General features: G+C 67.6%; 59 protein-coding genes (2 of these 59 running past the window's edge). 25 read left to right on the forward strand and 34 right to left on the reverse strand.

Annotation, left to right across the window (positions count from 1 at the left end):
- The 6 genes from S2M10_RS19070 to S2M10_RS19095 form a co-directional block, all read right to left on the reverse strand.
- Positions 1–387: the 5' end (the start) of a dienelactone hydrolase family protein gene (locus S2M10_RS19070; RefSeq protein ID WP_168847458.1), read on the reverse strand. It extends 477 nt beyond the left edge of the window; the window shows 387 of its 864 coding nt (coding positions 1–387); its start codon is at positions 385–387; the stop codon falls past the left edge of the window.
- Between the two features lie 209 nt (positions 388–596).
- Positions 597–1,250 (reverse strand): DUF1013 domain-containing protein, encoded by a 654-nt coding sequence (locus tag S2M10_RS19075; protein ID WP_168847613.1) that lies wholly within the window; start codon positions 1,248–1,250, stop codon positions 597–599.
- 119 nt (positions 1,251–1,369) lie between these two features.
- Complete coding sequence (locus tag S2M10_RS19080) at positions 1,370–2,392, reverse strand: glycosyltransferase family 1 protein (RefSeq protein ID WP_168847459.1); 1,023 nt, start codon at positions 2,390–2,392, stop codon at positions 1,370–1,372.
- A 23-nt stretch (positions 2,393–2,415) separates the two neighbouring features.
- On the reverse strand, positions 2,416–3,294 hold the full coding sequence (locus S2M10_RS19085; RefSeq protein ID WP_168847460.1) for a UDP-2,3-diacylglucosamine diphosphatase: 879 nt from the start codon (positions 3,292–3,294) through the stop codon (positions 2,416–2,418).
- Between the two features lie 133 nt (positions 3,295–3,427).
- On the reverse strand, positions 3,428–5,116 hold the full coding sequence (locus S2M10_RS19090; protein ID WP_168847461.1) for a flotillin domain-containing protein: 1,689 nt from the start codon (positions 5,114–5,116) through the stop codon (positions 3,428–3,430).
- Positions 5,117–5,121: 5 nt separating this feature from the next.
- Complete coding sequence (locus tag S2M10_RS19095) at positions 5,122–5,742, reverse strand: YqiJ family protein (RefSeq protein WP_168847462.1); 621 nt, start codon at positions 5,740–5,742, stop codon at positions 5,122–5,124.
- A gap of 115 nt (positions 5,743–5,857) precedes the next feature.
- On the opposite strand from S2M10_RS19095, the gene S2M10_RS19100 reads away from it, so the two are divergent.
- Both S2M10_RS19100 and S2M10_RS19105 read left to right on the forward strand, forming a co-directional pair.
- A complete protein-coding gene (locus S2M10_RS19100) occupies positions 5,858–6,286 on the forward strand; it encodes a hypothetical protein (protein ID WP_168847463.1) in 429 nt (142 codons plus the stop codon).
- A 33-nt stretch (positions 6,287–6,319) separates the two neighbouring features.
- Positions 6,320–6,742 carry a hypothetical protein gene (locus S2M10_RS19105; RefSeq protein WP_168847464.1) on the forward strand — a complete coding sequence of 141 codons (423 nt, stop codon included), beginning with the start codon at positions 6,320–6,322 and terminating at the stop codon, positions 6,740–6,742.
- Here the strand turns inward: S2M10_RS19105 and S2M10_RS19110 are convergent, their stop codons facing one another.
- On the reverse strand, positions 6,743–7,753 hold the full coding sequence (locus tag S2M10_RS19110) for an NAD(P)H-quinone oxidoreductase (RefSeq protein WP_211091147.1): 1,011 nt from the start codon (positions 7,751–7,753) through the stop codon (positions 6,743–6,745).
- 79 nt (positions 7,754–7,832) lie between these two features.
- Between S2M10_RS19110 and S2M10_RS19115 the strand changes: the two genes are divergently transcribed.
- Positions 7,833–8,030, forward strand: coding sequence for a DUF1192 domain-containing protein (locus S2M10_RS19115; protein ID WP_168847465.1), 198 nt, complete (start codon positions 7,833–7,835; stop codon positions 8,028–8,030).
- A gap of 138 nt (positions 8,031–8,168) precedes the next feature.
- Positions 8,169–10,490 (forward strand): ATP-dependent Clp protease ATP-binding subunit ClpA, encoded by a 2,322-nt coding sequence (gene clpA / locus S2M10_RS19120; protein WP_168847466.1) that lies wholly within the window; start codon positions 8,169–8,171, stop codon positions 10,488–10,490.
- A gap of 100 nt (positions 10,491–10,590) precedes the next feature.
- Here clpA and S2M10_RS19125 read toward each other — a convergent pair whose 3' ends face one another.
- The 3 genes from S2M10_RS19125 to galE form a co-directional block, all read right to left on the reverse strand.
- On the reverse strand, positions 10,591–10,914 hold the full coding sequence (locus tag S2M10_RS19125) for a UrcA family protein (RefSeq protein WP_168847467.1): 324 nt from the start codon (positions 10,912–10,914) through the stop codon (positions 10,591–10,593).
- A gap of 230 nt (positions 10,915–11,144) precedes the next feature.
- The gene (locus tag S2M10_RS19130; protein ID WP_168847468.1) at positions 11,145–11,399 is read right to left on the reverse strand and encodes a hypothetical protein; all 255 of its coding nucleotides are present in this window, start codon (positions 11,397–11,399) and stop codon (positions 11,145–11,147) included.
- A gap of 71 nt (positions 11,400–11,470) precedes the next feature.
- On the reverse strand, positions 11,471–12,469 hold the full coding sequence (gene galE / locus S2M10_RS19135; protein WP_168847469.1) for a UDP-glucose 4-epimerase GalE: 999 nt from the start codon (positions 12,467–12,469) through the stop codon (positions 11,471–11,473).
- Positions 12,470–12,538: 69 nt separating this feature from the next.
- Between galE and msrA the strand changes: the two genes are divergently transcribed.
- A complete protein-coding gene (msrA, locus tag S2M10_RS19140) occupies positions 12,539–13,084 on the forward strand; it encodes a peptide-methionine (S)-S-oxide reductase MsrA (protein WP_168847470.1) in 546 nt (181 codons plus the stop codon).
- A 491-nt stretch (positions 13,085–13,575) separates the two neighbouring features.
- Here the strand turns inward: msrA and S2M10_RS19145 are convergent, their stop codons facing one another.
- A complete protein-coding gene (locus tag S2M10_RS19145; RefSeq protein ID WP_168847471.1) occupies positions 13,576–14,508 on the reverse strand; it encodes an L-threonylcarbamoyladenylate synthase in 933 nt (310 codons plus the stop codon).
- Positions 14,509–14,556: 48 nt separating this feature from the next.
- Between S2M10_RS19145 and S2M10_RS19150 the strand changes: the two genes are divergently transcribed.
- On the forward strand, positions 14,557–16,251 hold the full coding sequence (locus S2M10_RS19150) for an acyl-CoA dehydrogenase (RefSeq protein WP_168847472.1): 1,695 nt from the start codon (positions 14,557–14,559) through the stop codon (positions 16,249–16,251).
- Between the two features lie 48 nt (positions 16,252–16,299).
- Here the strand turns inward: S2M10_RS19150 and S2M10_RS19155 are convergent, their stop codons facing one another.
- Positions 16,300–17,124 (reverse strand): hypothetical protein, encoded by an 825-nt coding sequence (locus S2M10_RS19155; RefSeq protein ID WP_168847473.1) that lies wholly within the window; start codon positions 17,122–17,124, stop codon positions 16,300–16,302.
- A 121-nt stretch (positions 17,125–17,245) separates the two neighbouring features.
- Here S2M10_RS19155 and S2M10_RS19160 point away from each other — a divergent pair, with 121 nt between their 5' ends.
- Positions 17,246–17,917 (forward strand): hypothetical protein, encoded by a 672-nt coding sequence (locus S2M10_RS19160; RefSeq protein ID WP_168847474.1) that lies wholly within the window; start codon positions 17,246–17,248, stop codon positions 17,915–17,917.
- 10 nt (positions 17,918–17,927) lie between these two features.
- Here S2M10_RS19160 and S2M10_RS19165 read toward each other — a convergent pair whose 3' ends face one another.
- The 4 genes from S2M10_RS19165 to S2M10_RS19180 form a co-directional block, all read right to left on the reverse strand.
- Positions 17,928–19,151: a threonine synthase gene (locus tag S2M10_RS19165; protein WP_168847475.1), complete on the reverse strand. Its 1,224-nt coding sequence runs from the start codon at positions 19,149–19,151 to the stop codon at positions 17,928–17,930.
- A 178-nt stretch (positions 19,152–19,329) separates the two neighbouring features.
- Entirely contained in the window at positions 19,330–20,172 is an 843-nt protein-coding gene (lepB, locus tag S2M10_RS19170; RefSeq protein WP_168847476.1) for a signal peptidase I, read from the reverse strand.
- 4 nt (positions 20,173–20,176) lie between these two features.
- Positions 20,177–20,539 (reverse strand): GntR family transcriptional regulator, encoded by a 363-nt coding sequence (locus S2M10_RS19175; RefSeq protein WP_168847477.1) that lies wholly within the window; start codon positions 20,537–20,539, stop codon positions 20,177–20,179.
- 37 nt (positions 20,540–20,576) lie between these two features.
- On the reverse strand, positions 20,577–21,158 hold the full coding sequence (locus S2M10_RS19180) for a nitroreductase (RefSeq protein WP_168847478.1): 582 nt from the start codon (positions 21,156–21,158) through the stop codon (positions 20,577–20,579).
- 127 nt (positions 21,159–21,285) lie between these two features.
- Here S2M10_RS19180 and S2M10_RS19185 point away from each other — a divergent pair, with 127 nt between their 5' ends.
- Entirely contained in the window at positions 21,286–23,079 is a 1,794-nt protein-coding gene (locus tag S2M10_RS19185) for a peptide MFS transporter (protein ID WP_168847479.1), read from the forward strand.
- Between the two features lie 96 nt (positions 23,080–23,175).
- Here the strand turns inward: S2M10_RS19185 and S2M10_RS23020 are convergent, their stop codons facing one another.
- The 3 genes from S2M10_RS23020 to acs all read right to left on the reverse strand — a co-directional run bounded on the left by S2M10_RS23020 (position 23,176) and on the right by acs (position 27,608).
- On the reverse strand, positions 23,176–23,310 hold the full coding sequence (locus S2M10_RS23020) for a hypothetical protein (RefSeq protein ID WP_282098065.1): 135 nt from the start codon (positions 23,308–23,310) through the stop codon (positions 23,176–23,178).
- A gap of 189 nt (positions 23,311–23,499) precedes the next feature.
- Entirely contained in the window at positions 23,500–25,530 is a 2,031-nt protein-coding gene (locus S2M10_RS19190; protein WP_168847480.1) for a M13 family metallopeptidase, read from the reverse strand.
- A 140-nt stretch (positions 25,531–25,670) separates the two neighbouring features.
- On the reverse strand, positions 25,671–27,608 hold the full coding sequence (gene acs / locus S2M10_RS19195; protein WP_168847481.1) for an acetate--CoA ligase: 1,938 nt from the start codon (positions 27,606–27,608) through the stop codon (positions 25,671–25,673).
- 136 nt (positions 27,609–27,744) lie between these two features.
- Between acs and S2M10_RS19200 the strand changes: the two genes are divergently transcribed.
- The 4 genes from S2M10_RS19200 to S2M10_RS19215 are packed head-to-tail and all read left to right on the forward strand — an operon-like array spanning position 27,745 to position 32,469.
- Positions 27,745–29,226 (forward strand): efflux transporter outer membrane subunit, encoded by a 1,482-nt coding sequence (locus S2M10_RS19200; protein WP_168847482.1) that lies wholly within the window; start codon positions 27,745–27,747, stop codon positions 29,224–29,226.
- Positions 29,216–30,550, forward strand: coding sequence for an efflux RND transporter periplasmic adaptor subunit (locus tag S2M10_RS19205; RefSeq protein WP_168847483.1), 1,335 nt, complete (start codon positions 29,216–29,218; stop codon positions 30,548–30,550). The genes S2M10_RS19200 and S2M10_RS19205 overlap by 11 nt, the downstream gene beginning before the upstream one ends.
- A gap of 1 nt (position 30,551) precedes the next feature.
- Positions 30,552–31,262 carry an ABC transporter ATP-binding protein gene (locus tag S2M10_RS19210; protein ID WP_168847484.1) on the forward strand — a complete coding sequence of 237 codons (711 nt, stop codon included), beginning with the start codon at positions 30,552–30,554 and terminating at the stop codon, positions 31,260–31,262.
- A gap of 4 nt (positions 31,263–31,266) precedes the next feature.
- The gene (locus S2M10_RS19215; RefSeq protein ID WP_168847485.1) at positions 31,267–32,469 is read left to right on the forward strand and encodes an ABC transporter permease; all 1,203 of its coding nucleotides are present in this window, start codon (positions 31,267–31,269) and stop codon (positions 32,467–32,469) included.
- On the opposite strand, the gene S2M10_RS19220 is transcribed toward S2M10_RS19215, so the two are convergent.
- On the reverse strand, positions 32,438–33,052 hold the full coding sequence (locus S2M10_RS19220) for a nucleotidyltransferase family protein (RefSeq protein WP_168847486.1): 615 nt from the start codon (positions 33,050–33,052) through the stop codon (positions 32,438–32,440). The two genes, S2M10_RS19215 and S2M10_RS19220, sit on opposite strands and share 32 nt — an antisense overlap.
- The gene (locus S2M10_RS19225) at positions 33,039–33,950 is read right to left on the reverse strand and encodes an XdhC family protein (RefSeq protein ID WP_168847487.1); all 912 of its coding nucleotides are present in this window, start codon (positions 33,948–33,950) and stop codon (positions 33,039–33,041) included. Before S2M10_RS19225 ends, S2M10_RS19220 begins: the two co-directional genes overlap by 14 nt.
- Positions 33,951–34,074: 124 nt before the next feature.
- Between S2M10_RS19225 and S2M10_RS19230 the strand changes: the two genes are divergently transcribed.
- Both S2M10_RS19230 and S2M10_RS19235 read left to right on the forward strand, forming a co-directional pair.
- The gene (locus S2M10_RS19230) at positions 34,075–35,076 is read left to right on the forward strand and encodes a glycerophosphodiester phosphodiesterase (protein WP_247650918.1); all 1,002 of its coding nucleotides are present in this window, start codon (positions 34,075–34,077) and stop codon (positions 35,074–35,076) included.
- A gap of 10 nt (positions 35,077–35,086) precedes the next feature.
- On the forward strand, positions 35,087–35,344 hold the full coding sequence (locus S2M10_RS19235) for a hypothetical protein (protein ID WP_168847488.1): 258 nt from the start codon (positions 35,087–35,089) through the stop codon (positions 35,342–35,344).
- A gap of 33 nt (positions 35,345–35,377) precedes the next feature.
- Here the strand turns inward: S2M10_RS19235 and S2M10_RS19240 are convergent, their stop codons facing one another.
- The 4 genes from S2M10_RS19240 to S2M10_RS19255 all read right to left on the reverse strand — a co-directional run bounded on the left by S2M10_RS19240 (position 35,378) and on the right by S2M10_RS19255 (position 38,581).
- Positions 35,378–36,328: an alpha/beta hydrolase gene (locus S2M10_RS19240; protein ID WP_247650919.1), complete on the reverse strand. Its 951-nt coding sequence runs from the start codon at positions 36,326–36,328 to the stop codon at positions 35,378–35,380.
- Complete coding sequence (locus tag S2M10_RS19245) at positions 36,325–36,534, reverse strand: helix-turn-helix transcriptional regulator (RefSeq protein WP_168847489.1); 210 nt, start codon at positions 36,532–36,534, stop codon at positions 36,325–36,327. Before S2M10_RS19245 ends, S2M10_RS19240 begins: the two co-directional genes overlap by 4 nt.
- The gene (locus tag S2M10_RS19250; RefSeq protein ID WP_168847490.1) at positions 36,531–36,941 is read right to left on the reverse strand and encodes a hypothetical protein; all 411 of its coding nucleotides are present in this window, start codon (positions 36,939–36,941) and stop codon (positions 36,531–36,533) included. The genes S2M10_RS19245 and S2M10_RS19250 overlap by 4 nt, the downstream gene beginning before the upstream one ends.
- 245 nt (positions 36,942–37,186) lie before the next feature.
- Positions 37,187–38,581 carry a Mur ligase family protein gene (locus tag S2M10_RS19255; protein ID WP_168847491.1) on the reverse strand — a complete coding sequence of 465 codons (1,395 nt, stop codon included), beginning with the start codon at positions 38,579–38,581 and terminating at the stop codon, positions 37,187–37,189.
- Between the two features lie 39 nt (positions 38,582–38,620).
- On the opposite strand from S2M10_RS19255, the gene S2M10_RS19260 reads away from it, so the two are divergent.
- The 3 genes from S2M10_RS19260 (at position 38,621) to S2M10_RS19270 (ending at position 41,149) form a co-directional block, all read left to right on the forward strand.
- Positions 38,621–39,439, forward strand: coding sequence for an LD-carboxypeptidase (locus S2M10_RS19260; protein ID WP_168847492.1), 819 nt, complete (start codon positions 38,621–38,623; stop codon positions 39,437–39,439).
- Positions 39,436–40,476: a D-cysteine desulfhydrase family protein gene (locus S2M10_RS19265; RefSeq protein WP_168847493.1), complete on the forward strand. Its 1,041-nt coding sequence runs from the start codon at positions 39,436–39,438 to the stop codon at positions 40,474–40,476. The genes S2M10_RS19260 and S2M10_RS19265 overlap by 4 nt, the downstream gene beginning before the upstream one ends.
- 88 nt (positions 40,477–40,564) lie before the next feature.
- The gene (locus tag S2M10_RS19270) at positions 40,565–41,149 is read left to right on the forward strand and encodes a hypothetical protein (protein ID WP_168847494.1); all 585 of its coding nucleotides are present in this window, start codon (positions 40,565–40,567) and stop codon (positions 41,147–41,149) included.
- A gap of 101 nt (positions 41,150–41,250) precedes the next feature.
- Here the strand turns inward: S2M10_RS19270 and S2M10_RS19275 are convergent, their stop codons facing one another.
- Positions 41,251–41,604, reverse strand: coding sequence for a VOC family protein (locus tag S2M10_RS19275; protein ID WP_168847495.1), 354 nt, complete (start codon positions 41,602–41,604; stop codon positions 41,251–41,253).
- 347 nt (positions 41,605–41,951) lie between these two features.
- On the opposite strand from S2M10_RS19275, the gene thrS reads away from it, so the two are divergent.
- Complete coding sequence (thrS, locus tag S2M10_RS19280; protein WP_211091159.1) at positions 41,952–43,943, forward strand: threonine--tRNA ligase; 1,992 nt, start codon at positions 41,952–41,954, stop codon at positions 43,941–43,943.
- 93 nt (positions 43,944–44,036) lie between these two features.
- Positions 44,037–44,606 (forward strand): Uma2 family endonuclease, encoded by a 570-nt coding sequence (locus tag S2M10_RS19285; protein WP_168847497.1) that lies wholly within the window; start codon positions 44,037–44,039, stop codon positions 44,604–44,606.
- A 35-nt stretch (positions 44,607–44,641) separates the two neighbouring features.
- Here S2M10_RS19285 and S2M10_RS19290 read toward each other — a convergent pair whose 3' ends face one another.
- Positions 44,642–45,337, reverse strand: a complete 696-nt coding sequence (locus S2M10_RS19290; protein WP_168847498.1) for a hypothetical protein — start codon at positions 45,335–45,337, stop codon at positions 44,642–44,644.
- Between the two features lie 226 nt (positions 45,338–45,563).
- On the opposite strand from S2M10_RS19290, the gene infC reads away from it, so the two are divergent.
- Complete coding sequence (gene infC, locus S2M10_RS19295) at positions 45,564–46,100, forward strand: translation initiation factor IF-3 (protein WP_125977160.1); 537 nt, start codon at positions 45,564–45,566, stop codon at positions 46,098–46,100.
- Positions 46,097–46,975, forward strand: coding sequence for a glycoside hydrolase family 16 protein (locus S2M10_RS19300; protein WP_168847499.1), 879 nt, complete (start codon positions 46,097–46,099; stop codon positions 46,973–46,975). Before infC ends, S2M10_RS19300 begins: the two co-directional genes overlap by 4 nt.
- A gap of 171 nt (positions 46,976–47,146) precedes the next feature.
- Here the strand turns inward: S2M10_RS19300 and S2M10_RS19305 are convergent, their stop codons facing one another.
- The gene (locus S2M10_RS19305; protein ID WP_168847500.1) at positions 47,147–47,464 is read right to left on the reverse strand and encodes a 2Fe-2S iron-sulfur cluster-binding protein; all 318 of its coding nucleotides are present in this window, start codon (positions 47,462–47,464) and stop codon (positions 47,147–47,149) included.
- 63 nt (positions 47,465–47,527) lie between these two features.
- Between S2M10_RS19305 and S2M10_RS19310 the strand changes: the two genes are divergently transcribed.
- Complete coding sequence (locus tag S2M10_RS19310; RefSeq protein WP_168847501.1) at positions 47,528–48,151, forward strand: DNA-3-methyladenine glycosylase 2 family protein; 624 nt, start codon at positions 47,528–47,530, stop codon at positions 48,149–48,151.
- Positions 48,152–48,158: 7 nt separating this feature from the next.
- Here S2M10_RS19310 and S2M10_RS19315 read toward each other — a convergent pair whose 3' ends face one another.
- The gene (locus S2M10_RS19315) at positions 48,159–48,638 is read right to left on the reverse strand and encodes a hypothetical protein (protein ID WP_168847502.1); all 480 of its coding nucleotides are present in this window, start codon (positions 48,636–48,638) and stop codon (positions 48,159–48,161) included.
- Between the two features lie 105 nt (positions 48,639–48,743).
- Here S2M10_RS19315 and S2M10_RS19320 point away from each other — a divergent pair, with 105 nt between their 5' ends.
- Positions 48,744–49,334, forward strand: coding sequence for a TetR family transcriptional regulator (locus tag S2M10_RS19320; protein WP_168847503.1), 591 nt, complete (start codon positions 48,744–48,746; stop codon positions 49,332–49,334).
- Between the two features lie 70 nt (positions 49,335–49,404).
- Here S2M10_RS19320 and S2M10_RS19325 read toward each other — a convergent pair whose 3' ends face one another.
- From S2M10_RS19325 to S2M10_RS19335, 3 genes are all read right to left on the reverse strand, one after another.
- Positions 49,405–49,695, reverse strand: a complete 291-nt coding sequence (locus tag S2M10_RS19325) for a DUF3297 family protein (protein ID WP_168847504.1) — start codon at positions 49,693–49,695, stop codon at positions 49,405–49,407.
- A gap of 15 nt (positions 49,696–49,710) precedes the next feature.
- A complete protein-coding gene (locus tag S2M10_RS19330; RefSeq protein ID WP_168847505.1) occupies positions 49,711–51,351 on the reverse strand; it encodes an FAD-dependent oxidoreductase in 1,641 nt (546 codons plus the stop codon).
- A gap of 67 nt (positions 51,352–51,418) precedes the next feature.
- Positions 51,419–51,784, reverse strand: a complete 366-nt coding sequence (locus S2M10_RS19335; protein WP_168847506.1) for a hypothetical protein — start codon at positions 51,782–51,784, stop codon at positions 51,419–51,421.
- A 126-nt stretch (positions 51,785–51,910) separates the two neighbouring features.
- On the opposite strand from S2M10_RS19335, the gene S2M10_RS19340 reads away from it, so the two are divergent.
- Positions 51,911–52,324 carry an EVE domain-containing protein gene (locus tag S2M10_RS19340; RefSeq protein ID WP_168847507.1) on the forward strand — a complete coding sequence of 138 codons (414 nt, stop codon included), beginning with the start codon at positions 51,911–51,913 and terminating at the stop codon, positions 52,322–52,324.
- Here the strand turns inward: S2M10_RS19340 and S2M10_RS19345 are convergent.
- On the reverse strand, positions 52,218–52,835 hold the full coding sequence (locus tag S2M10_RS19345) for a hypothetical protein (RefSeq protein ID WP_168847508.1): 618 nt from the start codon (positions 52,833–52,835) through the stop codon (positions 52,218–52,220). The genes S2M10_RS19340 and S2M10_RS19345 overlap by 107 nt on opposite strands.
- Positions 52,836–52,951: 116 nt before the next feature.
- Here S2M10_RS19345 and S2M10_RS19350 point away from each other — a divergent pair, with 116 nt between their 5' ends.
- Positions 52,952–53,602, forward strand: a complete 651-nt coding sequence (locus S2M10_RS19350) for a glutathione S-transferase family protein (protein ID WP_168847509.1) — start codon at positions 52,952–52,954, stop codon at positions 53,600–53,602.
- A 230-nt stretch (positions 53,603–53,832) separates the two neighbouring features.
- Here S2M10_RS19350 and typA read toward each other — a convergent pair whose 3' ends face one another.
- On the reverse strand, positions 53,833–53,853 hold the final stretch of the coding sequence (gene typA / locus S2M10_RS19355; protein WP_168847510.1) for a translational GTPase TypA. The gene runs 1,821 nt beyond the window's last position; only the last 21 of its 1,842 coding nucleotides appear in the window; the start codon falls outside the window, past its right edge; its stop codon occupies positions 53,833–53,835.

The raw sequence follows: 53,853 nt of genomic DNA on the forward strand, positions 1-53,853 counted from the left end.
CATCGCCCGTACCTCGGGCTGGTCGAACGACTGGCCGGGTTTGAGGAACGGCGCCTTGGTCGAGCGGTAGAACTGGTTGACCGTCAGCACCGCATAGCCCGATTGCGCCAGCCGGTCCGCCATCTGCCGAAAGGCCGGGCGGAGCCCCATGATATCCGGCCACACCAGCACCGCCGGATGCCTGCCGCTGGTCGGCGCCACGAAATAGGCGTCGGCGGTGCCGTCCTCGGTGCGAATCGTCACGTCGCGGCCCTGCACCGCGGCGGCATTGGCGGGGCTGGGCAGTATCGCCAGCACGCCGGTCGCGGCGGCGGCGGCGGTGAAGCCTCGGCGCGTGATCCCGCCCAGAATGCGGTCGTTGTCGGCTGCGGTATGCTCGTCACACATGGCGATCCTCCTCCTGTGGGCACTGCTGGGTTGGTCGCCCTCACCCTCCCCACCGCCTCCGGCGGCGGGGAGGGTGAGGGTGAGCGAAGCGCGCTACCCAAGCGCTTGATACCGCACCCCATCGCTCCCGCAAAGCTGCCCCAAGACGCAGAACGGGCCCCGGCACAGGGTGCGCCGGGGCCCGCTCGTCTACGCCCGGGAAGGCGATCTCAATGCTTGAACAGGCTCTCCGCCGTGTGCTCGATCGGCGCGGGTTCCGGCGCCTCCGGCACGTGGCTGGCCGCATGGCGCTCGGCGCGGAGCTGCTCGATCAGCGCCTCGCGGTCCCCTTCGAGGCGCGTATCGGTCGGCGCCTCGATGCCGGCGGCCTTGGCGGCCTTGGCGACCAACGCATCCAGCTCGCGCTGCGAGCACAGGCCCAAAGTCACCGGATCCTTCGGCACGATATTGCCGATGTTCCAGTGGGTGCGGTCGCGGATCGCGGCGATGGTGGTACGGGTGGTACCGATCAGCTTGCCGATCGCGCCGTCCGACACTTCGGGGTGGTGGCGCAGGATCCAGGCGATGCCGTCCGGCTTGTCCTGGCGCTTCGAGACCGGCGTGTAGCGCGGGCCCTTGGTGCGGCGGACCTGCTCCGGGCCCTTCTGCATCTTGAGCACGTAATTGGGGTTCGCCTGCCCCTTTTCGATCTCGTCCATCGTCAGTTCGTGCGCACGCACCGGATCGCGGCCGGTAAGCTTGGTCGCCGCGGTATCGTCGGCGATCGCCTGCACTTCGAGGATGTGGAGCCCGCAAAATTCGGCGATCTGCTCGAACGACAGCGACGTGTTGTCGACCAGCCAGGAAGCGGTCGCGTGCGGCATCAGCGGCTGGGCCACGGTGGATCTCCGGAACTTGAAACAATAAGGGCCGCCCATCACGGGCGGCCACACATGGTCTTGATGTAGGGGAGCTTGCCCGCCGGGGCAAGCGTTTCCGCGATTCAGGCCGCCGCCTTCTCGCAGCCGATCGGTACCAGCGCGCTGAGGAACTGGCGCGCGCTCGCCTCCCAGGTGAAGCTGCGGCCATAGGCGGCGCAGGCCGCACGATCGAGCGTCAGCGCCCGGTCGATCGCCGCGCCGAGATCCTCATCCATCGCGCCGGTCTCCGGCGTCAGCACGTCGACAGGCCCGGTGACCGGATAGGCCGCAACCGGCGTGCCGCACGCCAGGGCCTCGATCATCACCAGCCCGAAGGTGTCGGTGCGGCTGGGGAAGACGAACACGTCGGCGCTGGCATAGGCACTCGCCAGATCGGCGCCGAACTGCGCGCCGAGGAACCGCGCCTCCGGATATTTGGCCTCCAGCATCGACCGCGCCGGGCCGTCGCCGACGACCACCTTGGTGCCGGGCCGATCGACGCTGAGAAACGCCTCCAGGTTCTTCTCCACCGCGACGCGGCCGACATAGAGCATCACCGGGCCGGCCAGGTCCGCCATTTGCGGATGCGGCGCCAGACCCGGGTGGAAATGGGCGAGGTCGACCCCGCGTCCCCAGTGACGCACCTGGGGCAGGCCGTGATCGACCAGCGACTGGCGGATCGACGCGGTCGAGGCGAGGATCGTAGCACTCGGCGTGTGGAACCAGCGGATATAGCGCCAGATCCACTCGGCCGGCACGCCCGAGCGCGCCGAGACATAGTCGGGGAACTGGGTGTGATAGGCGGTGGTGAACGGCCGCTTCTGACGCAAACACCAGCGCCGCGCGGCGACGCACAGCGGTCCTTCGGTGGCGAGATGGATCGCGTTGGGCGCGAATTCCTCGAGCATCGCGCCCACCGCCGCCACGCTGGTGATCGCCAGCCGGATCTCGGGATAGGTGGGACACGGCAGCGAATAGAATTTGTCCGGCGAGACGACCATCACCTGATGGCCCTGGCCCTCCAGCACCCGCCGCACCGATTGGAGCGTGCGGACGACGCCGTTGACCTGGGGTTCCCAGGCATCGGTCACGATCGCGATACGCACGGCCTCGTCCCCCGCCGCTGCCGTCACGCCGCCGCCAGTCTGACCTCGGACTCCGGCTGCGACTCGCGCGCTGCCATCTCGTCGGCCCAGTGGAGAATTTCCATGGACCCGTCGTAATGCTCCACCAGCGCAGTGCAACCCTCTACCCAATCGCCGTCATTGTAATATTCGACACCGTCGATCGGGCGGATCTCCGCCTTGTGGATGTGGCCGGCGATCACGCCGTCGACACCGCGGGCACCGGCTTCGCGCGCAACGATCTCTTCGAACTTGGAGATGAAGGACACCGCGTTCTTCACCTTCTGCTTGGCGTATTTGGACAGCGACCAATAGGGCAGGCCCATCCAGCGACGCACCGCGTTCAGCCAGCGGTTGAGCGTCATCATCATCTCGTAGGCCGCATCGCCCAGATGGGCGAGCCAGCGGTGCGACATGGTGATCGCGTCGAACTCGTCGCCATGCAGCACCAGCAGGCGGCGGCCGTCGGCGGTGGTGTGGATCGCCTGACGCTTGATCTTCACGCCGCCAAAGTCGAGCCCGGTAAACTGGCGGAACATCTCGTCATGATTGCCCGGAATATAGACGATCTCGGTACCGCGCTTCGCCCGCTTGAGCACGCGCCACACGATGTCGTTGTGCGTTGCCGGCCAGTAGAAGCGCTTCTTCATCGCCCAGCCGTCGATGATGTCGCCCACCAGATACATGATATCGCTGTCGACATGGTCGAGAAAATCGATCAGCATTTCGGCATTGCAGCCGCGGGTGCCGAGATGGACATCCGAAATCCAGATCGCGCGATACTTGCGACGCGTGCCGATCGGCCGTTCCGGAATGGTCGGCGTCGCCGCGTGAAAGTCCGCGAGACCCGCGACATCGAACGAAAGCTTGGTGATCGTGGCCATGCCCTAGTTCCCGTGCAGCTACCCTGGTGCAGAGACTCGCCTATGCCGCGACATTGTTACAAATCGAATCGTTGCGATTTCACGGGAGTGTCACAAGCGGGCCGGCGGAACGCACCGTCGGCCCGCTTGGGTCTCACTCCGCTGCGGCGGGCGGTACCGATGGCTGGGTCGCGCCCGATGCGGCGCCGGCCACCAGCGAGTCGAGCGTTCCGCCCTCGAAGCCCAGCTCGCGCATCAGCCCGTCGATCACCGGCGCCTGCGCGCGGTACCGCAAGGCGGCCGAGACCGCCGCGTTGGCGAGATTGCGGTCGCCGCCGCCGTCATTGGCGACCGCACCCGCAACCGCGGTGCCGCCGGACAGGCCGTCGACCTGGACGATCCGGATCGAATCGATCGCCTCCATCGGCTTGGCCGCCTCGCGCACCAGTTCCGGCAGCACCTTGAGCAGCGCCAGCTTGGTCTGCAGCGAGACCTGATCGGAGGAGAGCAGATTGGCCGCCTCGTTCACTGCCCGCTGGCCAGCCGCCTCCACCTCGAACCGCACGCGATCGGCTTCGGCGCGCAGCTTGGCCGCCTCGGCCTCGCCCTCGGCCGCCAGCCGTGCCGCCTCGGCGCGATCGGCCGCGGCTGCCTTCTCCGCCTCCGCCTGGGTCTTGATCGCGATGGCGGCGCGTTCCGCCTCGCGCGCCGCGTCGATCAGCTCGATCCGCTTCTGGCGCTCGGCGACTTCGGCGTCGCGCGCGGTGCGCACCGCCTCCTCGGCCACTACAGCCTGGGCGCGCGCCTGATCGGCGACCGCCTTGGCCTGGCTTTCCTCGCGGCTCTTGTTCTGCACCGCGATCTGCTGTTCCTGCCGCGCGAGCTCCAGCGCCTGGACCTGGGCGATCTTCGCTTCCTGGATCGCGCGATCGGCCTCGATCTGCTGGGCGTCGATCTGGCGCTTCGCCTCGATCCGCGCCTGCTCGGCCTCGCGCTGCCGCGCCGCCTGCTCGCGCGCCACTTCGGACGCCTGCTCGGCACGGCGCACTTCCAGCTCGCGCTCCTGCTCCAGCCGCGCGAATTCGGTGTCGCGGCCGATCAGGAAGGACTGGCGCTGCGCCTCGAGATTCTTGGTCTCGATCTGCACCCGCGTATCCTGCTCGATATCGTTGCGCGCCTTCTTGCGCAGCTCGATCTGCTCGGTCAGCTTGGTCAGGCCCTCGGCGTCGAAGGCGTTATTGGCGTTGAAATGCTCGATCGAGGTCTGGTCGAGACCGGTCAGCGACACGCTTTCCAGCTCCAGCCCGTTCATCGCCAGATCGGCGGAGCTGACCTGCTGCACCTTCTGGACGAAGTCGCTGCGCTGCTCGTGCAGCTGCGCCATCGTCATGCCCGCGGCGACCGAGCGCAGCGCGTCGACGAACTTGCCCTCGACGAGTTCCTTCAGCGCCTCGGGGTTCATCGTGCGCAGGCCCAGCGTCTGCGCCGCGGTCGCGATCGACTGCGCATCGGGCTTCACCCGCACGTAGAATTCGGCCTTCACGTCGATCCGCAGCCGATCGAGCGTGATCAGTGCATCGGAATTTTTGCGCTCGACGGCGAGGCGCACGGTGTTGAGATTGACCGGCATGGTCTCATGGAACACCGGCAGCACCAGCGCACCGCCGTTGATCACCACCTTCTCGCCGCCCGCTCCGGTGCGCACGAAGCCGACCTCCTTCGACGCCCGCTTGTAGAGCTTGGCAAAGGTGATGCCGATCACCAGCAGCGCGACAAGCGCGATGCCCGCATAAACGAGATAGGGCAGCACCGATGTGGCGCCCTGCGGAACAATGGCATGCATGGGTTTCACCCTTCCAGACGCGGCAGACGATGGTCGCCCCAGGAAATCGCGCGAAAGCCGTCGCCCTCGCGCCGGATCAGGAGGACGCGCTCGCCCTCCTCGAATTGCTGGCCGGTGCCGTCGGGCTCGACCATCACATAATGCACCTGGCCGTGCGCGTCCTGCGCCCGCGCCCGGGCCGGGGAGCCGGCACGCGCACGGCCGATCACGATCTCGGCAGTGGCCCCCACCAGGCTCTCGATCGGCACGGCAGTGCTGTGGTCGCCCGGCAGGATCCGCGCCACCCCGCGCGTGGCGAGCGCGGCGAGCGGGAGCGCCGCCAGGGCCGCCGCGGGCACCGCGATCCAGCCGCTGAGCGCGGCGCCGCTCCAGTCGTGCGCGAGCTGCTGCCCCAGCAGGCCGACCAGCCCGAAACAGGCGAGATACAGGATCAGCGACACCAGCAGCGGCACGCGGCCGATACCGAGCCAGTCGAGCGCATCGAACGACGCGTCGGCGTCCAGCTCGGGCGACAGCTCGGCCCAGTCGCCGCCCAGCCCCAGCGCCTGCACGATGCCGATCAGCAGCATCAGCACGATCGCCGAGACGAACGCAATGCTGCCCGGCGCGGTAATGACTTCGAGCACTTCCCCCTCCCGACCCGGTACGAGGCTAGTCCTCTCCGCGCGCGGAATGAAGCGAAATCGGAACGGGGCTGGACCGCGCTGCGCCGTCTAGAATGGGAGAAGCGAAAGGATCGTCATGTCGCTCGAAGCATTACGCAGCACCACCCGCGATATCCTGCGGATGACGGAGGAAATCCTCCGCGCCGGCGCGGCGCCGATCGATCTGCCGCGGCTCGCCGACCTGCGCAAGAATGCCGCCTTGGCGTACACCAGCTTCTTCGCCCAGCAGGAGGCGGCGCTGCTGCGGCCGCTACGCGAGAGCGGTGATCCTGCGCTCGTCGCCATTGCCAGCTGTCTGGTCGAGCGCGACCTGGAGGGGCGGCGCATGGGTCTGGTACATTATCAGCGCTGGCCCCTCGCCCGCATCGCCGAGGATCCGTCGGGCTATCAGGCCGATGTGCGCCGCTACTTCCGCTGGCTGGAGGGGCGTGTGCTCTATGCCGAGCAGACCGCCTACCCCGCGCTTGCCCGACTCATTTCATCGTCAAAACGATCAACCTGCTGAAACGCCGCTAGAATGGCCTCAGGAAGGATGCTGATGCCATTTACCTCGCTCTACGCCACGACCCAAGAACTCACCGACGCCGCCAAGGCGCTGTACCTACTCGACGCCCGACCGACCGCCGCTGCACTGGATGCCGCCCGTAACCGCCTGCTCGACGCGATCCGGGCGCACAGCCTGACCAAGGACCGGCTGCTGCTCCAGACGCTGCGGGAAAGCGAGGATTGCGCGCACCTGGCAATGGCGCGCCGCACGACCGAACAGGACCTGGAATGGCGGCAGCGCATGCTCGACCATTTCGTCGCCTGGCCGCTCCGCAAGATCCACGCCGATCCGCACGGCCATCGCGCCGCCGCCCATCGCATGCTGCGCCTGTGCGAGCGACGCGCCGCGCACCAGGAGCAACTGCTGCTACCGATGGCGGAGGAAGCGCTGCGGCAGCGCCCCCTCGCCGCCTGATCAGGCGGGCCGGCCGGGGATCGTCAGCACGATCTTGCCGACATGCTCGCCCGCTTCCATCCGCCGGTGCGCCGCGGGCGCCTCGGCCAGCGGGAAGGTGCGATCGATGATCGGCCTGAGCTTGCCCTCGGCGACCAGCGGCCAGACATGGCGGCGTAATTCGTCGGCAAGCAGCGACTTGAACTCCACCGAGCGCGGCCGCAGCGTCGATCCCGTCAGCGTCAGGCGGCGACGCATCACGTCCCAGACGGGAATCGTCGCGGTCGCCCCGCCCTGCACCGCGATCGATACGTGACGGCCGTCCTCGGCCAGGCACTGGAGGTTCCGCGCGACATAGTCGCCGCCGACCATGTCGATCACGACCTCCACGCCCTTGCCGCCAGTGAAGGCCTTCACTTCCTCGACGAAATCCTGCGTCTTGTAGTTGATCGCCAGGTCCGCGCCGAGGTCGCGTGCCGCCGCGCACTTTTCATCCGAACCGGCGGTAACCAGGATCGTCAGCCCGAATAGCTTGGCCAGCGCGATCGCCATCGTGCCGATGCCGCTGGTGCCGCCATGGACCAGCACGGTTTCTCCCGGCTGCGCCCAACCGCGATCGAACAGGTTCGACCAGACGGTGAACAGCGTCTCGGGCAACGCCGCCGCTTCGACCAGGCTCAGCCCCTCGGGCACTTCCAGGCACTGGCCGGCGGGTGCCACCGCATATTCGGCATAGGCGCCGCCCGCGATCAGCGCGCAGACCTGGCGGCCCATCAGCGACTCGTCGACGCCCGTGCCCAGCGCGACCACCGTTCCTGCGATCTCCATGCCCAGAATCGAGGGCGCGCCCGGCGGCGGCGGATATTTGCCCTGCCGCTGCAGCACTTCCGGACGGTTCACGCCGGCAGCGGCGACCTGCACCAGCACCTCGCCCGAGCCCGGTGCGGGAACGGGTCGTTCGACGGGAACAAGGACTTCGGGGCCGCCCGGCGCATCGGGGTCGATGGCCAGCATCAATTCGGCTGCGATCATTCGGTTCGTCGCTTTTTGGCCTAAGGGGAACTTCGGGGCCTTATTGACATCGCCCCCCTCAGGGTCAACGTTTCCTCGCATGGACGCCGACGAAAATCTTCCGCGTCGATCCGACGATCTCGCGGCGCAGCTGGCCAGCCAGGACCTCGACCCCTTTTCGGTGGCCGAGCTGGAAGCGCGCATCCGGCTGCTCGAGACCGAGATCCTCCGATGTCGAGAAAAGATTCAACGCGCCGTTCACCATCGTGCAAGCGCTGACGCTCTATTTAAGAGATGAGCGTCAAGGCACCGGAATTGGGGCGATACGCCACGATCCTCCGGTGCGGGGCCGCAGCGCTTGATGCGGGGCCTGCCACTCCCGACATAGGGGAAGACGGGCTCAGCACCCTTTCGGCCCGACTGGAGTTGTATCCGAATGCCTAGTTTCGCCTCCGCTCTCGAAGCCACCCTCCACAAGGCGCTCGAGGCTGCGTCCTCGCGCCGGCACGAATATGCGACGCTCGAGCATCTCCTGCTCGCGCTGATCGACGACGAACATGCCTCGAAGGTAATGGGCGCGTGCGGGGTGGACCTGGGCGAGCTGAAGACCACCGTGGCGCACTATCTCGATACCGAGCTGGAAGCGCTGAAGGTGGACAACGCCACCGATCCCTCTCCCACCAGCGGGTTCCAGCGCGTCGTCCAGCGCGCGATCCTGCACGTCCAGTCCTCGGGCCGCGACGAAGTGACCGGCGCCAATGTGCTGGTCGCGCTGTTCAGCGAGCGCGAGAGCTATGCAGTCTATTTCCTGCAGCAACAGGACATGAGCCGGCTCGATGCCGTCAGCTTCATCAGCCACGGCGTCGGCAAGGGCGGCACCACGCCCACCGAGGCGAGCACCCCCAAGGGCGCCGCCGAGGAAGACAAGTCGAACAAGCAGGAGGCGAAGACGGGCAAGGGTGAGAGCGCGCTCAAGCAATTCACCGTCGACCTCAACGAGAAGGCCAAGATCGGCAAGGTCGATCCGCTGATCGGCCGCGCCGCCGAGGTCGACCGCACCGTCCAGATCCTGTGCCGGCGCAGCAAGAACAACCCGCTGTACGTGGGCGATCCCGGCGTCGGCAAGACCGCCATCGCCGAGGGCCTGGCGCGCAAGATCGTCGAGGGCGAAGTGCCCGACGTGCTCAAGGAAGCGGTGATCTACTCGCTCGACATGGGCGCGCTGCTCGCCGGCACCCGCTATCGCGGCGACTTCGAGGAGCGCCTCAAGCAGGTCGTCTCGGAGCTTGAGAAGCTGCCGCACGCGGTGCTGTTCATCGACGAGATCCACACCGTGATCGGTGCGGGTGCGACCAGCGGCGGCGCGATGGATGCGTCGAACCTGCTCAAGCCGGCGCTGTCGGGCGGCTCGATCCGCTGCATCGGCTCGACCACCTACAAGGAATTCCGCAACCATTTCGAGAAGGACCGCGCGCTGCTCCGCCGCTTCCAGAAGATCGACGTCAACGAGCCGTCGGTCGAGGATACGGTGAAGATCCTGGCCGGCCTGCGCTCGGCGTTCGAGCAGCACCATTCGGTGAAGTACACCCCCGACGCGATCAAATCGGCGGTCGAGCTGTCGGCGCGCTACATCAACGACCGCAAGCTGCCGGACAAGGCGATCGACGTGATCGACGAGGTCGGCGCGATGCAGATGCTGGTGGCGCCGTCCAAGCGCAAGAAGGTCATCACGCCCAAGGAGATCGAGCAGGTCATCGCGACGATGGCGCGCATCCCGGCCAAGACCGTCTCGTCGGACGACACCCGCGTGCTCGCCAATATCGAGCAGGATCTGAAGCGCGTGGTGTTCGGCCAGGACAAGGCGATCGAGGTGCTCTCCTCGGCGATCAAGCTGAGCCGTGCGGGCCTGCGCGATCCGGACAAGCCGATCGGCAACTATCTGTTCTCGGGGCCCACGGGCGTCGGCAAGACGGAAGTGGCGAAGCAGCTTGCGACGCTGCTCGGCATCCCGCTGCAGCGTTTCGACATGTCCGAGTACATGGAACGCCACTCGGTCAGCCGGCTGATCGGCGCTCCTCCGGGCTATGTCGGCTATGACCAGGGCGGCTTGCTGACCGACGCGGTCGACCAGAACCCGCATTCGGTGCTGCTGCTCGACGAGATCGAGAAGGCGCATCCGGACCTGTTCAATATCCTCTTGCAGGTGATGGACAACGGCAAGCTGACCGACCACCACGGCAAGACCGTCGACTTCCGCAACACCATCCTCATCCTGACCACCAATGCCGGTGCGTCGGACATGGCGAAGGAAAGCGTGGGCTTCGGCGAGCTGAGCCGCGAGGACGTGCAGGAAGAGGCGGTGAAGAACCTCTTCACCCCGGAATTCCGCAACCGCCTCGATGCGATCGTGCCGTTCGGCTATCTGCCGCCGGAAGTCGTCGCACGCGTGGTCGACAAGTTCGTGCTCCAGCTCGAGCTGCAGCTCACCGATCGCGGCGTCCACATCCATCTGGACGAGGAAGCCAAGGCGTGGCTCACCAAACGCGGCTATGACAAGCTGTACGGCGCGCGCCCGATGGGCCGCCTGATGCAGGAGAAGATCAAGCAACCGCTCGCCGAGGAGCTGCTGTTCGGCAAGCTCGTCCATGGCGGCGAGGTGAGCGTGAAGCTGAAGGACAATGCGCTGGCGTTCGAAATCACGCCGGCCGCGCCGAAGAAGCCGAAGAAGGGCAAGAAGGCCGAGCCCGCGGGCGCCTGAGCCTTTCCGATTCGGGAAACGACATCGGCCCGGGGGAGCGATCCCCCGGGCCGATTGCGTTGTGCGGCGCCCACTCCCCGTCGGGGAGAGGTCCTGCGGATCAGCGCGTGGCGCTCGCCACCAGCGTGCCCTGGTTCGCGGCGAGGATCGCGCGCTCGGCGGCCTGGCGAGCGCTGGCCAGCGCGGCCTTGCGGCAGGCCAGTTCGTCCGCGGTCGGCAGCATCCTGCCGCTTACCGCATCAAGGCGGCACACACGATAGCTCGCCGCGGCAACGCGGCGCTGCAGCCGCGTACGGCCCTGCGCGGTCAGCAGTTCGGACGGCTGGTAGGCGACGCGGACAGTCTTGTCCTGACGGGTCTGGGCTTCGGCCGGAACGGTGGCGATCGTGCCAAGCATTGCGGCCATCACGATGAAACGCTTCATGATTGGTCCTCCTGGATTGCGGTGTGTTCGCGACCGTGTCGCGACCGGTCTCCGCCGGCTGACCGGGCCTTTACGCTCGATTTGGGTCACCCCAATGCAGCATGCGTGACACTTACTTTCAGGAGACATGACACTATTGTTCACGTGCATGATAATGCTGCGCCGCAACAACTTACACGGCAACAATCGTTCAATGTAATGGTAAACGGCTACTTACCGCCTGGACATGATCAGCGCTGCGCATTTCCTATGCGAGTCGCCACGACTACCGGCACATCACAATGCGCATGGCGCACGACGGGGCGATAGGCATTCGCCAGGGGTTCGTCGCGCAGCGCACGCGCACCCGGAGTTGCGCCGGACGGGGCGGCGTCGACGGGCTGCACCCGCGCATTCTCGCAGCGCGGCTTGCGCGGCACCACCATGGCCTTTGCCGCGGGTGCATCGTCTCCGGTGATCGACAGCAGCAACAGGACCGTCCACATGGCATCCTCCCGACGCGCCTCGCCTCCTCCGGCGAGCAATGCCGGAGCATAGCGGCCGCGCGGTCGCCTGCCTATCGGCCGCGTTCGGAGAGCTTGCGCTCCCAGGCGAGCGCATCGCGGACGATCTCGCCCAGATCGGCATGTTTGGGCCGCCAGGGCAATGCCGCCAGGATCGCGCTGTTGTCCGCCACCAGCGCATCGGGATCGCCGGCGCGGCGGCCTTCCAGCTTGCGCGCGATATGGAGGTTGGTCACCCGATCCACCGCGTCCAGCACTTCCATCACCGAGAAGCCGCGACCATAGCCGCAGTTCAGCGTGTGGCTCTCGTCCGGCCGCGCGATCAGCAGGTCGAGCGCGTCGACATGCGCGGCGGCGAGATCGCTGACATGGATGTAATCGCGCACCCCGGTGCCGTCGCCGGTCGCGAAATCGGTGCCGAATACGCTGACATGGTCGCGCTTGCCGGTCGCCGCCTCCACCGCGACCTTGATCAGGTGTGTGGCACCCGCGGTCGACTGGCCGGTGCGCCCCTTGGGGTCGGCACCCGCGACGTTGAAATAGCGCAGCGCGCAATAGTTGAGCGGATGCGCGGCGGCGACGTCCTTCAGCATGATCTCGGTCATCAGCTTGGACATGCCATAGGGGTTGATCGGCTGCTTGGGGCTGTCCTCGCGCACCGGCACCCGCTCGGGGGTCCCATAGGTCGCTGCGGTCGAGGAAAAGATGAAATGGCGGACGCCCTCGGCCACCACGCTTTCCAGCAGCGCGCGGCTGGCGACGGTGTTGTTGCGGTAATATTTGAGCGGATCCTTCACCGATTCCGGCACCACCACCGATCCGGCGAAATGCATCACCGCGATCACGCCATGTGCGCGGATCGCCCCGCGCACCGCCTCGCCATCGTCGATGTTCGCCACGACCAGCGCGGCGCGGGGATCCACCGCCCAGTCGAACCCGGTCACCAGATTGTCGACCACCACCACGCGCCAGCCGGCGTCGAGCAGCGCCAGCACCGCATGGCTGCCGATATAGCCCGCACCACCCGTCACCAGCACCGCACCGTCCCGCATCACGTCATCCTCATTGTTCCGCCTCGGCTCCACCCTATCTTGGGGCCACAAGCAAGGAGTTCCTGAGACATGACCATCGAAACGGCGACGCTCGCCGGCGGCTGCTTCTGGTGCACGGAAGCCGTGTTCAACGACGTCATCGGCGTGCAGGGCGTCGAGAGCGGCTATATCGGCGGCACCAAGGAAAACCCGACCTACAAGGAAGTCTGCACCGGCGACACCGGCCATGCCGAGGCGATCCGGGTGAGCTTCGACACCGATGTGGTGAGCTATGGCGAGATCCTCGACATCTTCCTCGCCACCCATGATCCGACCCAGCTCAACCGCCAGGGCAACGACATCGGCACCCAGTATCGCTCGGCGATCTTCCCGCATTCGGCCGAGCAGGAGCGCGAAGCGCTGGACGCGATCGAGCGCGCGCGTCCCGATTGGCCGCAGCCCATCGTCACCACGATCGAGCCGCTCGGCCAGTGGTGGCCGGCCGAGGACTATCACCAGGAATATTGGCAGGGCGAAGGCCAGCGGAACCCCTATTGCCTGGCGGTGATCCCGCCCAAGCTCCGCAAGCTGCGCAAGAGCTTCGCCAACCGCACCAAAGAGGGCGCAGCCGCATAAGGCCGCGCCCTCCCACGGGGGTGTTCGAGACCGCGGCCGGCTTGCGAGGCTGGCCGCGGATACGAAGGCGCGCAGGGCTGCGGGGGCAACTCGGCGCCATTCGGGTTCCGCACTCGTTCGATGACTCGACCGGTCGGCATACTGCCCGCAACCAGGCGCCACAGCACGCGAACGATCGTCCACCAGTTGCCGCAACGCTTGTCTTTGTTTCGCAAGCTTTCCGGCTGCTCGGAACCTAGGAGGTGATCACCGGCTGTAAAGGCAAGATTGTATACGCGATACTCAAATTGAGATGAACGAACAGAATCATCCGCTTTGGAGTGATACCGCAGAAGACAAACGTTTGGCTTATTTGCGCTATTGGTCAGGTCAGTTCAATTTGCCGGAAGCTTTGGTCGCGGGGTCAAGCCTGTGATAGCAACCAGCCCCGCACCGGATCGACAGCAACGCCTCCCGGCACATGCCCGCATTCAAATCCCATGCGATGCTTCTCAGGCGCGCGGAAATGCCGCTCGTGCCAGTCGATCGCGGATCGCCAGGCCCAGGCCGTGCGCGGGAACCGGCGCCACCGCGATGGCTTCACGATCGGAGGCGTCCGCGCGATGGAGCGCGTCGAAAAGGCGCGCCGCCGCCTCCCGCAGATCCCCCGCAGCCGACAGCGTATCGTCGCCGCCGATGGCACCAAAGCCGATCAGCCATTCGCCCGCCTGCGCTGCGGCCGCCTCCAGACGCACCGGCTTGGACGGCGCATAATGGCTGGCGAGCTGCCCCGGGGCGGTGATCGCGCCGGGCGTGGCGCCGCCGCCATATCCCGGCAACTGCTCGGCGGTCACCGGTCCCGGCCGCAGGATGCGCCGCGCCGCCGGGTCCACGATGGTAGACTCGATGCCCGCAGTGGTCGCGCCGTCGTCGATCACCATGGGGATGCGCCCCGCCAGGCTCGCCGCGACATGCGCGGCGCGGGTGGGGCTGATCCCGCCGCTGGCATTGGCCGAGGGCGCAGCGAGCGGCCGCGCACTCGCGCGGATCAAGCCTTGCATGGCGCGGTGATCGGGCATGCGCAGCGCCACCGTCGGCAGCCCGGCGGTGACCAGGCTCGCGATCGGCGATCCTTCCGCGAGGGGCAGTACCATCGTCAGCGGTCCCGGCCAGAACCGCGCGGCGAGCGCACGAGCCTCCGCATCGAAGCGGGCGATCGCCTCGGCCATGGCCATGTCCGCGACATGCACGATCAGCGGATTGAACGAGGGCCGCCCCTTGGCCGCGTAAATGCCCGCCACCGCCTGCGAATCGGTGGCGTCGGCGGCAAGTCCGTAGACGGTTTCGGTGGGCACCGCGACGCACTGGCCGGCGCGAATCAGCGCCGCCGCTTCGCCGAGCGCGGCCTCGCCGTAGGGTAAGATGCGCGGATTTGCTGGGGTCACGCGGAAGGCGCTATATTGCTGCCAAGAAGATCACAAGAGAGAGGCCTGATGTTCACCCCCGCCACCGCCGAGCAGCGTTTCGTGCTCGATCATATCGTCCGCCTGTCCGAGATCAGCAGCGAGGCCACGCCCGACCTGCTCGACGCCGTATTGGACGGCGCCGGCCAGTTCGCCGCGGGCGAATGGGCGCCGCTCGAACGGCTGGGCGACACCGAAGGCGCGCGCTGGACCGACGGCGGCGTGACGATGCCCGAAGGCTTTGCCGCCGCCTATCGCGCCTATGTCGAGGGCGGCTGGGGCACGATCGGCTCCCCCGCCGAGCATGGCGGCCAGGGTCTTCCGGTCAGCCTGTCGGTCGCGGTGCTGGAAACGCTGGGCACCGCGAACATGGGCTTCTGCCTGTGCCCGGTGCTGACGGTCGGCGCGGTCGAGGCGCTGCACCATCACGGCTCGCCCGAGCAGCAGGCGCTGTATCTGCCCAGGCTCGCCACCGGCGAATGGACCGGCACGATGAACCTCACCGAACCGCAGGCGGGATCGGACGTCGGCGCGGTGAAGGCCAAGGCCGAGCCTGCGGGCGACGGCAAGTGGAAGATCAAGGGCACCAAGATCTACATCTCGTTCGGCGACCATGACATGGCGGACAATATCGTCCATCTGGTGCTGGCCCGCACCCCGGGCGCCCCGGCGGGCACCAAGGGCCTGTCGCTGTTTCTGGTGCCGAAATATCGGCTGAACGCGGACGGCACGCCGGGCGATTTCAACGACATCAAGGTCGTCTCGATCGAGCACAAGATGGGCCTGCACGCCTCGCCCACCTGCGTGCTGAGCTTCGGCGACCATGACGATTGCATCGGCGAGCTGATCGGCCCCGAGCTGGGCGGCATCCGCGCCATGTTCACGATGATGAACAATGCGCGGCTGAATGTCGGCCTGCAGGGCGTGCAGGTCGCCGAGCGCGCGACCCAGCGCGCGGTCGCCTATGCGCGCGAGCGGGTACAGGGCTATCGCGGCGGCGCGCAGACGGCGATCATCGAGCACCCCGACGTCCGCCGCATGCTGCTGCGGATGAAGGCGCAGACCCAGGCGGCGCGCGCGCTGGTCTATTATGCCTTCGGCCAGCTCGATCGCGGCCGGGCGGGCGATGCCGAGGCGGACAAGCGCGTCGAGCTGCTCACCCCGCTCGCCAAGGCGCACGCCACCGACATCGGCAACGAGGTCGCCAGCCTGGGCCTGCAGGTCCATGGCGGCATGGGCTATATCGAGGAGACCGGCGCGGCCCAGCATTTCCGCGACGCGCGGATCACGCCGATCTACGAAGGCACCAACGGCATCCAGGCCGCCGATCTGGTCGGCCGCAAGCTGAGCATGGACAATGGCGCGACGCTGCTCGGCCTGCTGGCCGACATGCGCGCCGAGGCCGAGGATGCAGGCCTGCGGCAACTGATCGACGCCTGCGAGGAGGTCGGCCGCAACCTGCTTGGGTCGGACAGCGACGATCGCCTGGCGGCAAGCTATCCGTTCCTCACCATGTTGTCGGTCGCGGTCTGCGGCTGGCTGATGGAGAAGAGCGGCCGGCTGGCGGCGGCGGGCGACGGCGAACCGGGGTTCCTCGAAATGAAGCAGGCAGCAGCACGCTTCTATGTCGAGCAGATCGTGCCCGAGGCGCTCGGCCTGCGCGCGGCGGCGATGGCCAAGGCCGCGGTGCTGTATGCGGTGGATGCGGCGGCGTTCGCCGCCTGATCGGGACAGCCGGACCGCGCCTCCCTGCCGAGGCGCGGTCCACCCGGTTCAGAACTTGCGCTCCTGGTGCCCGATCGTGTCGCAGGAACCGCGGAAACCATAGTCCGACAGCCCCTGCACCGTGACCCGTCCCGAGCGCCGGTCGATCGTCACCTTGGGCTTGTTGAGGCCGTTCAGCCGATAGGTGGCGCGGATGGTGTCCGGGCTGACGAACAGGTCATAAAGGTCCCACCAGCCGTCCTGCCCGCCCGAATGGATCGGCGGCACGAGCGAACGCGGCAACCGGATGCGCCCGCCGCCCGGCCAGGTCTGGATCATCAGCGAGGCGTCGAACACCTCGGTCTTGGAGGCAGTGTAGGTGCCGTACTCGTAGCGCTTGCGCTCCCTGTTCCAGGTCCAGGTCGAGCCGCTGGTGATGCCGTTCTTGGATCCGTCGCCGAAGCAGACCAGTCCTAGATCGACGTTGCGGCCGTCGACGACCGGCGCCTCGTCCGGGCCGGGCCGGCCATAGCCGGGATCCACCGGATAGCCGCTGCCCGGCCGCGTCGCCGGGCGCTGGGCATAATCGGGGTTGGGCCGCAGATTGCCGGGCTTGCGGCAGTCCGGCGGCGGGCTCGGCTGGATCGAGGCGTAGCGACCGTCCATCGTCGCGATGGTGACGCACTGGCGGCGCGCCTCGCTCCACCAATAGGTGTAGGAACGGTCGTCGCTCTTGTCGACGCGCACAAAGCCATAGCCGCGGCGTTGCAGTTCGCCCTCGGCCTGGCCGCCCCGCGCGCCGACCAGGTCTTCCAGCCCCGTCGTCTGAGCCTGCGCGTGCAGCGGCACGAGAAGCAAGGCGATCGGAAGTTTTCTCCACCCAAAGCGTGCCATTACCACCTCCCTGTTGTGTCGGCTTGAACCGACGAGGTTGTGGTATGATCCACGAACAACGCTGTCCATCATCCCGATAGCGGCATTGCGCGACTGGTGACGATCGCACATGTTCGGCGCCATGGATTTCATGCGCTGGCTCAATTCGCTCGACGAACTTCTGTATGAAGTGATGAGCTGGCTGTTGTTCTTCCCACTGACGCTGATGCGGTCGGTATTTCGCCCGATCGGTATCATGGCGGAGATCGAGAAAGAAGCCGCGCTGCCCGACGACCAGCGCTACAAGGCGGTGCTCAGCCCGCCGCTGTTCCTCGCCCTCGCGCTGCTGCTGGCGCATGCCGTGGCGACCGCGCTGGGGCAGGTGGACACCATCGTCCTCAACCACAATGGTCTCGCCAACCTGGTCAACGACAATGCGAGCGCGCTGATCCTGCGGGTCATCGTGTTCGCGTCCTTCCCGCTGTTCCTTGCCGCGCGGCTGGTGCGACGGAGCGGCAGGAAACTGGATCGGGATACGCTGCAACTGCCCTTCTACGAGCAATGCTATCCTGCCGCGGTCTTCGCGCTCGGCCTCGGCGTCGGCACCAGCCTCTCGCTCGATCTGCATGGCATCGCCAATATCCTGGGGCACGGCATCGTGGCGGCCAGCATCAGCTATTACTGGCTCGTCGAGACCCGCTGGTTCGCGCGAACCCTGGGAATCGGGCATGTGCGTGCCGCAGGCAACGTCCTGATCGGCCTGTTCGAAGGCACCATCTTCCTCGTCGTCGTGGCGATCCTCTTCTCCGGCTGAGGGCTGCCACTTACAGGCTGCCCAAATCCCCCACCGCATCCTTGTCCAGCCACGTCCCCGCCTCGGGCATCGGGTATTTCAGCCCGGTCGCGCAGTTGAACAGAATGGTCCGTTCCTCCGGATCGACCAGCCCGTCCAGCATCGCCTGGCGGTACGCCGCCAGCGTCGCGCCGCCTTCGGGGCAGAGCAGCAGCCCGTCCTTGCGCGCGCAATCGTCCACCGCCTGGAGGATCGCCGGATCGCCGACCGCCAGCGCGCGACCGCCGCTCTCGCGCACCGCGCGCAGGATCAGGAAGTCGCCCACCGCCTTCGGCACACGGATGCCCGCCGCCACCGTCGCGGCATTCTCCCAGCGCTCGGCATGTTCCTCGCCCGCCTCGAAGGCGCGGACGATCGGGGCGCAGCCCGAGGCCTGCACCGCGTACATGCGCGGCCGCTTCGATCCGATCCAGCCGAGCCGCTCCAACTCGTCGAAGGCCTTCCACATGCCGATCAGCCCGGTGCCGCCGCCGGTGGGATAGAAGATCGCGTCGGGCAGCTCCCAGCCGCACTGGGCGGCGAGCTCCAGACCCATCGTCTTCTTGCCCTCGATCCGGTACGGCTCCTTCAGCGTCGAGAAGTCGAACCAGCGGCCCTCCGCCGCGCCGCGCCCGACGATCGCGCCGCATTCGTCGATCTGACCGTTGACCCGATAGACCCGGGCTCCTTGCGCCGCGATTTCGCGGACGTTCACTTCCGGCGTTTCCTCCGGGCAGAGGATCACCGTCTCGATGCCGCAGCGTGCGGCATAGGCAGCGAGCGCCGCGCCGGCATTGCCGTTGGTCGGCATCGCGATGCGGGTGACGCCCAGTTCACGCGCCATGCTCACCGCCATCACCAGCCCGCGCGCCTTGAACGAGCCGGTCGGCAACCGGCCCTCGTCCTTGACGATGGCGCCGGAGCCGCCGGACTTGGGGATGGCGATCAGCGGCGTCTCGATCTCGCCCAGCGAGACTATATTCTCCGCCCGGCGCACGGGCAGCAACTCGCGCCAGCGCCAGAGGTCGGTCGGCCGCGCCTCCAGCGTATCGCGGCTCAGCGCCGCGCCGATGCCGGCCAGATCGTAGCGCACCAGCAGCGGCCGCCCGACGCGCGAAAGCTGGTGCAGCTGGTCGGCCGCATAGGTCTCGCCTGTCATCGAGCATTCGAGATGGGTGACGAAGCTCGGCCGCTCGGCCTGGATATTGTCCTGCATGGGCGGCAGCCTAGGGAGGCCTGCCCGCACTGTCGACCAGCCTCGTGCACCATCGGTGCCGGGTACGTCGCGCGCCCGGCTGCGCTTGGGCGGTCGCCGTCGCTTTCGCCCTAGTCGGATCGAATTGCGATCCAAGTCCGGTGGGCGCAACAGCAGGCCGACCGTTGCCGCGCTACGCCTAGTCCGCGCGCCTCGGCCGCGACGTCGCGCCGGTCCGGTCCCAGCGCACCGCCTTGACATAGGCCAGCGGATTGAACCACGAGCCTTCGCCGTCGAAGCTGTGCGTGACGAACTCCGCACGGCCGGCGATCGTCTCGACCGGCACTGGCCCGCCCAGCCCAAGCTCGTCCGAATCGAAGCGGCTGTCGGCGGACTGATCGCGATTGTCGCCCATCAGGAACACCCGGCCCGCAGGCACCGTGATCGGCCCATAGTCGTCGCCCGGGCTCAGATAGCCGTTCGGCAGCACCCTGTCGCCCAGATCGATCACGTCGTAGCTGGCGCCGTTCGGCAGCGTCTCGCGGTAGAGCGGCAGCTGGCAATAGAGCCTGCCGTCCGGCCCCGGCTTGCGGAACGCCGCGAGGGGGCCTTCGTCGCACGGCACGGCCGCGTCGACCGGGATCATCGCATTGCCGACCGCCACATGCGGGACCGCCTTGCCGTTCAGCACCACCTGGCCGTGGCGCACTTCCACCGTATCGCCCGGCAGGCCGATCACCCGCTTGATCAGATCCTCGCCGTCGCCACGGCGTACGACAAGAACGATATCGCCGCGCTCGGGCATACGGCCAAACAGCCGGGCGGGCGCGATGTCCTTGCCGTGGATCATCAGCGAGGCCTGCGAGAAGCCATAGGGAAATTTGGTCGCGACCAACCTGTCACCGGTGCGCAGCGCCGGCATCATCGATCCCGAGGGAATGTAATAGGGCCGCGCCACCGCGCTCTGGAACAGGAAGAAGATGCCGAGGGTGGCGCCCCAGCCGCCCAGCGTGCGCGCCCAGCCCGGCTTCTGCTCCGCCATGGCGTCAGGCGATCTCGTGGCTGCCGTCGAGCAGTTCGCGCGTATCGAGCCCAAGCAGCGCGATATGATCGCGCACGCGCGGCCAGAAGCCGGTAAGGAAGCGTTCGCGCTCGGCCGTGCGCAGCCGCTCCACCGCGCCGGACACGACGAACATGCCGACGCCGCGACGGACCTCGACATAGCCGTCGTCCTGGAAGCTCTGATAGGCCTTGGCCACCGTCAGCGGGTTCGCGCCATGTTCGGCGGCGAGCGCGCGCACCGAGGGTAGCTGGTCCCCGGCGCGGTACTGGCCGCGCAGGATCGCCGCGGCGATGATCGCGCGCAGCTTGAGGTAGACCGGGCTGTCTTCGTGCTCCAAGGCTGTCATGCTGCCATAATACAGCACATGGCCTTGGAGTCCATAGTCAGGGATTCCACCGATGGACCAGCTGGCTCAGTTCGCCGCGCGGCCGCTCCTCCAGCGGGCGGGCGGGCGTGCCCAGGAAGACGAAGCCGGCGATGCGCTGCCCGTCGCTCCCGAACAGGTCGCGCACCGCGTCGGAATAGGCGGGCCAGCCGGTGAGCCAGCCCCCGGCGAATCCCATCGCATGCGCGGCGTGGAGCAGGTTCATGCAGGCGGCCCCGGCGGAGAGCTCCTGCTCCCACAAAGGCACCTTGTGCGGCTGGACGGGCGCGGAGAGCACCACCACCAGCGACGGCGCCTGGGTGGCGAACTGGGCGGCCGCCTCCTCGTCGCGCGCGGTTGCATCCGGCTTTTCGGCGCGCAGGATCTCGACCAGCTTCAGCGCCAGCGCAGGCCGCGCCTCGTCCGGCACGATGACGAACCGCCAGGGGGCGAGCTTGCCGTGATCGGGCGTGCGCGCGGCGATCGCCACCATCTCGTCGAGCTGTTCGGGGCTCGGCCCCGGCGCCGCAAGGTCGCGCGGCTTGCCCGAACGGCGGGTCTGGAGAAGGCGGAGCGGCGTGCTGCGATCGTTGAAGGTCATGCGCGCCATCTAGGATGCTGTCCCGCCTCCGCCAAGCCGCGCCGCTTTACACCGGCGGTGCAGGCTTTAGTCTGCGCGCCCATGCACCGGGCCCATGCGCCCGGCACCCAACTCCAAGGACAACTGCATGGTCGACACACCCACTGCCGATTCCCCGGCAGAACCGGATATCACCCACGTAAACCCCGCCGACGAAAAGACCTGGTTCGGCCATCCCCGCCAGCTGGCACGGCTGTTCTCCACCGAAATGTGGGAGCGCTTCGGCTTCTACGGCATGCGGGCGCTGCTGACGCTCTATCTCACCCAGCATTTCCTGTTCGGCGATCGGGAGGCGACCGGCCTCTACGGCGGCTACACCGCGCTGGTGTACCTCACCCCGCTCATCGGCGGCTATCTGGCGGACCAGTTCCTCGGCTCCAAGCGCGCGGTGAAGTTCGGCGCGATCCTGATGTCGATCGGCTATTTCGTGCTGTGCTTCGGCGGCCAGACCGCGACGCCCTATGCCAAGATCGACGGGCAGCGCTACGAGGTGTCGATCGAGAAGACCGCCGCGGGCGAGCAGCGCTATGTGGTCGATCAGGGCCACAAGCAGCTGATCAAGGGCAATGACGACGGCTCGATCACGCTCAGCGAGAACGGCCAGACGGTGCGCACCATCGCCAAGGGCGGGTTCCAGTCCGAAGCCGATCGCAGCCCCTTCTACGTGATGGTGATGCTCATCGCGCTGTCGATGGTGTCGGTGGGCAACGGCTTCTTCAAGCCCAACATCTCGACCATGGTCGGCGAGCTCTACCGCCCCGGCGACAGCCGGCGCGATGCCGGCTTCACCATCTTCTACATGGGCATCAATCTCGGCTCGATGCTGTCGCAGGCGTTGTGCCCGTGGCTGGCGGTTGCGGGCGGCTGGTGGGCGGGCTTCGGCCTCGCCGCGATCGGCATGCTGTTCTCCTGGGCGCTGATCCAGATGGACGGCGGCAAGCTCAACGGCATCGGCGAGCCGCCGGCAAAGGCAGCGACCGGTCGCCAGCAGATCCTGATCTATCTCGGCGCGCTGTGCGTCATTCCGCTCTTCTATCTGCTCTACATCAACCTGATGGCCGCGGAGCCGGCGCCGGCGGGATCCGGGCTGCTCGGCTATGTCGCCTCGCTGTCGCTGATGGGCAAGCTGCTGTTCGGCACGTTCCTGATCGGCGTGCCCGCGATTCTGATCTGGTCCTTCTTCGCCGGCGATCGTCGCGAGTTCCAGATGATGATGGCGGCGATGGTGCTCATCGTGTTCAACGTCGTGTTCTGGACGCTGTTCGAGCAGGCGGGCTCCTCGCTCACCCTGTTCGCCGACCGCAACACCGATCTCTCGATCTTCGGCTGGTTCACCATGACCGCGGGCCAGACGCAGAGCTTCAACGCGCTGTTCATCGTGCTGCTCGCGCCGCTGATGTCGATGCTGTGGGGTGGCCTCGCCAAGCGCGGGATGGAACCGAGCATTCCGGTGAAGTTCGGCATCGCGCTGATCGCCGTCGGCGGCGGCTTCCTGTTCCTGGTCTGGGGCGCCAACTGGGCCGATGACAGCTTCAAGGTCTCGGTGTGGTGGATCGCCGGGCTCTACTTCATCCACAGCTTCGCCGAGCTGTGCATCTCGCCGGTCGGCCTCAGCATGATCACCAAGCTGTCGATCGCGCGCATCGTCGGCATGATGATGGGCGTGTGGTTTCTGTCGATCTCGGTCGCGCAATATGTCGCGGGGGTGATCGCGCAGTTCGCCAGCGTCGAGACGGTGGGCGGCCAGGTGACCAATCTGAAGGTCAGCCTGGAGACCTATCTCAGCGTGTTCACGCTGATCTCGGAATGGGCGATCGGGCTCGGCGTGCTGTTGCTGCTGCTCAGCTGGCCGCTCAAGCGCTGGATGCACGGTGTCAAATAAGCGCCGGCGGAAAAGAGGGACGGGGCGCCGCGGAAATGGGGGGACTGCGGCGCCCCTGTCGTTCGCCCGAGGGGGGAGTGGGCGAACGAGTCTCGTTCAGGCCGCGAGCGGCAGGATCGGCGCATCCTGCTCGTTGGCGGCCACGCGATCGCCGGCGGCCGCCGCGATCGGCTGGCCGGCCTCGGCTGCCAGACGACGATGGGCGAAATAAAGCGCGATCAGCGAAAACATGAAAACCTCGGGATGTAGCGTTGCTGCAATGCAGCGCGGGCGTCGCATCTGGTTCCGCCGCTGCGAGTCTGCAACTGCAAAGCCCCTCCCCCGCACTTGCACGCGCTGCAACCCAAGGAATTTTCCACCCGGAACGCAAAAGGGCCCGGCGTCGCCGCCAGGCCCTTTCCGTGCGAATACGGATGGCGCTTACCAGATATGCACGCGCTGCTCGGGGGCGAGGTACAGCTTGTCGCCCGGCTTGATGTCGAACGCCTTGTACCAGGCATCGACGTTGCGCACCACGCCGTTGACGCGCGCGGTCGCCGGCGAGTGCGGATCGACGACGAGCTGCTGACGCAGCGCATCCTCGCGCACCTTCACCCGCCAGGCCTGGCCCCAGCCGAGGAAGAAGCGCTGGTCGCCGCTCAGGCCGTCCACCATCTTCGCCTTGCCGTGCTTGGCCTGATACTTCTGATAGGCGCCATATGCCGCCTCCACGCCGCCCAGATCGCCGATATTCTCGCCGAGCGTGAGCTTGCCGTTGATCTTCATGCCCGGCAGCGGCTCATAGGTGTCATACTGGCCGGCCAGCGCCACGGTGCGCGCGCTGAAGTCGGCCTTGGCCTTCGGGGTCCACCAATTCTCCAGCTTGCCGGTCGGGCCGAACATGCTGCCCTGGTCGTCGAAGCCATGGCCCATTTCGTGGCCGATCACCGCGCCGATCGCGCCGTAATTGACTGCCGGATCGGCATTGGGATCGAAGAAGGGCGGCTGCAGGATCGCCGCCGGGAAGGTGATCTGGTTGGACAGCGGATTGTAATAGGCGTTCACCGTCTGCGGCGTCATCGCCCATAGCGTGCGGTCAACCGGCTTGGGAAAGCGCGACAGCGCCAGCTGGTGCTGGAACTCGCCCGAACGCATCACGTTGCCGAGCAGATCGCCACGCTCCACGCTGAGCGACGAATAGTCGATATACTTTTCGGGATGGCCGATGCGCGGCTCGAACGCGGCCAGCTTGGCGAGCGCGGCCTTGCGGGTCGGCTCGTCCATCCAGGTCGAGGCCTCGATCCGCTCGCGATAGGAATCGCGCAGATTCTCGATCAGCTCGGCCATCTGCTTTTCCGCCTCGGGCGGATAATATTTGGCGACATAGGCCTTGCCGACCGCCTCGCCGAGCGCGCCGTTGACCATCTGCACGCCGCGCTTCCAGCGCTCGCGCTGCGCCGGCACGCCGGACAGCGTCTTCGAGTAGAAGTCGAACCGCGCCTGATCGAACGCCTTGGGCAGATAGGTCGCATGATCGCTGACGAAGCGATACGCCAGATAATCCTTCCAGGTGGACAGCGGCGTTTCGGCAAAGATCTTGCCCAGCGCGATCAGCGCGGTGTTCTGCGCCATCAGGATCTGCGGCGAGCTGTCGACGCCCGCGGTCTTCAGCATCAGCGCCCAGTCGAACTCGGGCGCCTTGGCCTTCAGGCCGGCGATCGTCTGCGGGTCGTTGAGCTTGGCGATGTCGCGGCTCTGCTCGGGCGACCACTGCACCTTGGCCATCGCCATTTCGAGCGCGACGATCGCATCGGCCTTCGCCGACGCATCGGGGATGCCCGCCAGTTCCTGCATCTGCTGCACATAGGCGCGATAGGCCTTGCGGAAACCCTCGAATTTTTCGCCCGGATTCAGGAAATAGTCCCGCGGCATGCCCAGGCTGCCCTGCCCGACCCCAGCGGTGTAGCGGGTCGGATCGGCAAAGCCCGGCGAGATGTCCACTTCCACCGGCGTGGCATAGCCGACGGTGGCGAACAGCACCTGCAGCGCCGACTTGTCCTGCACGCCGGCGATGCGCGCGAGATAGGGCTTGAGCGGCGCGGTACCGCGTGCCTCGATGCCGGCCTCGTCCATCCAGCTGGCGTAGAAATCGCCGATCTGCTTGCCGCTGGCGCCATAGGCCGCGGGGTTCTTCGCCATGTCGTCGAGCAGCGTGCGTACGTTGTTCTCGGCCGCCAGCGCCAGATCGACGAACGGACCGGCAGAGGTGCGATCGGCGGCGATCTGGGTGCGATCGGCCCAGCCGCCATTGGCGTAGGTCCAGAAGTCGTCGCCAGGCTTCACCCCGGGCTTCTGCGCGGTCATGTCGACGCCGAAGCTGCCATAATAGGGCTTGCCGGTCTGGGCCAGCGCGGGCGCGGAGGCGAGCAGCGCCGCAGCGCCGGTGAGAAATAAGGAACGACGCATTTTCATGATGTTAGGCTTCCCCACCTCGATGTGTATTACCGGAGTGTAACGGCCCGTTTCGTGCGTCGCAATGGAATTTTGTTTCACGCGTTACTGCCCGATGGGGCATCCCTTCTCCCGGCTTTCGAGCGGGAGAAGGGACAGGATCAGCCCACCCGGTTGGCGACCAGATCGTCGACCACCGCCGGATCGGCGAGCGTCGAAGTGTCGCCCAGGCTGCTGACATCGCCCTCGGCGATCTTGCGCAGGATGCGGCGCATGATCTTGCCCGAACGCGTCTTGGGAAGACCGGGGGCGAACTGGAGCGCGTCCGGAGTCGCGATCGGGCCGATCTCGCCGCGCACCCAGTCGCGCAGTTCCTTGCGCAGGCTCTCGCTCGCCTCGATGCCTGCGTTCAGGGTGACATAGGCATAGATGCCCTGCCCCTTGATGTCGTGCGGCATGCCCACGACGGCGGCCTCGGCCACCTTGTCGTGCAGCACCAGCGCGCTCTCCACCTCGGCAGTGCCCATGCGATGCCCGGAGACGTTGATCACGTCGTCCACCCGGCCGGTGATCCAGTAATAGCCGTCGCCGTCCCGGCGGCAGCCGTCGCCGGTGAAATACTTGCCGCGATAGGTGGTGAAATAGGTCTGGAAGAAGCGCTCGTGATCGCCCCAGACGGTGCGCATCTGCCCCGGCCAGCTGCGCGCGATGACGAGATTGCCCTCGGTTGCGCCTTCCAGCAGCGTGCCGTCGCCATCGACCAGCTGCGGCTCGATCCCGAAGAACGGCATCGACGCCGAGCCCGGCTTGAGCGCGGTGGCACCCGGCAGCGGGGTGATCATGTGACCGCCCGTCTCGGTCTGCCACCAGGTGTCGACGATCGGGCAACGGCCCTCGCCCACCACGTCATGATACCAGCGCCACGCCTCCGGGTTGATCGGCTCGCCGACCGAGCCGAGCAGCTTCAGCGACTTGCGGCTGGTCGCCGTGACGTGCGTATCGCCTTCCTTCATCAGCGCGCGCAGCGCCGTCGGCGCGGTGTAGAGGATCTCGACCTGGTGACGATCGACCACCTGCCACATGCGCCCCGCATCGGGCCAGGTCGGCACGCCCTCGAACATCAGCGTCGTCCCGCCATTGGCCAGCGGACCATAGACGATATAGCTGTGCCCGGTGACCCAGCCGATATCCGCTGCGCACCAATAGACCTGCCCCGGCCGGTAATCGAACACGACTTCGTGGGTGTACGCGGCCCAGAGCAGATAGCCGCCGCTCGAATGGAGCACGCCCTTGGGCTTGCCGGTCGAACCCGAGGTGTAGAGGATGAACAGCGGATCCTCGGCGTCCATCGCCTCGGCGGGGCAGTCGGCGGACACCTTGGCGGCCGCCTCGTGATACCAGAGGTCGCGGCCGGGCTGCATCGCCACCGCGCCGCCGGTCGCCTGCACCACGATGACCTTTTCGAGCACGGGCGCATGGCGTTGCGCCGCGTCGACATTGGCCTTGAGCGGCACGCGCTTGCCGCCGCGCCGTCCTTCGTCGGCGGTGATGACGATGCGGCTGTCGCAGTCGACGATGCGGCCGGCCAGCGCCTCGGGCGAGAAACCGCCGAACACCACCGAATGCACCGCGCCGATCCGCGCGCAGGCGAGCAGCGCCACCGCGGCTTCGGGGATCATCGGCATGTAGACGGTGACGCGGTCGCCCTTCTGCACGCCCTCCGCCTTCAGCACATTGGCGAAGCGGCAAACCTCCTCATATAATTCCAGATAGGTGATCCGGCGCGCTTCCTCGCCGGGTTCGTCCGGCTCCCACAGGATGGCCGTCTCCCCGCCGCGGCTGGCCAGATTGCGGTCGAGGCAGTTGGCGGCGACGTTGAGCTTGCCGTCGGCGAACCAGCGGATGCGGAAATCGGCCTCGTCGAACGACCAGTCCCCGGCGGTCTGCGGCGGCACGATCCAGTCGAGCCGGCGGGCCTGTTCGCGCCAGAACCCGTCCGGGTCGGCCAGCGACTGGGCGTGGAGACGTTCATACGCTGCGGCATCGACGCGGGCGTGGCGCGCCCAGGCTTCCGGCACCGGATACAGATTCTCGCTCATCAAGACCCCTCCTGGTCGTGAAGGCATCTAGGGTCGCACAGGGTGGATAGGCAAGGCGCAGTGCCGCGCAACTTCGTTACAAAGTGCAAACATATTTCAGTGGATCGGCGCCACCGTATCAGTAATATAAGACGCTATGGCACGACCTGCGCTTGCTCTGTTGCTCTGTGCGGCACTGCCGCTTGCAGCCTGCTCTACCGGTTCCGCCCACCCGCAAGAGGCCGCCGCGCCGATCGATCTGCCCGATCGATATTCGGTCGATCCACAGCAGCAGGCACGCGAAGATCTGTCGCGCTGGTGGGACAAGTTCGACGATCCGATGCTCGGCCAGCTGATCGGCCAGGCGCAGACCGCGAACCTGGACATCGCCCAGGCCGTGATCCGGCTCCGCCAGGCGCGGGAATCGCTGGTCCAGTCGCGCGCCGCGTTGTTCCCCACGATCAGCGGGTCGGCCGGCTATTCGCGCAACGAGCCGCTGCGCGGCGGCACCACCACCACCCGGCTGCCCGACGGCACGATCGGCTCCTTCTCGCAAGGCGGCAGCAGCAACTTCTCGCTCGGGCTTGATGCCAGCTATCAGGTCGATCTGTTCGGCGGCGTGCGCAGCAGCGTGCGCGGCGCCCGCGCCAGCGTAGAGGCGGCAGGGTTCAACCGCGCCGCGGTGCTGCTTTCGGTCGAATCCGAAACCGCGCGCAACTATGTGCTGGCCCGGCTGGCCCAGGCGCAGCTCGCCAATGCGCGCGAGAGCCTCGCCATCCAGGACGAAAATCTCCAGATCGCCCAGTGGCGCGTGCAGGCGGGCCTGGTCTCCTCGCTCGATGCCGAGCAGGCCCGTGCCCAGCGCGCGCAGACCGCCGCCACCATCCCGCAGCTGGAAAGCGGCTATGCCGGCAACGTCGCGCGGCTGGGCGTACTGACCGGCCAGACCCCCGGCGCGCTGCGCGCCGCCTTGGAAGCGCAGAAGCCGATCCCGCGCGGCCCCGCCAGCGTCGCCGCCGGCATCCCCGCCGACGCGCTCCGCCAGCGGCCCGATGTGCGCGCCGCCGAGCGCAACCTCGCCGTTGCCACCGCGCAGATCGGCGTTTCGCGCGCGCAACTTTACCCCAGCCTGGCGCTCGGCGGCAGCATCAGCGCGGGGAGCAGCTCGTTCGGCGCGCTGCTCGACCTGATCACCGGCCGCGCCTTCGCCAATGTCGCCCAGACGATTTTCGATTCCGGCCGGCTGCGCAGCCAGCTTCGCTCCGCCCGCGCCGGCGCGGACGGCGCCTTCTATGCCTACAAGGCCAGCGTGCTGCAGGCGATGGAGGAGATCGAGAATGCGATCGTGGCGCTGCAGGCCGCCCGCACGCGCGAGGCCGAGTTCCGCACCGCGCTGGAGGCGGCGAACAACCAGGCGCTGCTCGCCCGCTTCCGCTACCGTTCGGGTCTGACCGACTTCACCACGCTCAACCAGTCCGAAAGCACGTTGCTTTCGGCCAAGAACGGCCTCGCCCAGGCCGAATCCGAACAGGCGACCGCGCTGATCCAGCTCTATGTCGCGCTGGGCGGCGGCTGGGACGAAGCCGCGCCCATCCCGCCCCTCCCTCCAAGAACAGGCAGCGCCACCGATGGCCAGTGAACCTCAGGACCTCAACGCCTTTCTGGGCACGAAGCGTCGCCCTTGGTGGCGGCGGAACCTGCGCTGGATCATCGTCGCGCTGGTCGTGGTGGTGCTGGGGCTGCTGGTCTCGCGCTGCTTCGCGCCCAAGCCGCCGCCCAGCTACATCATCGCACCCGCCGAAAAGGGCGCGCTGGCGGTCACCGTCTCCGCAACCGGCCGCCTGGCCCCGACGCGGCAGGTGACGGTGGGCTCGGAAATCTCCGGTCTCGTCCTCAAGGTGCTGGTCGATGTCAACGACCAGGTGACCGAAGGTCAGCCGATCGCGATCATCGACCCCGCACGGCTCGACGACGCGATTACCCAGAGCCGCGCCGCGCTCGCCGCCAACCAGGCGGCGGTGGCCCAGGCCAGGGCGACCGTGGACGAATCGACCGCGCAGCTCCGCCGCATGGAGGAGGTCAGCCGGCTGTCGGGCGGCAAGGTACCCGCCAAGACCGAACTCGACACCGCCCGCGCCGCGGTGGCCCGCGCCGTCGCCAATCTGCGCTCGGCCGAGGCGAATGTCGTTTCCGCCCGCGCCTCGCTCTCGTCGAACCAGACGCAACGAACCCGCTCGATCATCCGCTCGCCCGTCGACGGCGTGGTACTCGCCCGCCAGGTCGATGCCGGCCAGACGGTCGCCGCATCGTTCAGCACGCCGACCATGTTCGTGATCGCGCAGGACCTGACGCACATGAAGCTGGAGGTCGCGATCGACGAGGCCGATGTCGGCTCGGTCAAGGTCGGCCTGCCGGCGAGCTTCACGGTCGATGCGTTCCCCGGCCGCACCTTCCCGGCGCAGATCACCCGGGTGGACCTCGGCTCGAATCTCACTGCCTCCACCGCGTCGAGCGGCAGCGCGACGGCGAGCAGCACCACCACCGCCAATCAGGTGGTATCCTATGCAGCGGTGCTGTCGGTCGCCAATCCCGATCTGACGCTGCGCCCGGGCATGACCGCCACCGCGACGATCGGCGTGGAGAAGCTGGAGAATGCGCTGCTGATCGCGAACGGCGCCTTGCGCTTCACCCCCGAGCAGAGCGGCGCCAAGTCCGGCGGTGGTGGCGGCATCCAGTTCGGGCCGCGCCGGCAGGATCAGCAAAAGGCGATCGGCCGCGGCAGCAAGCAGACGGTCTATGTCGTCGGCAAGGACGGCAAGCCCGAGAAGGTGGACGTCGTCACCGGGCCGAGCGACGGCAGCCGCACCGCGGTGACCAGCACCAAGCTCACCCCCGGCATGAAGGTGATCGTCGGCGTCCAGGCCGACGGCGCGGCCAAGCCCGCGAAGGACGACCAGGACTGACATGGCCGAGCCGCTGATCCAGCTCCAGAGCATCACCAAGACGTTCGGCGAAGGGCCGACCGCGTTTCAGGCGCTCAAGGGCGTCGATCTCGCGATCGATGCCGGCGCGTTCCTGGCGGTGATGGGGGCGTCGGGATCGGGCAAGTCGACGACGATGAACATCCTCGGCTGCCTCGATGTCCCCACCGGCGGCAGCTATCGGTTCCGCGGCGTCCATGTCGAACAGCTGGACCGCGACCAGCGCGCCTATCTGCGCCGCCGCTATCTCGGCTTCGTGTTCCAGGGCTTCAACCTGCTCGCGCGCACCACCGCGCTGGAAAATGTCGAGCTGCCGCTGCTCTATCGCGGCGAACACCGCAAGGCGCGGCGCGCGGCGGCGATGGCGGCGCTGGAACAGGTGGGCCTCGCCCCCTGGGCGGACCACACCCCCGCCGAACTGTCCGGCGGCCAGCAGCAGCGCGTCGCCATCGCCCGCGCGATCGTCACCCAGCCCGACGTGCTGCTGGCGGACGAACCCACCGGCAATCTAGACAGCGAACGTTCGGTGGAAATCATGAAGCTGCTCCAGCGACTGAACGCCGACATGGGCATCACCGTACTGATGGTCACCCACGAGCCGGACATGGCCGCCTTCGCCAAGACGATCGTGCATTTCAAGGACGGGCTGGTGGAGCGCCACGAGGCCACCGCCGGCGCCGGCGCGGGGGCCTGAGCCGATGCTGTTCACCACCCTCCTCCTGTCGCTGCGCGAGATCCGTCGTCACATCCTGCGGTCGTTCCTGACGACGCTGGGCATCATTATCGGGGTCGCGGCGGTGATCACCATGGTGACGCTGGGCAACGGCGTCTCCGCCTCGGTGCAGGAATCGATCAGCTCGCTCGGCAACAATACGCTGACGGTATTTCCCAGCGGCGGACGCGGACGCGGCGGCAGCGCCCCGCCGCCCAGTTTCGAGAATGCCGATGTGCAGGCGATCCGCCAGCAGGTGAGCGGCGTCAGCGCGGTAGCCCCTCAGGCGTCGTCCTCGGCACTCGCGGTGCGCAATGCCCAGAACTGGACCGCCTCGGTCACCGGGACCAGCAACGATTATTTCGACGCGCAGAATCTGGAATTCGCCGGCGGCCGGCGTTTCAGCGCGGCCGAGCAGAGCGCCGGCAAGTCGGTCTGCGTGATCGGCGACACGATCCGCGCCAACTTGTTCGCCGACGAGGATCCGGTGGGCGAGCGCTTCCGCCTCGGCACGGTCAGCTGCGAAGTGATCGGGGTACTGAAAAAGCGCGACAATGCCGGGTTCAGCGATCCCAACTCCACCGTGGTGCTGCCGTTGAAGACGGTACAGCGCCGCTTCGTCGGCAACCAGAACGTGCTGGCGATCCAGATCGCGGTGGCCAAAGGCTATGACACCGCAACCGTCAAGCAGTCGCTGGTCGGCCTGTTGCGCGAGCGCCGCCACCTCGCCCCCGGACAGCCGGATAATTTCGACATCTTCGACAGCGCCGAATTCGCCTCCACCGTGCAGAATCAGATGCAGCAGATGACGCTGTTCGTTGCCGCAATCGCCGCGGTGAGCCTGCTCGTCGGCGGCATCGGCATCATGAACATCATGCTGGTGTCGGTCACCGAACGCACCCGCGAGATCGGCATCCGCCTCGCTATCGGCGCGCTCGGCACCGAAGTGCTGCTGCAGTTCCTGGTCGAGGCGATCGCGCTTTCCTGCCTGGGCGGGCTGGTCGGCGTGGTGCTCGCCTTCTTCGCCTCCTGGGGGCTGGCGGCACTCGCCAAGCTGCCCTTCCAGTTCGACCTGTCGATCAACCTGCTCAGCTTCGCGATCTCGGCGCTGATCGGCATCGTGTTCGGCTTCTTCCCGGCGCGGCGCGCCGCCGCGCTCAATCCGATCGACGCGCTGCGGCACGAGTAGCCAGGGCCGTCTCGCGCGCGCGCAGGGCGTCCAGGTCCTCGCGCGTGTCGATATCGACCAGCTCCTCGGGCCGGGTGATGACATGGTGGCCGCGCAGGATCAGCGCGCGCGCGCCGCTGTCGCCCTTCAGGCTGCACAGCTCGGCAAAATGGTCGCGGCCGATCAGCGCCGGCGGCATCGGCTGCACGCCGTCGCTGGAGGCGACCACCGTCCCGCCATGGTCCGAGGCGTCGAACAGCCGGTAGCAATGCGCGGCGGTGACGCGCGGCATGTCCGCCAGCGCGATCAGCACGCCCTCGGCGCCCGCCGCCTCCGCCGCCTGGACGCCGTAGCGCACCGACCAGGCCTGGCCGCGCGACGGATCGGGATTCTCGACCTGCTCGAACCCGCATGCGGCGAAATCGAGCGCGGTCTGGGATACCACCGCGATCCGCTTGAGGAACGGCATCTTCTCCAGCGCGGTCACGACGTGGAAGGCCAGCGGGTGGCCGAGATATTCCTCGGTCAGCTTGTCGCCGTCGACGAACCGCTCGGACTTGCCGGCGGCGAGCAGGACGAGCGCGGTATTTTCAGGCTTCAGCATGGAAGGTCTTCACCATGGCGGCGGCGATGGACAGGGCGATCTCCGATGGACCGATCGCCCCGATCGAAAGCCCCGCCGGTCCTTCGATCCGCGCGAGATCCTGCGCTGAGACGCCCGCCGCGCCAAGTCGTTCCAGCCGCGCCGCATGGCTGCGCCGCGAGCCGAGCGCGGCGACATAGCCGCTGGGGTGCGCCAGCGCCGCGATCAGGGCCGCATCGTCGATCTTGGGATCATGACTCAGCGTCACCACCGCGGTCGCCGGATCGGGGCGGAGCGCGGTCACCGCCTCGTCCGGCCAGCGATCGTCGAGCGTCACGTGCGGGAAGCGCTCCTCGGTTAGGAACCGCCCGCGCGGATCGATCACGGTCGTGGCGATGCCCAGTTCCCGCGCGAGCCCCGCCAGCGCCTGCGCGATCTGCACCGCGCCCACGATCAGCAGCCGCCGCGGCGGATCATAGCGGTTGACGAAGCCGCCCGCACCGATCGCGCTCTGCCCGGTGGCCAGATCGGTACCCACCTCCAACGGGCGGCCTTCCGCGCGCGCTTCGCGGATCGCGTCGAACAGCGCGGGCGGAAAGCCTGTTGCCGAGACCGGCTGGACCAGCACCGCGATCTGCCCGCCGCAAGGCAAGCCCACTTCCCACGCCGCCGCATCGGCGACGCCATAGTCCTTTACGATCGCGGGCGCGCCGGCGATCACCTCGGCGGCGGTCTGCAGGATGTCGGTCTCGACGCAGCCGCCGGAGACCGAGCCCTCGAACCGCCCGTCCGCATGCACCAGCAGATGGCTGCCGCGCGGGCGCGGCGCCGAGCCCCAGGTGGTCACCACCGTCGCCAGCGCCATGCGCGCGCCCCGCCAGGCCTCTGCGGCTGCCAGTACGCTGTCGTTGTCGGCCATTTTGTCGCGCTCCCGTCACATCCGCTGCCTAACCGCCTAGCCGAAGGAGAGTTTCGTGACGAGATGGATGCTCTTGGCAATGGCCCTGCTGGCGCCTGCCCTCGCTTTCGGACAGGATCGGCCCATGCAGAAGCCCATGCCCCGCATCGTCGTGATCGGTCATCGCGGCGCCAGCGGCGAGCGGCCCGAACACACCCTGCTCGCCTATCAGCGCGCGATCGATCTCGGCGCCGATTTCATCGAGCCGGACCTCGTCCCGACCAAGGACGGCGAACTGGTCGCCCGGCACGAGAATGCGATCACCGACACCACCGACGTCGCGGCGCACCCGGAGTTCGCCGATCGCAAGACCACCAAGACGATTGACGGCCAGAGCATCACCGGCTGGTTCACCGAGGATTTCACCCTCGCCGAGCTGAAGACGCTGCGCGCCAAGGAGCGCCTGCCCAAGCTGCGCCCGGGCAACACCGCCTATGACGGCCAGGCGACGATCCCGACGCTCGACGAGGTGATCGCGCTGGCCAAGAAGGAATCCGCACGGCTCCACCGCACGATCGGCATCTATCCCGAGACCAAGCATCCGAGCTATTTCGCCTCGATCGGCCTGCCGCTGGAGGCGCGCCTCGTCGCCAGGCTCAAGGCCGCCGGCTGGGACCGCGCCGACGCGCCGGTGTTCATCCAGTCGTTCGAGGTGAACAACCTCAAGCAGCTCAAGACGATGACCAAGGTGCCGCTGATCCAGCTGATGGCCGGCAGCGAAGGCCCGGCCGATCGCGCGGTTGCCAGCTACAAGGAGATGACGACGCCGGCCGGGCTGAAGGCGGTGGCGCAATACGCCGCCGGGATCGGCCCGGAGCTGACCCAGATCCTGGCCAGCGACGGCACGCCCTCCGCGCTGGTCGCCGATGCCCATGCCGCAGGGCTGAAGCTCCATCCCTGGACCTTCCGCGCCGAGAATTTCTTCCTGATGCCCGCTTATCGTATCGGCACCGATCCGGCGACGCACGGCCGGCTCGCGGAAGAGATCGCCGCCTTCCTCAAGGCGGGAATCGACGGCTTCTTCACCGATTTTCCTTCCATCGGCGTGCCGGCTCGGGATAGCTTCCTGCAGAACAACGCCAAGTAAGGGTCTCTCCATGCGCATTCTCCCCGCCCTGCTGGTCCTGCCGCTGCTGGCGGGAGGTTGCGTGGTGAAGACCGCCGCCAATATCGTCACGCTGCCGGTGAAGGCCGGCGCGCAGGCGGCCGACTGGGCGACCACCAGCCAGGACGAGTCCGACCGGAACTACGGTCGCAAGATGCGCGAGAAGGAAGCGCGCGAAGGCCGCGAGCGGCGCAAGCGCGACAAGGAATGCCGCGCGCATCCCGAGCGCTGCGAGAACGACCCGCGCTGAGCGCAGGGGCGCGGGCTCGCCTCCGCGCCGGGCTTACCCCAGGAACGCCATCAGCGCCTGTTCGAACAGTTCGGGCCGGTCGAGCATGAGGAAGTGCCCGCTGTCCCCCACGCCGCGGATCGTCGCGTTCGGCGCCCCCGCATATTGCGCGCGGTACAGGCCGAGCACGCGTGCCTCGCCGCCCATCGCATCGGTCCAGGGTACCAGCACGGTGATCGGCGCGGCGATCCTGGGCAGGTCGGGGCGCAGATCGGCGACCATGTCCTCGTAGAGCGCCTGCCCGCTCACCCGCATGTCCGCCTTCGCCGACCACTCGGCTATCTTCTCGCGCGCGGCGGGCTTCAGCGCATTCTGCCGCGCGACCATGGCGGCAAGTTGCGGCGGATAGGGCTTGCCGTACAGCCCCGCCATCTGCGCGCGCATCATCTCCGCCTGCGGCTTGATCGAATCGGCCGTCGCGGCGGGCGCGAAGATCGTGCCGAGAAAGGGCAAGGCATCGACGATCAGCGCCTTCCGCACATCCTGCGGATGATCGCGCGCCAGCATCAGCGTCACCAGCCCGCCCATCGAATGGCCGACCACCGGCACCGCACCCAGCTTGCGTTCGGCGATCAGCGTGTGGAGATCGGCCACCACGCCGTCGAGGATGCCGGGCTGAAGGTTGCCGCGCGGATCATCGCCGCCGAAGCCGTTGACCTGCACCAGATAGACGCGGTGGTTCTTGATCAGCTCGGGCAGCGCGCCGTCCCAGGTGGCACGCGGGCTGGACAGGCCGGGGATCAGCACCACCGGGCTCCCGCGGCCGAGCACCTGCACCGAGATATGGTCCATCTGCACCAGCGTGTCGGCGGCGCGGGCGACCACCCGCGTCGGCGCCGCATGCGCGTGCTGGAAGAAGCCGTTGGCCGCCAGCAACGCGATCAGGATGGCGAACCAGGGAAGCCGGTTGTCCCGGCGGCACAGGCAGCGAACGATGCGGTTCATTGGTCCGTCTCCTTGGCAGGATTGAGGAAGATCTCTTCGATGGCGAGGCCGAACAGGTCGGCGATTTTGAAGGCGAGCGGCAGCGAGGGATCGTAGCGCCCGGTCTCGATGGCGTTCACGCTTTGGCGCGAAACCTCAAGCCGCTCGGCGAGATCCTGCTGGCTCCACGCCCGTTCGGCGCGGAGCACGCGGAGGCGGTTGTTCACGCGTCGGCCCCCGCACCGCGATCGCGCGCGCACAAGATGCCCCGCACGACCCCGAAAAACATGCACCAAGCCGGAAAAGCGAAGAACACCGGCACCGCGCCGACGATGTGCTCGAACTGAAGGAACCCCAGGATGCTGGTGAGCGACAGCAGGATCCCGATCGCCACCAGCATCGCGGTGACGAGACGGTAGCGGACGAACTCGTCGGTTTCCTCGCGGATATACAGCCCCATCACCGCGATCATGCCGACGATGGGCAAGGAGGTCAGGACGGCCATCATCCCGAGCACGATCTGCGGCGGCGCGAACGTCCGGCTGATCGCGACGTTCAGCGCAATCAGGGCGACATACACCAGCGTGACCACCATGAACCGGCGCCGATAATTTTTGGCTGCAAGCGTCGCCATGGAAAGCTCCCTGTTCTATTTGACAAGGACACTTTACGTTCATCATGCTGTACATGTCAAGCGTGGTTGACATGTGCAATTCCTCCCCGGCACGGGGAGGGGGACCATGTGCGCCAGCACATGATGGAGGGGCCGCCGCGCATGCGGCGGTTTTCAACGCTATCGACACGCACCGCGCCTTCGGCACGGCCCCTCCACCACGCGGCGATGCCGCGCGGTCCCCCTCCCCGTTCCGGGGAAGATTTTTAACCGCGCAGCCGCGCCACCATGTCCTCGGCGAGCTGGCTGAGCGTGTCATCCCGCGCGCCCATCACCACGATGCGGTCGCTAGGTCGAGCCCGCGCGACCAGATGCGCCGCCGCCGCCTCGCGGCCGGGGATATGCATCGCCTGCGCGCCGGTCGCCGCGACATCGGTGACGATGTCCGCGCTGGTCACCTCGCGGGCTACGGTACCGCCCTGATAGACCGGGTCCGGCAGCACCAGCAGGTCCTCCTGCCCCAGCTTGGTGGCGAACATCGCGACGAGCTCGCGCCGCATCACCTTGAGCGGGCCGTAGCCGTGCGGCTGGAACAGCAGCAGCAACCGCCCGGGAAAGGCGTGCAGCGTATCGAGGGTCGCGGCGATCTTGTCCGGGTTGTGCCCGAAATCGTCGATCACCGACACGCCGCCCGCCGTGCCAACCAGTTCGAACCGCCGTCGCAGGCCGGTGAACCCCTCGACGGCCGCACACGCCTCCTCCAGCGACATACCGGCCGCCGTAGCCGCGCCGATCGCGGCCAGCGCATTGGCGACATTGTGCCGACCCGGCACCTGCAGCCGCACCCGTCGCACCGTCTCTCGCATCACCAGATCGAAGCTGATCGCGAACGCTTCCGGCGCGAGGTTCCGCGCCATCAGGTCCGCATCGCCCTCCACCGCGAAGGTCAGCGTCCGCGCGCGATCGAGCCCCGCCGCCAGCGCCGCGCTTTCGGCATCGCCGACATTGACCACCGTGGTCGCCGCCTTGCCCGCGAACGCCCCGAACAACAGCCGCAATTCCTCCAGCGACTTGTGGTCGAGGCTGACATTGTTGAGCACCGCGATCCGCGGCCAGTAATTGGCGATCGAGCCGTCGCTCTCGTCCACCTCGCTGACGAACGCGTCCCCCGCCCCCACCAAGGCGCTGGCGAACGGCGCGTCGGGCCCCGCGAAATTCTTCATCACCGCGCCGTTCATCACCGTCGGATCGCGCCCGCAGGCGTGGAGGATCCAGCCGATCATCCCCGTCACGGTCGACTTGCCGCTGGTCCCCGCCACCCCGATCGGCAGCGGCGAGGCGTTGAACAGGCTCGCCAGCAGCTCGGCTCGCGACATGCGCGCGCAGCCGAGCTCTGCCGCGCGCACCATGTCCGGCACGGTCGGCTCGATCGCGGCGGAGGCGACCACCACCTGCTCGGCCGACTGCACCCCACTGCCGTCCTGCGGGAACAGGCCAACGCCGTGGCCACGCAGCCAGTCGAACTTGGCCGCCAGCCGCCCGCCGTCGAGGCTGCGGTCCGAACCCGAGACCCGGGCGCCCCGGCCGGCGAGGATCATCGCCAGCGGCATCATCCCCGAACCGCCGATTCCTACGAAGAAGGTTGCTTTGCCATGCTGCATGGGCACGCTATCGGCGAAGCGAGGAGACCATACAAGCATATGCGGATCGGAGTCGTCGCGCCGGCGCGGCCAGTCACCCGGGAATCGTCTGCCCGCATGGCGGCATTCATGGCGCTCACCTACCCGGAGCATGAGGTGGTGTTCCACCCGCAATGCTATCTCTCGGCGGGCCATTTCGCCGGGACCGATGCCGAGCGGGCGGCGGCGTTCCTGGAGTTTGCCAATGATCCCGCGATCGACGCGATCTGGTTCGCGCGCGGCGGCTATGGCTCGAACCGCATCCTCGACGCGGTGATGCCGCACCTCGGCGAGGCGGCGCGGCGCAAGACCTATATGGGCTTCTCCGACATGGGCTTCCTGCTGGGCGCGCTCTACGCCCGCGGCATCGGCCATCCGGTCCATGCTTCGATGGCGAGCAGCATCGGCAAGAACGATGCGGGGGTCGATACCGGCTGGGCGCTCGGCTGGCTGATCGAGCGCGACCGCCGCGGGCTGGACCCCGCGCTGGCCGACGGGCGCCCCGCCGCCGCCTTCAACCTCGCGATCCTCACCGCGCTGATCGGCAGCAAGTACCTGCCCGACCTCACCGACCATGTGCTGATGATCGAGGAAGTGGACGAGCCGCTCTACCGGATCGACCGGATGCTGTTCAACATGGCCCATGCCGAGCAGCTCAAGGGCATCGCCGGCATCCGCCTCGGCGCGGTGACCGCCATTGCCGAGAACGACCCGCCCTTTGGCGAGACGGTGGACGAGATGATCGTCCGCTGGTGCAAGGAAATGGGCGTCCCCTATCTCGGCCGCTGCGCGATCGGGCATGTTGCGACCAACCACGTCGTCCCGTTCGGCGTCGCATGAGCCCCGATCCCCAGGCGCTGCGGAGCCGCCACGGCGCGGTCTCGCTGCTCGCCCACCCCTCGCCGATCGAGCGGCTGGAACGGCTGGAGGCGGCGCTCGGCACCAGGGTGCGGATCTATGTGAAGCGCGACGATGTCGCGGGCATCGGCGGCGGCGGCAACAAGCTGCGCAAGCTCGAATTCCTGCTCGGCGACGCGCTCGCGCAAGGGTGTGACACCTTCGTCACCACCGGCGGGCTGCAATCGAACCACGCCCGGCTAAGCGCGGCGGCGGCGGCACGGATGGGCCTCGCCTGCGAGCTGGTGCTGGCCGATGTCGTCCCGCGCCACGATGCCGACTATCGCGGCAACGGCAACCTGCTGCTCGACGCGATCTTCGGCGCAACCGTCCACCGTGTGCCCGGCGACACCGATCCGCTCGCCTTCGCCCACACCCGCGCCGAGGCGCTGCGGGCGGAAGGGCACAAACCGTACGTGGTCGGCGCGGGCGGATCCTCGCCGGTCGGCGCGCTCGGCTATGTCGCCTGCGCCTGGGAGATCCTGGGGCAGGAGGCGGCGCTGGGCGAGCGCTTCGCCCGCATCGTCGTCCCCAATGGCAGCGCCGGCACCCATGCGGGCCTCGCCGCCGGCATGGCGGCAGCGGGCGCGGCGGTGACGCGCGTCGTGTCCTACGCCGTCCTCGCCACCCCCGAGCGCGCCCATGCCGAGACGCTGGCGCTGGCCGAGGCGACACTCGCCGCCAACGCCCTGCCGGGCAGCGTGACGGCGGCGGAGGTGGTGATCGACGGCAGCCAGCGCGGGCTAGGCTATGGCATCCCCACCGCTGCAATGCGCGAAGCGGTGGAACTGCTCGCCCGCACCGAGGGCCTGCTGCTCGACCCCGTCTATAGCGGCAAGGCCTTTGCCGGGCTGCTCGCGGCCATCCGCGGCGGCGCGTTCCAGCCGGACGAGGCGGTGCTGTACGTCATGACCGGCGGCGTGCCGGGGTTGTTCGCGTATCGGGATGTGTTTGACCGAGAGGCAAGCACCCGTTCTTGATATCTAAGGCAAAGCAACGGCAATATAGTTTGAAGATGCGTAGCCGACCCAATCAATCGGCATCCTGCTCACAAGTCCCGGGGGCGCGATGAAAATCAACTGGTTTGAAGGAGGCCGTCGCATTACCCGCCTCGGGCAAATCTTGCTCGTGCTATTTGCCTCGGCTGTCTTGCTAATCAGTTTGCCTCACCCGACACTGACGCTCGAAACCGCTTCGCCATCCGACCCATGGAAGCTATCTAAGACCGCGTGTAACTACGGCAGCGACGCTTCAGCTACGACGTATGGCGTGAACGTTGGCAGCACATTGACCGACGTCGAACTCTGCTTTCGCTCTTCAAAAGCGGAAGATGGCCGCTCACTCGTGCCATTCGCTGCGGCCGATAAAGACAACTGGTATGTCGATGAACCCTACAGCAGCGCGGTCAGCGCCTATACTGAGAAACGCAAACAGAGCTTCGCTTTTCCGCCGACTCTGGAAAAAGAAGCAAGCTCTTCGGTTAAGGCCCAGTGGTGGCACGATTTTTGGCATCAATTCAAGGCATTCGCTCTCTCAGTTTTGATCGGAGTCGGTATTTTACAGGCATTATCATGGGTCATCGGGTGGATAGTTCGCGGGTTCCTTGGAATACCTGCGGGTAAGGACCGAAAGGAATTTGTGGAACCCGACTAATCTTGCGCAATAAAAACCAACATGAAAATACACCAAAGCTACAGCTCCGTCTCGAATTTACCCTCGTTGCCGTGGATCGGCGGAGTTCAAATCAGCCGAACTCACCCCAACACCCGCCCCACGCGCACCAGCGCCCCATCGGGATCCGACACCGCGAACTCGTACGTCCCCCACGGCATCGCATGCGGCGTGCCCGGCTGGATGATCGCCTCGCGCACCCGCGCCGCCACCGCGTCGACGTCCGCGACATAGAGGTACAGCCCGAAGGGATTGTCCGGTGCCTGGGGCGTGTTCGCCTCGTGCCGCAGGTGCAGGTGCCAGCCGCGGCCGTCTGCGAGGATGCGGTAGTGGCCGTAATCACTCGCCACCTCCAGCCCCAGCCGGCGGTAGAATGCGGTGCTCGCGTCGAGGTCGCGGCAGGGCAGGATGGCGGCGATGTGGTGGGCGGGGTCCATGGCCGCAGGCTATGCTTGCCGGGCGATCGGCGCCAGCCTGAACCGCTCGCTACCAACCCTCCCCCCTTGCGGGGGAGGGAGGGGCCCGCTGCCGAAGGCAGTGGGAGGGAGAGGGGAGCGATTTGCGGCGCAAATCGCGCGGCTGCCGCGCAGCCGCTCACCCTCTCCAAGCTGCGCTAGGCAGCAAGCTGCCAAGCTACGCTATCCTCCCCCGTCAAGGGGGAGGATTTCGCGTCCTGCGCCGGAGTGCCATCCCCTTTTCGCGAGTGCTTGCCTATATCGCCCTCGCGCGGGCATAAGCCGCGCTCCGTTTCCCACCCAACAGAAGGGTTCTTCCCGTGTCCGAGATGTTCCGCATTACGCTGCCCGACGGTTCCGTCCGCGAGGTAGCCCCGGGGACTACCCCGGCGGACATCGCTGCGGCGATCGGTCCGGGTCTGGCCAAGGCGGCGCTCGCCGCGCGCGTCGATGGCGAGCTGCGCGACATCGGCCGCCCGTTCGAGGGCGACGCCCAGCTCGCGCTCGTGACCGCCAAGGACGAGGCCGACGCGCTCGAACTCGCGCGCCACGATTATGCGCATATCCTCGCAGAGGCGGTGCAGCACCTGTTCCCGGGCACGCAGATCACCTTCGGCCCGTCGACCGACGACGGCTTCTACTATGACTTCGCGCCGAAGGACCGCCCCTTCACCGAGGAGGACCTGCCCGCGATCGAGGAGGAGATGCGCCGCATCATCGCCAAGGACGAGCCGCTGATCCGCGAAGTCTGGTCGCGCGCCGACCTGATCGCGCGCTGGACCGCGCAGGGCGAGACCTTCAAGGCCGAATGGGCCCAGGAACTGCCCGAGGGCGAGGAACTCACGGTGTACCGCGCCGGCAAGGGCGAGGACGCCTGGCTCGACATGTGCCGTGGCCCCCACCTCGCCTCCACCGGCAAGGTCGCTGCGGATGCGTTCAAGCTCACGCGCGTGTCGGGTGCCTATTGGCGCGGCGACCAGAAGAACGCGATGCTCAGCCGCATCTACGGCACCGGCTGGCTCAACAAGAAGCAGCTCCAGGAGCATCTGACCCGCCTGGAAGAGGCCGCCAAGCGCGACCACCGCAAGCTCGGTGCGGAGATGGACCTGTTCCACCTCCAGCAGGAGGCGCATGGCTCGGTGTTCTGGCACCCCAACGGCTATGTCATCTACCGGGTGCTCGAGGATTATATGCGCCGCGCGGTCAACGCCGCGGGCAGCAAGGAAGTGAAGACCCCGCAGGTGATGGACGCGCGCCAGTGGGAGCAGTCCGGCCATTGGGGCAAATATCGCCAGAACATGTTCGTCATCCCCGACGAGACCCCGAACATCGAGGACGAGGGTCCGATGGTGTCGGACGACGTCCAGTGGATGGCGCTCAAGCCGATGAACTGCCCGGCGCACGTGCTGATCTTCAAGCAGGGCATCAAGTCCTATCGCGACCTGCCGATGCGCCTCGTGGAGAATGGCTGCTGCCACCGCAACGAGCCGCACGGCGCGCTGCACGGGCTGATGCGCGTCCGCCAGTTCACCCAGGACGACGGCCACATCTTCTGCCGCGAGGACCAGATCGTCGACGAGGTGAAGGCGTTCTGCGCGCTGGCCGACCGGGTCTACAAGCATTTCGGCTTCACCTATGCGATCAAGCTCGCGCTGCGCCCCGAGAAGCGCTTCGGCACCGAGGAGATGTGGGACCAGGCTGAGAACGAGCTGCGCGACGCGGTCGTCGCCGCCGGTCTCGCCACGGCGGAATATGGCTGGGAGGAACTGCCCGGCGAGGGCGCCTTCTACGCGCCCAAGCTGGAATGGCATCTCACCGACGCGATCGGCCGCACCTGGCAGGTCGGCACCATCCAGTCGGACCGGGTGCTGCCCGAGCGGCTCGATGCGTCCTATGTCGGCGAGGATGGCGAGCGCCACCGCCCGGTGATGCTCCACCGCGCGATCTTCGGTTCGTACGAGCGATTCATCGGCATCCTGATCGAGCATTTCGCCGGCAAGCTGCCGACCTGGCTCGCGCCGGTGCAGGCAGTGGTCGCGACGATCGTGTCCGACGCCGACGACTATGCGCGCGAGGTGGTGGCGAAGCTCCAGGCGGCGGGTATCCGCGTCGAGAGCGACCTGCGCAACGAGAAGATCAACTACAAGGTGCGCGAGCACTCGCTGGCCAAGGTGCCCAACCTGCTGGTCGTCGGCAAGCGCGAGGCGGAGGAGAGCACCGTCGCGCTCCGCGTGCTCGGCAGCCAGGGGCAGACCATGCTGACGCTGGACGAGGCGATCGAGCGCCTCAAGGCCGAGGCGCTGGCGCCGGATCTCCGCTGACCTTCACGCCCCCTCCCGCTCGCGGGAGGGGGGCCAGCAAGCCAGCGCTGGTCCCGCCTCGCTGTCTTGCCGTACATCTGCTATCCTCCGCCCATGACGCTGTTCCAGAACATGCGCCGGGGCCTCCTCCCCGCTCGCCTCACGGTCGAGGCGGTCTACGATCTCACCGAAGCCGGGATATTGCCCGAGCAGGATGATTTCGAACTGATCGACGGGGAGATCGTCCCGATGGCGGCAGCGAAGGCGGATTGGCACGAGATCATGAAGTCTCGGCTGACCCGGGCGCTCGTACCCGCGCTGGTCGGCGATGCACGGCTGTACATCGAAGCGTCGGTCACATTGTCCGAAGACACGCTCGTCGAGCCGGATCTGGCGGTGTGGACGCGTGACATACGGCCCCGCGCCGTGCGGGGTCCTGATATCCTCCTGCTGATCGAGGTCGCCGACAGCTCCCTGGCCTATGACCTGCGCGTCAAGGCGCCGCTCTATGCCAGATACGGCGTGCGCGACTATTGGGTGGTCGACGCGGTGCGCCAGACGATCCGCATCCACCGCATACCCGAGAACGGGATCTACACCGATGTCGAGGAATATGAAGCGCATGACACGGTCGCGCCGCTGCGCTTCCCGGACCTGACGATACGCCTCGACACGCTGGACTGAGCGGGCGGTACGCGAAGGCACCGCCCGCTCAAGCCTCAGAACCGGTACTTCAGCCCGAACTGCAGGATCGGATAGACCTGATAGTCGTTCGCCGTGTCCTGCAGCGTCTGGCGCTGATTGGCGAGTTCGCGGCGGTAGGTCGCGCCCGCGATCGTCGGATCGCTCGCCAGCGTGCCGTTCGAGGTGAAGTCGCGAATGCGCACCGCCCCCTGGAACAGCGCGCCCGCCTCCACCGTGAACGCCAGCCCCTTGCGCAGCTTGCCGCCATAGCCGAGCGTCAGCTGCGGCGCGAAGGCGCGCAGGTCGGCCTGGCCCGTGATGGTGCCGATCTGCTCCGGCGTGAACACCAGGCTGCCGATCCTTGTCGGCCCGTCCGGCGTCGCACGGACATTGCCGTCGGTACCGTTGTACCGCGCGCCCGCCGAAACGCGGAAGCCGCCGCCGAACGGATAGAGGTCGACGATCGCTCCCACCGACGAAAGCTTGGCATGGCCGTCATAGTCGATGCCGCCCGAACGGAAGCTGTGGTCCAGCCCCAGAAAGCCGCCATTGACCCGAGCGCCGACATGCCGATCAAAGCGATAGCCGATTTCCGGCCCCACCCCCAGCGAGCCCGCGGTCACGCCCACGCTCGCCTTGCCGGGCACATCGCCGCCGGTGGATTGGGCCAGCACGGGGCCGGCAAGGATCATCGCGGCAAGATACGCCGCCGCGCCAAACAGTCGCTGCATGTCATTCCCCACAGTGCCGGCACGCGGAGGTGTCCGCCGGCATCCCGTGAATTATAGACGTCGAAACAGGCACATGGCGGCTTCGCGCGCGAGATTTTCCGCCCCCGCGCTGCACTTGCCGCGAACTATCGCAGCAGAATGCCGCCGGGGGGACCTTCTCTCCGGCACCGATATTGTCTATATAGGGCGCTGACTAACTACAGGAGCCAGTCTTATACGTTCTCCCATGCCCCGGCGCCCGATGGCGCCCGCGATGCCGCTGAACGGGCCGCGGTTTAACGAATTCATCCAGTCGCCCAAGGTTCGCGTGATCGACCAGGACGGCGAAAATCTTGGCGTGATGTACACGCGCGAGGCGATGGCGCAGGCAGCCGAGGTCGGTCTCGATCTCGTCGAAGTGTCGCCCAACGCCGATCCGCCCGTCGCCAAGTTCCTCGATGTCGGCAAGTTCAAGTACGAGGCGCAGAAGAAGGCGAACCTCGCACGCAAGACTCAGAAGACGCAGGAGATCAAAGAGATCAAGATGCGTCCCAACATCGACGATCACGATTACGACGTGAAGATGCGCAACGTGCTGAAGTTCATCGGCGAAGGCGACAAGGTGAAGATCACCCTGCGCTTCCGCGGCCGTGAGCTTTCGCATGGCCAGCTCGGCATGCAACTGCTCCAGCGCGTGCAGCAGGACTCGGCCGAAGTGGCCAAGGTGGAGAGCTATCCGCGCATGGAAGGCCGTCAGATGCTGATGGTGCTCTCGCCCAAGTGAGACTCGCGCGGCGGTTCGGACATGCGGCCGCCGCCGCCTGGTTCCTGCCGGCAGCGGCGGTCGCGCAGACCGCCGCCCTGCCGCCCGTTCCCGCTGCAACCAGCGAATCGATCGCCGTGGCGAAGGGTGCGCGACTCGTCTGGGCGGACGAGTTCGACTCCGGTCGGCTGCCGGATGCGAAGCGCTGGGCCTATGATACCGCCCGCAATCGCGAGGGCTGGTACAACCAGGAACTCCAATATTACGCCGCCAACCGCGCCGAGAATGCCCGGATCGAAAATGGTCGCCTGATCCTGGAGGCGCGCCGCGAGCGCCTGTCGAACGAACCCGATCATGGCGGCCAGGAATACAGCTCCGCCCGCCTGTTCACCCGCGGCATCGCCAGCTGGACCTATGGCTTCATCGAGGTCCGCGCCAAGCTCGCCTGCGGCAAGGGGCTGTGGCCGGCGATCTGGCTGCTGGGAACCGATGGTGGCGGCGGCTGGCCGCGCCAGGGCGAGATCGACGTGATGGAACTGGTCGGCTGGGATCCGCAGACGGTGCACGGCACCATCCATACCGGCGCCTACAACCATGCGCAGCACACGCAGAAGGGTGCGACGACGCAGGTGGCGGACGCCTGCACCGCCTTCCATACCTACCAGCTCGACTGGACCAAGGACCGCATCCTGATCGGCGTCGACGGCCATGCCTATATGCGCTTCGACAACGATCATAAGGGCGATCCCGCCACCTGGCCGTTCGACAAGCCGCAATATCTGCTGCTCAACGTGGCGGTCGGCGGCTGGGGCGGCATGCAGGGCGTCGACCCCGCCGCCTTCCCGTCCCGGATGGAGGTCGACTATGTCCGCGTCTGGCAGGTGCCGAAGCGGTGATCGCGCCGCACCCTTTTGTCATCCCCGCGAAGGCGGGGATCCATTGGCGCTGAAGCAGCGGTTCCTGCCCCCGGGGCGCAGGCAAATGGATTCCCGCCTTCGCGGGAATGACGATGGAGGCTTGGTGGCACGAGGAAGGGGCGGCGGGCGTCACCCCCTCCCCGCCCGCGCTCAATCCTCGGCAGCGATCCGCACGCGCAGGCCGTCCAGCGCGTCGGTGAAGGGCAGCTGGCACGAAAGCCGCGAGGTCGCGTCGCGATCGCTCGTGCTGTCGAGCAGATCGTCCTCGTCGCGACCCATCTTCGGCAGTTTGTCCGCAAATTCCGGGTCGACATGGACATGGCAGGTGGCGCAGCTGCAGCAGCCGCCGCACAGCGCCAGCAGTTCGTCGAAGCCATTGTCGCGAATCACTTCCATCACGCTGAGACCGGCCTCGCCGGTTACCGTGCGTTCGGATCCGTCACGCGTCACGACCGTAAGCTGGGGCATCTGCATCTCCTTGGTTCGCCGCGTCCATGCCGGTGAACCGGACCCGTTTCAAGGAGCCAATCCATGGGCTTGACCGCCGACCAGCTAAAGGGGTCGATCGACGCGTTGGCCGTGATCGAACCCGCCTTCGCCGCCGCGCTCGAACGCGCCGGCTATCCCGAGCCGCGCATTCGCGAACCGGGCTATGCCACGCTGCTGCGTACCATCATCGGCCAGCAGGTGAGCGTCGCCTCCGCCACGGCGGTGTGGAACAAGCTCGACGCGGTGCTCGGCAATGCCGAAGACCCGCTATTGCTCACGGCGGCCAGCGACGAAACGCTGCGGAGCGCCGGGCTCTCGCGCCAGAAGATGGGCTATGCCCGCAGCCTTGCCGAGCAGGTGACCAGTGGCGCCCTCGATCTCGCCGCGCTGCCGAAGGAGGACGAGGCGGCGATCGCCGCGCTCACCCGCATCAAGGGCATCGGCCGCTGGTCGGCGGAAATCTACCTGCTGTTCGCCGAAGGTCGGCCGGACATCTGGCCGGCGGGCGACCTGGCGGTGCAAATCGAGATCGGCCGGATCCTCGGCCACCCCGAACGCCCCAGCGAGCAGCTGACCCGGGACTGGTCCGAGGTTTGGCGCCCGCACCGCGGTGCCGCAGCGATCTTCGCCTGGCACCACTATGGCATGGTGAAGAGCGCGATCTGAAGCGCGGTCAGGCGGGCACCCCGCCGCCCATCGCTGCGAGCATGCCCCGCCAGCCGGCGATCGTCATCGTCGCGCGATACTCCGCCTGCATCGGCGGGGTCAGCACCTCCACCATGCGATCGCCTTCGATCCATAGTTCGATCACCCCGAAGGCGCCGCCGCGCTTGCGGTATTTGGCGGGCCAGCCCTCGCGTTGGGCAATCTCGAATACCGCGTCCTGATCGAGCGGGGTCGCCATCGCGAAGTGCGTGGCGGAGCGCCCCTCGGCTCCGGGCACGCCATAAGCATCGGCGTCCCCCTCCGCCTCGACCAGACAGGTGCCCCGCGGATAGACTTCGACGGCGCTGTTGTCGGCATCCCCTGCCATCGCCATCCAGCAGCCGCCCGTCACCGGCGGGAAGGGCAGCGCGACGCCGCCCCACAGCTCCGCCAGAACCTGGGCGACATGCGCCGGCGCGCGCGCGTCGATCGAAAGATGAAACAGCATGAACCTTCCCCCCGGAAGTCGTTGCGATGGGCAGCACATAGACAATGGCACAATATGTGTCAATGCGCATTTGACACATTCCATGCCATCGCTTAGCGCAGACGCATGCCCAAGATTCCCGTGGCCGATACCGGCACCGAGCCCCCTGCCGGGACCGACGAACGCATCGACAAGGCGCTGATGCGGCTGTGCGCCCGCGGCGGCACCTATAATCACGATATGGTGGCCGAGGAGGCGGGGGTCTCCCGCCGCACCGTCTATCGCCGGTTCGCCGACCAGAAGGCGCTACGCGCGCACGTCTGGCAGCTGCTCTCGCCGCCCGCCGGCATGCCCGACGATCGCGAACGCCTGCTGGGTGGCGGGCTGTACGAAACCTTCCGCAACTTCGAGGCGAAAGCCGAGGAGATGACGGTGGGGATGGCCAGCCCCGAGGGCCGCGCGATGCGCAACGATCGCAAGCAGGAGCGCGAACGCAGCTACCGCGCCATGTTCGGCGAGTCGGTCGCCGCGCTGGACGCGGCGGACGCGACTGCGGCGCTCGCGGTGATTCAGTTGCTGGGCAGCGGCCTTGCCTGGCGCGAGATGCGCGACCAATGGGATCTCGATGCCGATGCCATGGGCCGCGCCGCCACCTGGGCGATCAAGGCGCTGATGGCCGATCTGGAACAGCGCGGCAGTCGCCCGCTCGACGCCTGACGCCTCCACGCCGGGCCCGGCATGTGGCGGGCACCGGCGCGCGGTGATGATCGGGGGATCGCCGGGGGCCTCAGCCCTCGGCGCTGTCCGCGTCCTTGGCCTCGCCCTCGGCCGCCGCCTCGCCGCCGCTCTGGAACCAGGCCTCGACCGGGCCGACCAGCTTGATCGTCAGCGGGTTGCCCTTGCGATCGGTCTTCTTGCCGAGTGCCACGCGCACCCAGCCTTCGGAGATGCAATATTCCTCGACATCGCGGCGCTCGACGCCCTTGAACTTGATGCCGACGCCGCGCTCCAGCAGTTCGCGGGTGAAATAGGGGCTGCTCGGATTGACCGACAGACGATCGGGAGGGGTATCGCTCATGGCCGGCTCATGCCGTCATTCCGCGGCGGGTTCAAGATAGCGGTGGAGCGCGGAGACCACCACCGATCCCTCGCCTACGCCCGAGGCGACGCGCTTCACCGATCCCGCCCGCACATCGCCCACCGCGAACACGCCGGGCGCAGACGAGCAGAAGAACGTCTCGCCGCTGCCCGTCCGAACGAAACCGCCGCCGTCGAGATCGACACAGCCCTCCAGCCAGCTCGTATTGGGCACCGCGCCGATCATCACGAACAGCGCGCCGACCGTGCGGTGCTCGACGGCGCCGGTCTTGCGATCGGTCCAGTGCAACCCCGTCAGCCCGCGCTCGCCCTCCAGCGCAGTGACCTCGGTGAAGGGGTGGAGCGTAATCCGGTCCGAAGCCTCGATCCGCTCGATCAGATAGCGCGACATCGTCGCCGCCAGCCCGGGCCCGCGCACCAGCACATGGACATGGGCGGCATGGCGCGCGAGGAACACCGCCGCCTGCCCCGCCGAGTTGCCGCCGCCGACCACCACCACCTCGGCGCCGGCACACAGCCCGGCCTCCATCGCGGTGGCGGCGTAATAGATGCCGTTGCCCTCCAGCTCGGCATAGCGCGGCAGGTCGAGCTTGCGGTAGCGCGCGCCGGTCGCCACGACCACCGCGCGGGCTTGGAGCGATGCGCCGTCGTCGAGATGCAGCCGCAGCGGCCGCTCCTCGCACTCGATCCGCACCACCGCGCGCGAGACGAGCAGTCGCGCGCCGAACTTCTGCGCCTGCACCTGCGCGCGCCCAGCCAGCGCCTGGCCCGAAATGCCGGTGGGAAAGCCCAGATAATTCTCGATCTTCGAGCTGGTCCCCGCCTGGCCGCCGGGCGCCACCGCCTCGATCACGATCGTGTCGAGCCCCTCGGACGCGGCGTAGACCGCCGCCGCCAGCCCCGCCGGTCCCGCGCCGACCACGACGACGTCATGGACATGGGCGGGATCGAGCGCCGTGGCGATCCCCAGCGTGTCGGCGAGTTCGGCGTTGCTGGGGTTGCGAAGCACGCGGCGCTCCAGCACCACCACCGGCAGATCCGCCTGGGTGAGAGCCAGGCATTCGAGGAAGCCGGCCGCATCGGGATCGGTGTCCGTATCGATCCGCCGGTGCGGCATCGCGTTGCGGGTGAGGAAGGTCTCGATGCGCCCCATGTCGGCGCCGTGCCCGGGCCCGGCCAGCGCCACGCCCGCATCGCTGTGGCGGAGCAGCCCCACCCGGCGCAGGATGAAGGCGCGCATCACGATTTCGCCGATATCGGGCTCGGCCGCCATTATCCGTCGGAACGCGGCCCGCTCGATCCGCACCACCCGCGTGCCCGGCAGCGCGCGGGCGCTCACCAGGATCTTGCGGTCGTTGAACAGGTCGAGCTCGCCGGTGAACTGGCCGGCCTGATGGACGTGGAAGACATGCTCCGCGCCCGCACTGTCGGTGTCGACGATCGCGATGCCGCCGGCGAGGCACAGGAAGAAATCGACGCTCTGATCGCCGCGCCGATACAGCATCGCACCTTCTGGCACCGCCTCTTCGGTGCCGAAGGCGGCGACCCGCGCCACCATCTCGGCGGTCAGGACCGGGAAGGTCTGGGCGGATCGCGCATAGGGATCGGCCGGGTCGAGCGATTCGGTGGGTGCCATGCGCGCACCCTAGCGCGCGCGACGAGACGCGCGACCCATCTCAAGAGATGATGCCGCGCCTCACCCGTCAGTTGCAGTAGCGGACCAGCACCGGGCGCCCCAGATACGGATCCCACACCCGCCGAACGTTGCAATATTCATAATAGCGGTAGCGCGGATAATTGTCGCGGTACCAATAGCCGTCGGTCGGGTAATAGCCGCGCTGGCGGTAGAAGCGCCGGTCATAGTCATAGCGCCGGTCGTTCGAAATCGCGGCGCCGATCGCCAGCCCCGCAATCCCGGCAACCAATGCTGCCCCGGCCACGTCGCCGCCGCGATCGCGGTAATAGTGCCGACGATAGCGCCAGTCCTGCGCCTGCGCCGGCGCCACCGCCGCCACCAGGCCCGCGCCCGTCGCAATACCCAGCACCAGCTTCTTCGCCAGAAGGTTCATGTCACTCGCTCCTCACCGTATGGCGCCCGACGAGTCGCTCGGCGCCGATGGCTTCCGATACCGAAACGCGGCTTAATCGGTGCGGAACCGGCTGTTCAGCCGCGGTTTAGCTGGGTAACGGGCGGCATGGCCTACTGGATCCTTCGCTCCGAACCCGATGTCTATGGCTGGGATGACCTGGTGCGCGACGGCAGCACCGAATGGAACGGCGTGCGCAACTATACCGCGCGCAATTTCCTGAAGGACATGGTCCCCGGCGACCAGGCGATCTTCTACCATTCGAACCTCCAGAAGGCGGCGGTCGGCATCATGGAGGTCACCCGCGCCTGGCAACCCGACGGCGACGACGGCAAATGGGCGAGCGTGGAAGTGAAGGCGCTCCGCCCCCTGGCCAAGCCGGTGCCGCTGCCGGACATCAAGGCCGAGCCGCGGCTCAAGGACCTCGAGATGGTGCGCCAGTCGCGCCTGTCGGTGACGCCGGTTCGGCCGGAGGAATGGGCGGTGCTGCTGGAGATGAGCGGAACGGCACCGGATCGTTGAGGTCGATCGGCACGCGGTTGGACTTGTCGGGCTTCTTCTTGAAGGCGCGCCCGACGCCCTTGCCCGCATCGCCGATAAGCTTGAAGAAATTGCGCGATTCGCCCGGCTCCTCGCAACAGCTGTCCGGGCTGATCACCTTGCCGACCCCGCGCACCAGCGTGGTCGCCGCGCCGAAGATGTCGACGCCGACCTGGCATCCGCCCACCCGCGCCGGGCAGGGCGTCTCGACCGCATTGAGCGCGCCGATGCCGGTACGATCGGGATTGCTCGGCATCGGGCGATCGGGCGGGCCGCGCTCGGCCGGCAGCGGCAGGCGCGGTGCATTCACGTCCTTGCCGCACACCACGATCTGATCGGCGCCGGTTTGCGCTGAGGCGCACGGATCGGCGAGCACCGACCAGCGCTGCGACCCGTCCGCCGCCTGCTGGGGCGCGGCCACCGATGCGGTCGCTGCCGGCGCGGCAACCTGAGTCTGGGATACGAGGCCTATCAACAACGCGGCCAGCAACATACGCGACTCTCCCGACAGGCTGCTCTTAGACCATGGCCGCTCGGCCCGCGAAAGCGCGTTTTGCGCGCAAAGCGGCTACGATACGATATTCGGGTCCCCGATTGCGGAGCGCGCGCATGTCGATCACTCTCACTGCCTTCGAAGCTTCCCCCGATCGCGGTCGCGGCCTCGCGCGCGACATGCAGGTCCGCTGGGCGCTGGAGGAACTGGGGCTGGCCTATGACGTCCGCCTCGTCTCCTTCGCGGCGATGAAGCAAGCCGAGCATCTCGCCCGCCAGCCCTTCGGCCAGATCCCGAGCTATGAGGAAGATGGGCTGACCTTGTTCGAATCGGGCGCAATCGTCCTGCATCTCGCCGAGCGCCATCCCGGCCTGCTGCCGCCGGACCCGCACGCCCGCGCCCGCGCGATCGCCTGGCTGTTCGCGGCGATGAGCACGGTCGAGCCGCCGATCGTCGAATGGTCGATGGCGCGGATGCTCGAGCGCGACACGCCATGGTTCGGGGAGCGCCAGCCGATGCTGGAGGATCGCGTCCGCACCCGCCTCGCCCAAGTCGCCGACCGCCTGGGTGGGGCCGAGTGGCTGGAGGGCGCGTTCTCCGCGGGCGATCTGCTCATGGTGGGCGTGCTGCGACGGCTGGGGCGTGCGACGATGCTCACCGAACAGCCGCGATTGCTGGCATATATCGCCCGCGGCGAGGCGCGCCCGGCTTTCCAGCGCGCCTATGCGGCGCAGCGCGCGGTGTTCGAGGCGCAGGCACGCCGTTAGCCCCAGGTGTTTCCTCCCCCGGAGCAAGGCTCCCGGGGGAGGGGGACCGCCGCCGCAGGCGGTGGTGGAGGGGGAGCGGCCTGGCATGCCCCCTCCACCACGCCGCTGGCGCGGCGCGGTCCCCCTCCCCCGCTTCGCGGGAGAGGAGATGCATTGGGAGAAGATCGTCCCGAAAATAAAAAGCCCCCGCCGTTGCCGGCAGGGGCCCTTTCTCGTTCTGGAACCGTCGCTTACGCGGCCGACTTCGACCG

The organism is Sphingomonas sp. S2M10 (assembly GCF_012650175.1).
In the GTDB taxonomy this organism is placed as follows: domain Bacteria; phylum Pseudomonadota; class Alphaproteobacteria; order Sphingomonadales; family Sphingomonadaceae; genus Sphingomonas.

Excerpts from the sequence above, each read along its gene's own strand:
- S2M10_RS19075 (WP_168847613.1), bottom strand. The coding sequence starts at position 1,250 with ATGCCGCACGCGACCGCTTCCTGGCTGGTCGACAACACGTCGCTGTCG.
- S2M10_RS19085 (WP_168847460.1), bottom strand. The coding sequence starts at position 3,294 with ATGGCCACGATCACCAAGCTTTCGTTCGATGTCGCGGGTCTCGCGGAC.
- S2M10_RS19090 (WP_168847461.1), bottom strand. The coding sequence starts at position 5,116 with ATGCATGCCATTGTTCCGCAGGGCGCCACATCGGTGCTGCCCTATCTC.
- S2M10_RS19100 (WP_168847463.1), top strand. The coding sequence starts at position 5,858 with ATGTCGCTCGAAGCATTACGCAGCACCACCCGCGATATCCTGCGGATG.
- S2M10_RS19105 (WP_168847464.1), top strand. The coding sequence starts at position 6,320 with ATGCCATTTACCTCGCTCTACGCCACGACCCAAGAACTCACCGACGCC.
- S2M10_RS19110 (WP_211091147.1), bottom strand. The coding sequence starts at position 7,753 with ATGATCGCAGCCGAATTGATGCTGGCCATCGACCCCGATGCGCCGGGC.
- S2M10_RS19115 (WP_168847465.1), top strand. The coding sequence starts at position 7,833 with ATGGACGCCGACGAAAATCTTCCGCGTCGATCCGACGATCTCGCGGCG.
- clpA (WP_168847466.1), top strand. The coding sequence starts at position 8,169 with ATGCCTAGTTTCGCCTCCGCTCTCGAAGCCACCCTCCACAAGGCGCTC.
- S2M10_RS19125 (WP_168847467.1), bottom strand. The coding sequence starts at position 10,914 with ATGAAGCGTTTCATCGTGATGGCCGCAATGCTTGGCACGATCGCCACC.
- S2M10_RS19130 (WP_168847468.1), bottom strand. The coding sequence starts at position 11,399 with ATGTGGACGGTCCTGTTGCTGCTGTCGATCACCGGAGACGATGCACCC.
- galE (WP_168847469.1), bottom strand. The coding sequence starts at position 12,469 with ATGCGGGACGGTGCGGTGCTGGTGACGGGTGGTGCGGGCTATATCGGC.
- msrA (WP_168847470.1), top strand. The coding sequence starts at position 12,539 with ATGACCATCGAAACGGCGACGCTCGCCGGCGGCTGCTTCTGGTGCACG.
- S2M10_RS19150 (WP_168847472.1), top strand. The coding sequence starts at position 14,557 with ATGTTCACCCCCGCCACCGCCGAGCAGCGTTTCGTGCTCGATCATATC.
- S2M10_RS19155 (WP_168847473.1), bottom strand. The coding sequence starts at position 17,124 with ATGGCACGCTTTGGGTGGAGAAAACTTCCGATCGCCTTGCTTCTCGTG.
- S2M10_RS19160 (WP_168847474.1), top strand. The coding sequence starts at position 17,246 with ATGGATTTCATGCGCTGGCTCAATTCGCTCGACGAACTTCTGTATGAA.
- S2M10_RS19165 (WP_168847475.1), bottom strand. The coding sequence starts at position 19,151 with ATGCAGGACAATATCCAGGCCGAGCGGCCGAGCTTCGTCACCCATCTC.
- lepB (WP_168847476.1), bottom strand. The coding sequence starts at position 20,172 with ATGGCGGAGCAGAAGCCGGGCTGGGCGCGCACGCTGGGCGGCTGGGGC.
- S2M10_RS19175 (WP_168847477.1), bottom strand. The coding sequence starts at position 20,539 with ATGACAGCCTTGGAGCACGAAGACAGCCCGGTCTACCTCAAGCTGCGC.
- S2M10_RS19180 (WP_168847478.1), bottom strand. The coding sequence starts at position 21,158 with ATGACCTTCAACGATCGCAGCACGCCGCTCCGCCTTCTCCAGACCCGC.
- S2M10_RS19185 (WP_168847479.1), top strand. The coding sequence starts at position 21,286 with ATGGTCGACACACCCACTGCCGATTCCCCGGCAGAACCGGATATCACC.
- S2M10_RS23020 (WP_282098065.1), bottom strand. The coding sequence starts at position 23,310 with ATGTTTTCGCTGATCGCGCTTTATTTCGCCCATCGTCGTCTGGCAGCC.
- S2M10_RS19190 (WP_168847480.1), bottom strand. The coding sequence starts at position 25,530 with ATGAAAATGCGTCGTTCCTTATTTCTCACCGGCGCTGCGGCGCTGCTC.
- acs (WP_168847481.1), bottom strand. The coding sequence starts at position 27,608 with ATGAGCGAGAATCTGTATCCGGTGCCGGAAGCCTGGGCGCGCCACGCC.
- S2M10_RS19200 (WP_168847482.1), top strand. The coding sequence starts at position 27,745 with ATGGCACGACCTGCGCTTGCTCTGTTGCTCTGTGCGGCACTGCCGCTT.
- S2M10_RS19205 (WP_168847483.1), top strand. The coding sequence starts at position 29,216 with ATGGCCAGTGAACCTCAGGACCTCAACGCCTTTCTGGGCACGAAGCGT.
- S2M10_RS19210 (WP_168847484.1), top strand. The coding sequence starts at position 30,552 with ATGGCCGAGCCGCTGATCCAGCTCCAGAGCATCACCAAGACGTTCGGC.
- S2M10_RS19215 (WP_168847485.1), top strand. The coding sequence starts at position 31,267 with ATGCTGTTCACCACCCTCCTCCTGTCGCTGCGCGAGATCCGTCGTCAC.
- S2M10_RS19220 (WP_168847486.1), bottom strand. The coding sequence starts at position 33,052 with ATGCTGAAGCCTGAAAATACCGCGCTCGTCCTGCTCGCCGCCGGCAAG.
- S2M10_RS19225 (WP_168847487.1), bottom strand. The coding sequence starts at position 33,950 with ATGGCCGACAACGACAGCGTACTGGCAGCCGCAGAGGCCTGGCGGGGC.
- S2M10_RS19230 (WP_247650918.1), top strand. The coding sequence starts at position 34,075 with ATGCAGAAGCCCATGCCCCGCATCGTCGTGATCGGTCATCGCGGCGCC.
- S2M10_RS19235 (WP_168847488.1), top strand. The coding sequence starts at position 35,087 with ATGCGCATTCTCCCCGCCCTGCTGGTCCTGCCGCTGCTGGCGGGAGGT.
- S2M10_RS19240 (WP_247650919.1), bottom strand. The coding sequence starts at position 36,328 with ATGAACCGCATCGTTCGCTGCCTGTGCCGCCGGGACAACCGGCTTCCC.
- S2M10_RS19250 (WP_168847490.1), bottom strand. The coding sequence starts at position 36,941 with ATGGCGACGCTTGCAGCCAAAAATTATCGGCGCCGGTTCATGGTGGTC.
- S2M10_RS19255 (WP_168847491.1), bottom strand. The coding sequence starts at position 38,581 with ATGCAGCATGGCAAAGCAACCTTCTTCGTAGGAATCGGCGGTTCGGGG.
- S2M10_RS19260 (WP_168847492.1), top strand. The coding sequence starts at position 38,621 with ATGCGGATCGGAGTCGTCGCGCCGGCGCGGCCAGTCACCCGGGAATCG.
- S2M10_RS19265 (WP_168847493.1), top strand. The coding sequence starts at position 39,436 with ATGAGCCCCGATCCCCAGGCGCTGCGGAGCCGCCACGGCGCGGTCTCG.
- S2M10_RS19270 (WP_168847494.1), top strand. The coding sequence starts at position 40,565 with ATGAAAATCAACTGGTTTGAAGGAGGCCGTCGCATTACCCGCCTCGGG.
- S2M10_RS19275 (WP_168847495.1), bottom strand. The coding sequence starts at position 41,604 with ATGGACCCCGCCCACCACATCGCCGCCATCCTGCCCTGCCGCGACCTC.
- thrS (WP_211091159.1), top strand. The coding sequence starts at position 41,952 with ATGTTCCGCATTACGCTGCCCGACGGTTCCGTCCGCGAGGTAGCCCCG.
- S2M10_RS19285 (WP_168847497.1), top strand. The coding sequence starts at position 44,037 with ATGACGCTGTTCCAGAACATGCGCCGGGGCCTCCTCCCCGCTCGCCTC.
- S2M10_RS19290 (WP_168847498.1), bottom strand. The coding sequence starts at position 45,337 with ATGCAGCGACTGTTTGGCGCGGCGGCGTATCTTGCCGCGATGATCCTT.
- infC (WP_125977160.1), top strand. The coding sequence starts at position 45,564 with ATGCCCCGGCGCCCGATGGCGCCCGCGATGCCGCTGAACGGGCCGCGG.
- S2M10_RS19305 (WP_168847500.1), bottom strand. The coding sequence starts at position 47,464 with ATGCCCCAGCTTACGGTCGTGACGCGTGACGGATCCGAACGCACGGTA.
- S2M10_RS19310 (WP_168847501.1), top strand. The coding sequence starts at position 47,528 with ATGGGCTTGACCGCCGACCAGCTAAAGGGGTCGATCGACGCGTTGGCC.
- S2M10_RS19315 (WP_168847502.1), bottom strand. The coding sequence starts at position 48,638 with ATGCTGTTTCATCTTTCGATCGACGCGCGCGCGCCGGCGCATGTCGCC.
- S2M10_RS19320 (WP_168847503.1), top strand. The coding sequence starts at position 48,744 with ATGCCCAAGATTCCCGTGGCCGATACCGGCACCGAGCCCCCTGCCGGG.
- S2M10_RS19325 (WP_168847504.1), bottom strand. The coding sequence starts at position 49,695 with ATGAGCGATACCCCTCCCGATCGTCTGTCGGTCAATCCGAGCAGCCCC.
- S2M10_RS19330 (WP_168847505.1), bottom strand. The coding sequence starts at position 51,351 with ATGGCACCCACCGAATCGCTCGACCCGGCCGATCCCTATGCGCGATCC.
- S2M10_RS19335 (WP_168847506.1), bottom strand. The coding sequence starts at position 51,784 with ATGAACCTTCTGGCGAAGAAGCTGGTGCTGGGTATTGCGACGGGCGCG.
- S2M10_RS19340 (WP_168847507.1), top strand. The coding sequence starts at position 51,911 with ATGGCCTACTGGATCCTTCGCTCCGAACCCGATGTCTATGGCTGGGAT.
- S2M10_RS19345 (WP_168847508.1), bottom strand. The coding sequence starts at position 52,835 with ATGTTGCTGGCCGCGTTGTTGATAGGCCTCGTATCCCAGACTCAGGTT.
- S2M10_RS19350 (WP_168847509.1), top strand. The coding sequence starts at position 52,952 with ATGTCGATCACTCTCACTGCCTTCGAAGCTTCCCCCGATCGCGGTCGC.